This is a genomic window from Nocardioides ginsengisegetis (assembly GCF_014138045.1).
In the GTDB taxonomy this organism is placed as follows: domain Bacteria; phylum Actinomycetota; class Actinomycetes; order Propionibacteriales; family Nocardioidaceae; genus Nocardioides; species Nocardioides ginsengisegetis.
In genome coordinates this window covers 762,461-818,682 of the sequence record NZ_JACGXA010000001.1, presented here as the reverse complement: position 1 = coordinate 818,682, position 56,222 = coordinate 762,461, and the positions used below count along the sequence as shown (strand labels likewise).

General features: G+C 72.5%; 52 protein-coding genes, 1 tRNA gene and 1 riboswitch (1 of these 54 cut by a window edge). Of the genes, 13 read left to right on the top strand and 40 right to left on the bottom strand.

Going from position 1 to position 56,222, the window contains the following annotated elements; translation table 11 throughout:
• Positions 1-1,087 precede the first annotated feature (1,087 nt).
• Positions 1,088-1,252 carry a hypothetical protein gene (locus tag FB382_RS03850; RefSeq protein WP_182536952.1) on the top strand — a complete coding sequence of 55 codons (165 nt, stop codon included), beginning with the start codon at positions 1,088-1,090 and terminating at the stop codon, positions 1,250-1,252.
• A gap of 452 nt (positions 1,253-1,704) precedes the next feature.
• Here the strand turns inward: FB382_RS03850 and thiC are convergent, their stop codons facing one another.
• The 7 genes from thiC to FB382_RS03815 form a co-directional block, all read right to left on the bottom strand.
• On the bottom strand, positions 1,705-3,396 hold the full coding sequence (gene thiC, locus FB382_RS03845) for a phosphomethylpyrimidine synthase ThiC (protein ID WP_182536950.1): 1,692 nt from the start codon (positions 3,394-3,396) through the stop codon (positions 1,705-1,707).
• Entirely contained in the window at positions 3,393-4,175 is a 783-nt protein-coding gene (gene thiD / locus FB382_RS03840; RefSeq protein ID WP_182536948.1) for a bifunctional hydroxymethylpyrimidine kinase/phosphomethylpyrimidine kinase, read from the bottom strand. The genes thiC and thiD overlap by 4 nt, the downstream gene beginning before the upstream one ends.
• Positions 4,172-4,732 (bottom strand): thiamine phosphate synthase, encoded by a 561-nt coding sequence (locus FB382_RS03835; RefSeq protein ID WP_182536946.1) that lies wholly within the window; start codon positions 4,730-4,732, stop codon positions 4,172-4,174. The genes thiD and FB382_RS03835 overlap by 4 nt, the downstream gene beginning before the upstream one ends.
• Positions 4,729-5,493, bottom strand: a complete 765-nt coding sequence (locus tag FB382_RS03830) for a thiazole synthase (protein WP_182536944.1) — start codon at positions 5,491-5,493, stop codon at positions 4,729-4,731. The genes FB382_RS03835 and FB382_RS03830 overlap by 4 nt, the downstream gene beginning before the upstream one ends.
• Positions 5,490-5,678: a sulfur carrier protein ThiS gene (gene thiS / locus FB382_RS03825; RefSeq protein WP_182536942.1), complete on the bottom strand. Its 189-nt coding sequence runs from the start codon at positions 5,676-5,678 to the stop codon at positions 5,490-5,492. The genes FB382_RS03830 and thiS overlap by 4 nt, the downstream gene beginning before the upstream one ends.
• A complete protein-coding gene (locus tag FB382_RS03820) occupies positions 5,675-6,685 on the bottom strand; it encodes an FAD-dependent oxidoreductase (protein ID WP_182536940.1) in 1,011 nt (336 codons plus the stop codon). The genes thiS and FB382_RS03820 overlap by 4 nt, the downstream gene beginning before the upstream one ends.
• Positions 6,685-7,278, bottom strand: a complete 594-nt coding sequence (locus FB382_RS03815) for a thiamine phosphate synthase (protein WP_182536938.1) — start codon at positions 7,276-7,278, stop codon at positions 6,685-6,687. The genes FB382_RS03820 and FB382_RS03815 overlap by 1 nt, the downstream gene beginning before the upstream one ends.
• Positions 7,275-7,384: riboswitch (TPP riboswitch) on the bottom strand. It overlaps the preceding gene by 4 nt.
• Positions 7,385-7,563: 179 nt before the next feature.
• On the opposite strand from FB382_RS03815, the gene FB382_RS03810 reads away from it, so the two are divergent.
• The 3 genes from FB382_RS03810 to FB382_RS03800 all read left to right on the top strand — a co-directional run bounded on the left by FB382_RS03810 (position 7,564) and on the right by FB382_RS03800 (position 8,938).
• On the top strand, positions 7,564-7,755 hold the full coding sequence (locus FB382_RS03810; RefSeq protein WP_182536936.1) for a hypothetical protein: 192 nt from the start codon (positions 7,564-7,566) through the stop codon (positions 7,753-7,755).
• Between the two features lie 12 nt (positions 7,756-7,767).
• The gene (locus FB382_RS03805) at positions 7,768-8,019 is read left to right on the top strand and encodes a hypothetical protein (RefSeq protein WP_182536934.1); all 252 of its coding nucleotides are present in this window, start codon (positions 7,768-7,770) and stop codon (positions 8,017-8,019) included.
• A 151-nt stretch (positions 8,020-8,170) separates the two neighbouring features.
• Complete coding sequence (locus tag FB382_RS03800) at positions 8,171-8,938, top strand: SGNH/GDSL hydrolase family protein (protein ID WP_182536932.1); 768 nt, start codon at positions 8,171-8,173, stop codon at positions 8,936-8,938.
• Positions 8,939-9,079: 141 nt separating this feature from the next.
• Here FB382_RS03800 and FB382_RS03795 read toward each other — a convergent pair.
• From FB382_RS03795 to FB382_RS03770, 6 genes are all read right to left on the bottom strand, one after another.
• Positions 9,080-9,153 (bottom strand) — tRNA-Met (locus tag FB382_RS03795).
• A 127-nt stretch (positions 9,154-9,280) separates the two neighbouring features.
• Positions 9,281-12,223, bottom strand: coding sequence for a UPF0182 family protein (locus tag FB382_RS03790; protein WP_182536930.1), 2,943 nt, complete (start codon positions 12,221-12,223; stop codon positions 9,281-9,283).
• A 3-nt stretch (positions 12,224-12,226) separates the two neighbouring features.
• Complete coding sequence (locus FB382_RS03785) at positions 12,227-12,838, bottom strand: PPA1309 family protein (protein WP_343055477.1); 612 nt, start codon at positions 12,836-12,838, stop codon at positions 12,227-12,229.
• Between the two features lie 21 nt (positions 12,839-12,859).
• Positions 12,860-13,909 (bottom strand): YlbL family protein, encoded by a 1,050-nt coding sequence (locus FB382_RS03780; protein WP_182536928.1) that lies wholly within the window; start codon positions 13,907-13,909, stop codon positions 12,860-12,862.
• A 42-nt stretch (positions 13,910-13,951) separates the two neighbouring features.
• Positions 13,952-14,185, bottom strand: a complete 234-nt coding sequence (locus FB382_RS03775) for a hypothetical protein (protein WP_343055476.1) — start codon at positions 14,183-14,185, stop codon at positions 13,952-13,954.
• 45 nt (positions 14,186-14,230) lie between these two features.
• Positions 14,231-14,659, bottom strand: a complete 429-nt coding sequence (locus FB382_RS03770) for a molybdenum cofactor biosynthesis protein MoaE (protein WP_125038487.1) — start codon at positions 14,657-14,659, stop codon at positions 14,231-14,233.
• Positions 14,660-14,715: 56 nt separating this feature from the next.
• Between FB382_RS03770 and FB382_RS03765 the strand changes: the two genes are divergently transcribed.
• Both FB382_RS03765 and FB382_RS03760 read left to right on the top strand, forming a co-directional pair.
• Positions 14,716-16,068 carry a zinc-dependent metalloprotease gene (locus tag FB382_RS03765; RefSeq protein ID WP_182536926.1) on the top strand — a complete coding sequence of 451 codons (1,353 nt, stop codon included), beginning with the start codon at positions 14,716-14,718 and terminating at the stop codon, positions 16,066-16,068.
• Positions 16,065-16,607: an NUDIX domain-containing protein gene (locus FB382_RS03760; protein WP_182536924.1), complete on the top strand. Its 543-nt coding sequence runs from the start codon at positions 16,065-16,067 to the stop codon at positions 16,605-16,607. The genes FB382_RS03765 and FB382_RS03760 overlap by 4 nt, the downstream gene beginning before the upstream one ends.
• Positions 16,608-16,623: 16 nt before the next feature.
• On the opposite strand, the gene FB382_RS03755 is transcribed toward FB382_RS03760, so the two are convergent.
• The 3 genes from FB382_RS03755 to FB382_RS03745 all read right to left on the bottom strand — a co-directional run bounded on the left by FB382_RS03755 (position 16,624) and on the right by FB382_RS03745 (position 19,336).
• A complete protein-coding gene (locus FB382_RS03755; protein ID WP_182536922.1) occupies positions 16,624-17,163 on the bottom strand; it encodes a M48 metallopeptidase family protein in 540 nt (179 codons plus the stop codon).
• Positions 17,164-17,171: 8 nt separating this feature from the next.
• Positions 17,172-18,209, bottom strand: a complete 1,038-nt coding sequence (locus FB382_RS03750) for a PHP domain-containing protein (RefSeq protein WP_182536920.1) — start codon at positions 18,207-18,209, stop codon at positions 17,172-17,174.
• 317 nt (positions 18,210-18,526) lie between these two features.
• Positions 18,527-19,336 (bottom strand): enoyl-CoA hydratase/isomerase family protein, encoded by an 810-nt coding sequence (locus FB382_RS03745; protein WP_182536918.1) that lies wholly within the window; start codon positions 19,334-19,336, stop codon positions 18,527-18,529.
• Between the two features lie 192 nt (positions 19,337-19,528).
• Here FB382_RS03745 and FB382_RS03740 point away from each other — a divergent pair, with 192 nt between their 5' ends.
• Both FB382_RS03740 and FB382_RS03735 read left to right on the top strand, forming a co-directional pair.
• Positions 19,529-19,687, top strand: a complete 159-nt coding sequence (locus FB382_RS03740) for a DUF5679 domain-containing protein (protein ID WP_091115022.1) — start codon at positions 19,529-19,531, stop codon at positions 19,685-19,687.
• 146 nt (positions 19,688-19,833) lie between these two features.
• Positions 19,834-20,709, top strand: a complete 876-nt coding sequence (locus FB382_RS03735; RefSeq protein ID WP_182536916.1) for a hypothetical protein — start codon at positions 19,834-19,836, stop codon at positions 20,707-20,709.
• Between the two features lie 6 nt (positions 20,710-20,715).
• Here the strand turns inward: FB382_RS03735 and FB382_RS03730 are convergent, their stop codons facing one another.
• The 5 genes from FB382_RS03730 to FB382_RS03710 all read right to left on the bottom strand — a co-directional run bounded on the left by FB382_RS03730 (position 20,716) and on the right by FB382_RS03710 (position 24,141).
• Positions 20,716-20,889, bottom strand: a complete 174-nt coding sequence (locus FB382_RS03730) for a hypothetical protein (protein ID WP_182541638.1) — start codon at positions 20,887-20,889, stop codon at positions 20,716-20,718.
• Positions 20,890-21,032: 143 nt separating this feature from the next.
• Positions 21,033-21,188: a hypothetical protein gene (locus FB382_RS03725; RefSeq protein WP_246377084.1), complete on the bottom strand. Its 156-nt coding sequence runs from the start codon at positions 21,186-21,188 to the stop codon at positions 21,033-21,035.
• 82 nt (positions 21,189-21,270) lie between these two features.
• Entirely contained in the window at positions 21,271-21,594 is a 324-nt protein-coding gene (locus FB382_RS03720; protein WP_125038493.1) for a WhiB family transcriptional regulator, read from the bottom strand.
• A gap of 142 nt (positions 21,595-21,736) precedes the next feature.
• The gene (locus FB382_RS03715) at positions 21,737-21,958 is read right to left on the bottom strand and encodes a hypothetical protein (protein WP_182536914.1); all 222 of its coding nucleotides are present in this window, start codon (positions 21,956-21,958) and stop codon (positions 21,737-21,739) included.
• 143 nt (positions 21,959-22,101) lie between these two features.
• Positions 22,102-24,141, bottom strand: a complete 2,040-nt coding sequence (locus tag FB382_RS03710; protein WP_182536912.1) for an ATP-dependent DNA helicase UvrD2 — start codon at positions 24,139-24,141, stop codon at positions 22,102-22,104.
• Positions 24,142-24,219: 78 nt separating this feature from the next.
• Between FB382_RS03710 and FB382_RS03705 the strand changes: the two genes are divergently transcribed.
• Complete coding sequence (locus FB382_RS03705) at positions 24,220-24,471, top strand: mycoredoxin (RefSeq protein WP_125038496.1); 252 nt, start codon at positions 24,220-24,222, stop codon at positions 24,469-24,471.
• 17 nt (positions 24,472-24,488) lie between these two features.
• Here FB382_RS03705 and nudC read toward each other — a convergent pair whose 3' ends face one another.
• Positions 24,489-25,400, bottom strand: coding sequence for an NAD(+) diphosphatase (nudC, locus tag FB382_RS03700; RefSeq protein WP_182536910.1), 912 nt, complete (start codon positions 25,398-25,400; stop codon positions 24,489-24,491).
• 47 nt (positions 25,401-25,447) lie between these two features.
• On the opposite strand from nudC, the gene deoD reads away from it, so the two are divergent.
• Entirely contained in the window at positions 25,448-26,164 is a 717-nt protein-coding gene (gene deoD / locus FB382_RS03695) for a purine-nucleoside phosphorylase (RefSeq protein WP_182536908.1), read from the top strand.
• Between the two features lie 27 nt (positions 26,165-26,191).
• Positions 26,192-27,244, top strand: a complete 1,053-nt coding sequence (locus FB382_RS03690; RefSeq protein WP_182536906.1) for an NAD(P)-binding domain-containing protein — start codon at positions 26,192-26,194, stop codon at positions 27,242-27,244.
• A gap of 3 nt (positions 27,245-27,247) precedes the next feature.
• Here FB382_RS03690 and FB382_RS03685 read toward each other — a convergent pair whose 3' ends face one another.
• The 3 genes from FB382_RS03685 to FB382_RS03675 are packed head-to-tail and all read right to left on the bottom strand — an operon-like array spanning position 27,248 to position 34,384.
• Positions 27,248-27,898, bottom strand: coding sequence for an SDR family oxidoreductase (locus tag FB382_RS03685; RefSeq protein WP_182536904.1), 651 nt, complete (start codon positions 27,896-27,898; stop codon positions 27,248-27,250).
• Positions 27,899-27,908: 10 nt separating this feature from the next.
• A complete protein-coding gene (locus FB382_RS03680) occupies positions 27,909-31,160 on the bottom strand; it encodes an ATP-dependent helicase (protein WP_343055475.1) in 3,252 nt (1,083 codons plus the stop codon).
• The gene (locus FB382_RS03675; protein WP_182536902.1) at positions 31,157-34,384 is read right to left on the bottom strand and encodes an ATP-dependent helicase; all 3,228 of its coding nucleotides are present in this window, start codon (positions 34,382-34,384) and stop codon (positions 31,157-31,159) included. The genes FB382_RS03680 and FB382_RS03675 overlap by 4 nt, the downstream gene beginning before the upstream one ends.
• 82 nt (positions 34,385-34,466) lie before the next feature.
• On the opposite strand from FB382_RS03675, the gene FB382_RS03670 reads away from it, so the two are divergent.
• Entirely contained in the window at positions 34,467-35,624 is a 1,158-nt protein-coding gene (locus FB382_RS03670) for a CaiB/BaiF CoA transferase family protein (RefSeq protein WP_182536901.1), read from the top strand.
• Between the two features lie 60 nt (positions 35,625-35,684).
• Here the strand turns inward: FB382_RS03670 and FB382_RS03665 are convergent, their stop codons facing one another.
• Genes FB382_RS03665 through FB382_RS03655 form a run of 3 tightly spaced genes read right to left on the bottom strand, consistent with a single transcriptional unit; the run spans position 35,685 to position 40,731 of the window.
• Positions 35,685-38,456: a bifunctional YncE family protein/alkaline phosphatase family protein gene (locus FB382_RS03665; RefSeq protein ID WP_182536898.1), complete on the bottom strand. Its 2,772-nt coding sequence runs from the start codon at positions 38,454-38,456 to the stop codon at positions 35,685-35,687.
• Positions 38,453-39,814 carry an ABC transporter permease gene (locus FB382_RS03660; protein WP_182536896.1) on the bottom strand — a complete coding sequence of 454 codons (1,362 nt, stop codon included), beginning with the start codon at positions 39,812-39,814 and terminating at the stop codon, positions 38,453-38,455. Before FB382_RS03660 ends, FB382_RS03665 begins: the two co-directional genes overlap by 4 nt.
• A complete protein-coding gene (locus tag FB382_RS03655; protein ID WP_343055474.1) occupies positions 39,811-40,731 on the bottom strand; it encodes an ABC transporter ATP-binding protein in 921 nt (306 codons plus the stop codon). The genes FB382_RS03660 and FB382_RS03655 overlap by 4 nt, the downstream gene beginning before the upstream one ends.
• Positions 40,732-40,987: 256 nt before the next feature.
• Between FB382_RS03655 and FB382_RS03650 the strand changes: the two genes are divergently transcribed.
• A complete protein-coding gene (locus FB382_RS03650) occupies positions 40,988-41,572 on the top strand; it encodes a TIGR03086 family metal-binding protein (RefSeq protein ID WP_182536892.1) in 585 nt (194 codons plus the stop codon).
• Between the two features lie 32 nt (positions 41,573-41,604).
• Here FB382_RS03650 and bar read toward each other — a convergent pair whose 3' ends face one another.
• The 12 genes from bar to cutA all read right to left on the bottom strand — a co-directional run.
• Positions 41,605-42,699, bottom strand: coding sequence for a barbiturase (bar, locus tag FB382_RS03645; RefSeq protein WP_125038507.1), 1,095 nt, complete (start codon positions 42,697-42,699; stop codon positions 41,605-41,607).
• A gap of 25 nt (positions 42,700-42,724) precedes the next feature.
• Entirely contained in the window at positions 42,725-43,660 is a 936-nt protein-coding gene (locus FB382_RS03640) for a carbamate kinase (RefSeq protein ID WP_182536890.1), read from the bottom strand.
• Between the two features lie 104 nt (positions 43,661-43,764).
• Entirely contained in the window at positions 43,765-44,475 is a 711-nt protein-coding gene (locus FB382_RS03635; protein ID WP_182536888.1) for a hypothetical protein, read from the bottom strand.
• Between the two features lie 88 nt (positions 44,476-44,563).
• Positions 44,564-46,060 carry a CoA-acylating methylmalonate-semialdehyde dehydrogenase gene (locus FB382_RS03630; RefSeq protein WP_182536886.1) on the bottom strand — a complete coding sequence of 499 codons (1,497 nt, stop codon included), beginning with the start codon at positions 46,058-46,060 and terminating at the stop codon, positions 44,564-44,566.
• 12 nt (positions 46,061-46,072) lie between these two features.
• A complete protein-coding gene (locus tag FB382_RS03625) occupies positions 46,073-46,777 on the bottom strand; it encodes an NAD(P)H-binding protein (protein WP_182536885.1) in 705 nt (234 codons plus the stop codon).
• The gene (locus tag FB382_RS03620; protein WP_220481251.1) at positions 46,774-48,753 is read right to left on the bottom strand and encodes a hydantoinase B/oxoprolinase family protein; all 1,980 of its coding nucleotides are present in this window, start codon (positions 48,751-48,753) and stop codon (positions 46,774-46,776) included. The genes FB382_RS03625 and FB382_RS03620 overlap by 4 nt, the downstream gene beginning before the upstream one ends.
• The gene (locus FB382_RS03615) at positions 48,753-50,882 is read right to left on the bottom strand and encodes a hydantoinase/oxoprolinase family protein (RefSeq protein WP_182536883.1); all 2,130 of its coding nucleotides are present in this window, start codon (positions 50,880-50,882) and stop codon (positions 48,753-48,755) included. The genes FB382_RS03620 and FB382_RS03615 overlap by 1 nt, the downstream gene beginning before the upstream one ends.
• Before the next feature lie 130 nt (positions 50,883-51,012).
• A complete protein-coding gene (locus FB382_RS03610) occupies positions 51,013-51,684 on the bottom strand; it encodes a lysophospholipid acyltransferase family protein (RefSeq protein WP_343055473.1) in 672 nt (223 codons plus the stop codon).
• 611 nt (positions 51,685-52,295) lie between these two features.
• Positions 52,296-53,855 carry a SpoIIE family protein phosphatase gene (locus FB382_RS03605; protein ID WP_182536881.1) on the bottom strand — a complete coding sequence of 520 codons (1,560 nt, stop codon included), beginning with the start codon at positions 53,853-53,855 and terminating at the stop codon, positions 52,296-52,298.
• A gap of 23 nt (positions 53,856-53,878) precedes the next feature.
• Positions 53,879-55,264 (bottom strand): amidase, encoded by a 1,386-nt coding sequence (locus FB382_RS03600; protein ID WP_182536879.1) that lies wholly within the window; start codon positions 55,262-55,264, stop codon positions 53,879-53,881.
• Positions 55,264-55,896 carry an SRPBCC family protein gene (locus tag FB382_RS03595; protein ID WP_182536877.1) on the bottom strand — a complete coding sequence of 211 codons (633 nt, stop codon included), beginning with the start codon at positions 55,894-55,896 and terminating at the stop codon, positions 55,264-55,266. Before FB382_RS03595 ends, FB382_RS03600 begins: the two co-directional genes overlap by 1 nt.
• Positions 55,893-56,222, bottom strand: partial view of an aerobic carbon-monoxide dehydrogenase large subunit gene (gene cutA, locus FB382_RS03590; protein WP_182536875.1) — the 3' portion only. It continues 2,067 nt past the right edge of the window; the window shows 330 of its 2,397 coding nt (coding positions 2,068-2,397); the start codon falls outside the window, past its right edge; its stop codon occupies positions 55,893-55,895. Before cutA ends, FB382_RS03595 begins: the two co-directional genes overlap by 4 nt.

Here is a 56,222-nt window from a genome sequence, read left to right as displayed (position 1 = left end):
GCAGCTTGACGTCGTTGACGCTCGCTCCACACGTTTCGCATGTCATGTCTACCTCGGCGCGTTCTCTGTCGAGAATGCTGGCGGCCCCCGCCCACGAGCAGTCGATGCAATGGGGTCGCAACCCATGTCCGGGTTCTGGGGACTCCTTGGATCGGTGGAGAATCCGAGGGACTTCCCCGTGGGTCCAGGGGAAGCAGGGCTGCGACAACACGCGCCGTGGCACCGAGATACCCGCCCACGCGAGTGACTCAGGATGCTATTGACCCCGTGGCGCCTACCTCCGAGTAGGTGATGCGCATCACACTGGTTGTCTGATCCCCGCAACGTCGTCGAGCATCCCGCCCACGGATCCACCCGACCTGGTCTGGACACGCGTCTCACGTACTCGCAAGTCAACTAGAGCTACCGACGCGACACCCATAGCCTCGCCACGTCTGCCCAACCCACGTTGGCACCCCGTCCCCTGTGATGTGCCGACGATGGCGAGGGAGCGCCGGCGGAGCCGTTACCTCCGTCGTAGTGGGACGAGACGTCCCGCCCCTTTCGCCAGGGGCGGGACGGCCTCGCGTCGTCATGTTCAGGTGGGAGCATCTGGGGCCGAGGAGTCGCGATTCCAGCTCGTGTGCGAGTAGCCGGCGAGCGGAAGCGACTCCCTCTCCCCGCCCCGGCTCGGTCCTTCACCACCGGGCCGGCTTCTCGATCGGTCTGGCGCCGGAGGCGGCTGTTCCGGGGTGGAACGTGACCCACGTCACCTACTGCCCGGTAGGCCTGCTGGCGCGGCGGCGAATCACTAGCGTGACCTGTGGCGAAGGTCAGGACCCAACCAGCCGCTACATGCTGACACGGCCTCCCCATCGTGGACACGGACCAGGCTCGGGACAGTTCCGGTCACTGCGCGGCCCCGGCGATCCCGGAGGGCTCTGCGGAGTTCTCTAACGACCAGATCGCGGCGCGGCGACACCGCATCCCCCTGGCGGTCACCCCTGCGCGGCGTACGCCGCAACCCCGAGTTGAATCCAGGTCCCTGATGTCCGCACCCACGCCAACCCCAGCAACCACGGCGCCCTGCGAGATCTGCTGGGCAGAGGTGGCCACGCACCTCTACGGGTTCCACCGCGAGTGGCACCGGGCCCAGACCGTGGGGCATGCGTCGATCGAGGAGCGGATCCTCCGTCGGGCGACCGTCGCTGCCACCGACGTCGTCCGCGACCGGCTGGCGGCGCTGGCCGAGAAGACGCGGACTCCGTCATGATCCGGATGCGCTGCCTGACCGCGGTGGTCACCTCAGTCGTCGTACCGGCCGGGGGTCATCTCGTCGACCTCAGTTGGCGCGCGGTGTCGTCGGGCTGGCAGTCGCGTCCCGCCCTCCAGCGACGACCGGGCTGGTCACCTCGACCCGACGAGTGCCTCTACGGCGACTGGTTCGGGTGACACCCATGCCCGGCTGAGTCGCGCGCGACGACGGGTCGGCGACGGTTCAAGGGGTGCCGTGGTCTGGACACGCGTCTCACGTACTCGCCAGTCAACTAGAGGCGCCGACGCCATCCCCCTAGCCTCGGCGTGCTCGCCCCACCGGCTTGGTCCCCGACCCCCGTGGTGTGCTGATGACGGTGGGGCGAGTGCGCCGACGGAGTTCTGCCTCCCGTCGTGATCGCTCGCGTCGTCCCTCCCCGTTCGCCGGGGCGGGACGACCTGCGAGAGCAGTCAGCGACCGGCCGCCGGGGCTTGCTCGTCGACGTAGATCGTGCCGCCGAGCTCGAGGAACTCCGCCGACTTCTCCGCGAATCGTTCCCGGACGTCCTGGCTGATCCGCATCGAGCAGAACTTCGGGCCGCACATCGAGCAGAAGTGCGCGGTCTTGGCGCCCTCGGCGGGCAGGGTCTCGTCGTGGAAGGCCTGGGCGGTCTGCGGGTCGAGGGACAGCGCGAACTGGTCGTGCCAGCGGAACTCGAAGCGGGCCTTGGACAGGGCGTCGTCCCAGTCCCGGGCGTGCGGGTGGCCCTTGGCGACGTCGGCGGCGTGGGCGGCGAGCTTGTAGGTGATGACGCCGGTCTTGACGTCGTCGCGGTCCGGGAGGCCGAGGTGTTCCTTGGGGGTGACGTAGCAGAGCATCGCGGTGCCGTGCATGGCGATGGTGGCGGCGCCGATGGCGCTGGTGATGTGGTCGTAGCCGGGCGCGATGTCGGTGGCGAGCGGGCCGAGGGTGTAGAACGGCGCGCCGTGGCACCAGTCCTGCTGGAGCCGGACGTTCTCCTCCACGAGGTGCAGCGGCACGTGACCGGGGCCTTCCACCATGACCTGGACGTCGTGGGCCCAGGCGCGTTCGGTCAGCTCGGCGAGGGTGCGCAGCTCGGCGAGCTGGGCGGCGTCGTTGGCGTCGGCGACGCTGCCGGGGCGCAGGCCGTCGCCGAGGCTGAACGACACGTCGTAGGCCGCGAAGATCTCGCAGAGCTCGTCGAAGTGGGTGTAGAGGAAGTTCTCCTCGTGGTGGGCCAGGCACCAGCCGGCCATGATCGAGCCGCCGCGGGAGACGATGCCGGTGACCCGCTCGGCGGTCAGCGGCACGTGGCGCAGCAGCACGCCGGCGTGGATGGTCATGTAGTCGACGCCCTGCTCGCACTGCTCGATGACGGTGTCGCGGAAGACCTCCCACGTGAGCTTGTCGGCCTCGCCGTCGACCTTCTCCAGCGCCTGGTAGATCGGCACGGTGCCGATCGGGACCGGGCTGTTGCGCAGGATCCACTCGCGGGTGGTGTGGATGTCGTCGCCGGTGGAGAGGTCCATGACGGTGTCGGCGCCCCAGGTCACCGCCCAGGTGAGCTTGTCGACCTCCTCGGCGATGCTGGAAGTGACCGCGGAGTTGCCGATGTTGGCGTTGATCTTCACCAGGAACGCCTTGCCGATGACCATCGGCTCGGCCTCGGGGTGGTTGACGTTGGCGGGGATGATCGCGCGGCCCGCGGCCACCTCGGAGCGGACCAGCTCGACGTCACAGCCCTCGCGGCGGGCGACGTACTGCATCTCGGCGGTGACGATCCCGGCGCGGGCGTAGTGCATCTGGGTGACGGTGGCGCCGTCGACCGCGCGGCGGGGCGGATTGCGGGTGCCGCGCCACTCGTCGCGGGCTGCGCCGCGGCGTACGGCGGAGCGGCCGTTGTCGTGCAGCTGCGCCTCGCGGCCGGCGTAGGTGGTGGTGTCGCCGCGGCCCTCGATCCAGCCGGCCCGGAGCGGTGGGAGGCCGACCTCGGGGTCGCTGCCGGGGCCGGCGGTGCAGTAGCGGTCGAAGGCCTCGCCGTTGGTGAGCGCGACGCGGGTGACGGGCACCCGGATGTCGCCGTGCTCGCCGGGGTCGCCGTGGTCGACCAGGACGCGGGTGTGCGCGGGGTGGACATTCATGCGGGTTCTCCTGTGGGGGTTGTGTGGGCGACGGGTCCCCGGCCGCGGCCGAGGGTCCAGCGCCTGCTGACGTCGAGCTGCCGGACCGTGAAGAGCCCGGCGTGGTGGACCGCTGCGTCGAGGTCGGCGCCGCGGGCGAGGTGGGCGGCGAGGGCTGCGCTGAACGTGCAGCCGGTGCCGTGGTCGTTGGTCGTGGGGACGGCGCGGTGGGTACGGGCGACCGGGCGCTGGCCGGGCAGGGCGAGCCAGTCGGTGCAGGTGCCGCGGGTGCCGCCGCCGGTGAGGACGACGGCCGGGCCGGTGTCGGCGAGGGCGGCCGCGGCGGTCGCGGGGTCGGTGGCCCGGCCGAGCAGGACCGCGGCCTCGTGGGCGTTGGGGGTGATGACGGTGGCGGCGGGGAGGAGGTGGGCCCGGTAGGCGGCCACGACGTGCTCGTCGCCGAGCACGACGCCGCTGGTGGCGACCAGCACGGGGTCCACGACGAGGGGGCGTCCGGCGAGATGGCGGGCCAGGAGCTCGACGACCTCGGGCGTGCCGAGCATGCCGGTCTTGACGGCCGCCACAGGGAGGTCGTCGAGGACGGCGTCGAGCTGGGACTCGACGCTGGCCAGCGGCACCGGGTGCACGTCACGGATGCCGGTGGTGTCCTGGGCGGTGACGGCGGTGACCACGCAGGCGCCGTGCACCCCGAGGGCCGCGAACGTCGCAAGGTCGGCCGCGATCCCGGCCGCTCCCCCGGAGTCGGTGCCGGCGACGGTCAGCGCGACAGCGGGGGTCATCGGAGCTCCGCGAGCAGGCGGGCCACGACCCGGGCGGGCTGGGCGGCGCGCATGACCGCCCCCATGACCGCGACCCCGTGGGCGCCTGCCTCGACGGCCGCGTGGGCGTTGCCGGGGTCGATGCCGCCGAGGGCGAAGACCGGGATGCCCGGGTCACCGGTGAAGGCGTCGGGCGGGAGCGGCGGTCCGTGGCCGGGCTTGCTGGCGGTGGCGGCGTACGGCGACAGGGTCGCCCACGCGGCGCCTTCCGCGGCCGCGCGTCGTACGTCGTCGGCCGAGTGGCAGGACCGGCCGTGGAGTCCGTCCACGCGTTCCTGGTGCGCCGCGAGGTGCAGGCCGTGCGCGGCGGGGTCGGCGATCCGCGAGGAGATCACGGTGAGGCTGTCCAGCTCGGCGAGCCGGACCATGAGGGCCTGCCGGTCACGGGGAGCGAGGTCGAGCTCGCGGACGACCACGGCCTCCAGCCCGGCGTCGACACACTCCGCGATCGTGCGCGACAAGGACCTGCCCTTGCTGAGCTGGGCCCGGTCGGTGAGCAGGAGCAGGCGCGTCTTCATGCGGTCTCCCGGGCCGGGCTCGAGGCGCGGGCGGTGGACCGCTTCGGGATCCGGCCCGCGCACCGGGCGACGTGGCCGGCCTCGACGGCGAGGGCCAGGGCGCGGCCCATCGCGACCGGGTCGTCGGCGCGCGTGATCGCGCTGGCGGCCAGCACCGCGTCGCAGCCGAGCTCCATCGCCAGGGCGGCGTCGCTGGCCGTGCCGACGCCCGCGTCCAGCACCACGGGGACGCCGACCGCCGCGACCACTGCCTCGATCGCGTGCGGGTTGAGGATCCCGAGCCCCGATCCGATCGGCGCGCCGAGCGGCATCACCGCCGCACAGCCGACGTCCTCGAGCCGACGGGCCAGCACCGGGTCGTCGGTCGTGTAGGGCAGCACCGTGAACCCGTCACGGACCAGCGTGGCGGCCGCGTCGAGCAGCTCGACCGCGTCGGGCAGCAGGCTGCGCTCGTCGCCGATCACCTCGAGCTTGACCCAGTCGGTGCCCAGCGCCTCCCGGGCCAGCCGGGCGGTCAGGACGGCCTCCCGGGCGCTCAGGCAGCCGGCGGTGTTGGGCAGCAGCCGGACCCCGGCGCGGGTGAGGGTGTCGAGCAGGCTGCCGTCGCGGGTGGCCGACGTACGCCGGACCGAGACCGTCACCAGGCCGGGCCGCGCGGCGGCGAGGAGCGGCTCGAGCAGCGCCGGGCGGGGCAGGCCGCCGGTGCCGAGGAAGAGCCGAGAGGTGAGCGGGACGCCGGCGATCTCCAGTGCGTCGGTCATCCGCCCTGCACCGCCGTGACGACCTCGACGACGTCGCCGTCGTGGAGAGCGGTCGCGGGGTGCCGCTCGCGCGGGACGACCTCACCGTTGACGGCGACGGCGACGCCCCGCCAGTCGGCGAGGAGATCGGCGACGGTGCTGCCGGGCTCGAGGGCGCTGGGCTCTCCGTTGAGGGTGATGCTCATGGGCGGATCCGTTCGTCGAGGAGGCGGCGGGGGTCAAGGGCGGCGTGGACCAGGCCGTGGTCGAGGTGGTCGGCGACAAGGCGGGCGGTCAGCGGCGCGAGCAGCACGCCGTGCCGGAAGTGACCGGCCGCGAGCACGACGGCGGGGTCGTGGGTGGGGCCGACGAGGGGCAGGTGGCCGGCCGTGGCCGGCCGGTCCCGGGCGAGCACCTCCGTGAGCTCGGCGCGGTCCAGGCCCGGCACCAGCTCACGCGCGGCCTCGAGCAGCCGGGCGATGCCGCCGATGGTCGCGACCGGGGGCGCGTCGTGTTCCTCCGAGGTCGCGCCGATCACGACCTCACCACCGCGTCGGGGCACGACGTAGACCGGGACGCCGTGCACCCAGCCGCGCACCGTGCGGGCCGGTGGGTCATCGGTGCGGGCCCGGGCGACCTCGCCGCGGACGCCGTGCACGAGGTGGGTCCAGGGTGCGGGCAGCCGGGCGCCGGTGGCGACGACGGTGACGTCCGGGGTCGTGGCGTCGGCCACCGGCCGGACGGATACGCGCGCCAACAGGGCCGCGACCACGGCCCGTGGGTCGACGCTGTGGTCGCGCGGCAGCAGCGCTCCCCCGGCGACGCGGGCGGACAGGGTGGGCTCGAGGCGCCGTACGGCGGCCGCGGCGAGGACGTCGACCCGATGGCCGTGCGCGGCCAGCAGACCGACCTGCCGCTCCACCTCCTGAAGGTCCCCGGCATCACGTCCCACCAGCAGCGTGCCGGCGGTCGCGAGTGGCACGCCGAGGTGTCCGGCCCAGTCCGGCCACAGTGCGAGGCTTGCCATCCCGTGGCGGAGGATCTCCTCCTCGCCGTGCCACACCTCGCTGGAGGGGCTGAGCATCCCCGCCGCGGCATGGCTGGCACCCAACCCCGGCGCGGGGTCGACGACCTCGACCGCGTGGCCCCGGACGAGCAGCTCCTCGGCGCAGGCCAGGCCGATGATCCCGGCCCCGAGGACCCGGACCCGCATCAGGCGACCGCTGCCACGAGCTCCTTCGCGGCTGCGACCGGGTCGGGCGGCCGCCAGATCGAGCCGATCACGGCGACCCCGTGGGCGCCCGCCGCACGCACCAGGGCGGCCCCAGCCGCATCGATGCCCCCGATCGCGATCAGCGGCAGCACTCCGGTGGCTGCGGCGACCGCGGCCACGCCCAGGGGGTCGGGCAGACCTGCCTTGGAGGCCGAGGCGAACACCGGACCGAAGCCGGCATAGTCCGCCCCCCAGTCACGGGCCGCCACGACCTCCGCACGGGAGCGGCAGGTGGCCCCGATCAGCAGTCCCGGTGCGATCCGGCGCGCATCGGCCACCGGCAGGTCCGTCGCACCAAGGTGAACCCCCGCGGCCCCCGCGACCAGGGCCACGTCGACCCGGTCGTCGACGACCACGAGGGCGCCGTACTCCTCGACCGCGGCGCGGACTGCGCGGGTCAGGGCCAGCAGCGCACGGTCGTCGACCGCCTTGGCGCGGACCTGGAAACCCGTGACGCCCGCCGACGCAAGGGCCGGCAACACGGACAGGTCGTCGGTGGCATCGACCAGACAGAACAGGCGTGGCAACAGCACGGAACGCTCCTCGCTTCCTTCGCCGGCATGACCCGGATCAGGTTCGACGGTCGGAGCGGAACAGCTCCCTCTCAGCTCGCTGCCGCGAGCTCCCGTGGTGGTGCAGAAAACGTAGCGCACACGGGGACGACGCAGATCGGCCCGTCCAGAACGCGGCCGTGCTCGGGCCGGGCACGGACTCCATCTACGTAGCCGAATACGTAATCCCCCGGTCGTGGACGACGGCCTGTCGACCTTCACTGGAATCACGACGAACAGCACCCCGACCCAGGAAGCGAGGCAGCCATGACCCCCCAGACCAGCACCGCAGAGACCACCCGGCTGCGCTCGATCCTCCTGGACCTGGCCCGGCACCAGGACGACCTCGCTGCCACCGAGGCCGCGGTCACGCCGTACTGGTGCCCCTGCCCCCCGAGCGTCCTCGGACACCGCACGGCCGCGGCCGCGCTGCGCGCCCAGGCCGACCTGGTCGCGTGAGGAGCCGGAGCCATGCACACGGTCCTCCCCCAGAACGAGAAGTACCTGAGCGACGTCTTCGGCTCGCACCTGCGTGACGGGGCGTGCGTCCTCGATGTCGAGCGCGAGGTCGGCTACGTGCGCCTCGAGTTCGGCACCCGGCGCGGTCCCGACTCGGCGTACTGGGACGGCTGGTTCTCCGTCACCCGCACCCGGGACGCCCACCCCCTGAGCGGCAAGATCATGAACGGCCCGATGGTCCAGCTGATCGGCAGCGCGTCATGACCTGGCACACCGCCACCGTCCCGCCCACCGATCTCGCGGCTGCTCTGGCCTCGATCCAGCGCGTGCACGGAACCGTCATCAGCTCCAGGCCCGAGCCGGACGGCATCCACCTCACCTGGACGACCTCGTCGGCCTCTGGCGGGAACCTCCGATGACCACTCAGGCCGACTACATCAGGTTCGCCGCTCTCGGCGACTCAGCCACCCTCGGTCTTGACGACCCGGTCGACAGGGGCTGGCGCGGTTGGGCCCGCCTCCTGTCCGACGCCATCGCCACCGCTCACCAGGTGTCGTTCTGCAACCTGGCCCTGCCCGGCGCGACCGTGTCCGAGGTCCGTGAGCACCAGCTACCACTGGCACTGGCCCACCGCCCGGTCATCGCCTCGCTCGTGGTCGGCCTCAATGACGCCATGCGCTCAACGTGGGACGCGCGACGGATCCGTGAGGACCTGCTCCATTGCGCACGCGAACTGGCCGAGTCGGGAGCGATGGTCATCACCGCCCGGTTTCACGACCACGGTAGGGCCATCGGCCTCCCCGGGTTCCTGGCTCGCCCCCTTGCCAGGCGGATCGCCGAGCTCAACGGGATCTACGACGAGGTCCACGAGCTCTACGGCGTGCTGCGCATCGACCTGGGCCCAGACGGTGCCGCCGCCCACCGGGACTTCTGGGCCCATGACCGGCTCCACCCCTCCGAGCTCGGGCATCGCCACGTCGCGGTCCGCGTCGCCCGGTTGCTGAACGCGGAAGGGCTCGAGTTCGAGCTCCCCTCGCTCGTCTGCACCGGGCCACGCGTGGGCCGTGTCAAGGGTGCGCAGGTGCTGGCGACCGAGGCGGCTCCCTGGATCGCGCGCCGCATCCGTGACTTGACGCCGCATGCGGGCCGCCTGCTGGTCAGGCAGGTGCGCTTGCGGTGGTGACCTGACACCGCAGCCGAGGGTCTTGACGCCGCACGAGCCACACGCAGGACACGACCGCGCGCCGTACGCGCCACGTGCGAGCTGCTCAGGCTCAAATGGCTTCAGGCCCGGAGATCCGTGGATCTCCGGGCCTGAACTTTGTAGCGGGGGCAGGATTTGAACCTGCGACCTCTGGGTTATGAGCCCAGCGAGCTACCGAGCTGCTCCACCCCGCGTCGGTGAACAGAACCTTACGGGATGGGCTGATCGGGTCCAAATCGGGGGTGGGGTTTCGAGACGCTCGCTGGCGCTCGCTCCTCAACCACCGAAAGCCGCTGGTGCTCGCTCCTCAACCACCGAAGGTCACCTCTTCTGTTGGGCGGCGAGGCTGGCGGCGTCGGCGACGAGGTCGCGGCCGATCTGCACCTGGCGGGCGTACTCCACCGGGTCGCCGGCCTTGAGGGCGCGGTCGGCGGCCTCGAAGGCGCTCTCGGCGGCGGCGAGCTTGGTGCGGATCTGGGCGCTGAGCGAGCTGGTCCCGTTCCCGTTCCCGTTGCCATTGCCGTTGCCATTCCCGTTCCCGCTGCCGTCGGGCGGCGTGACGGTGCCGTCGACGCCGAGCACGTCGGCGAGCGCCTGGTGGAGGGTCGGGCCGATGCCCACCTCCCCGCCGTACGACGCGAGCACGAACTGCAGGCTCGGGTAGCCGGACGTGGAGCCGGCGCGGACGGCGTAGACGGGCTCGACGTAGATGAGCCCGTCGGCGACCGGGAGGGTCAGCAGGTTGCCGAAGATCGGCGGCGCGTCACCGGACTGGAAGGGCAGCAGCGCAGCGCGCACGTCGCTGTTGGAGGAGAACTTGTTGGCGATCAGCCCAGGACCGTCCGTGCGCGAGTCGGGCAGGACCAGCGCCCGCATCCGGCCGTAGGTCGACGGGTCGGTCGCGTCGGAGTCGACGGAGACGAACGCCGCCAGGTTGCTCTTGTTGTACGGCGTGAACACCGACGTCAGCGAGAACGTGCTGCGCTCGCCGCCACCGTCGACCGGCTGGTCGACGAAGAGCCGGTACGGCGGCTGCAGGTGCCCGTTGGTGTTGGGGTCCTCCGGCACCGACCAGCGGTTGTTGCCCTGGTAGAAGTCGCCGGCGTCGGTGACGTGGTAGCGGGCGTACTGGAAGCGCTGCACCTTGAACAGGTCCTCGGGGTAGCGCAGGTGCTGCAGCAGGTCCGGCGGGATCTCCGACTTGTCCTTGACCGTGCCGGGGAACGCGCTCCGCCACGCCTGCAGGATCGGGTCGGTCTCGTCCCACGCGTAGAGCGTGACGGTGCCGTCGTAGGCGTCGACGGTCGCCTTGACCGCGTTGCGCATGTAGTTGATCTCGTCGGTCGGCAGCGTGCGGATGCCCGCGTTGTCCTGCAACGAGTCGTCGGTCATGTCCTTGAAGGAGTCCTTCTCGGCACCGGGGTAGCGATCGGTGGTCGTGTAGCCGTCGAGGATCCACTCCACGCGTCCGTCGACGACCGCCGGGTAGGGGTCGGAGTCGATGGTCAGCCACGGCGCGAACTTCTCGACGCGGTCGCGCGGGTTGCGGTTGTAGAGGACCTGGCTGTTCTCGTTGACCCGCTCGGACAGCAGGAAGTTCGGCTCGCCGAACTTCACGGCGTACATCAGCTGGTTGAAGAAGCCGCCGATCGGCACCCCGCCGGTGCCGGCGTACGTCGTGGTGTCGTCCTTGGCGTCCTCGGACCCGGAGTCGGCGTTGGCCAGGTCGAGCTCGACGTCCGGGCCGCCGGGCGCCTTGCCCACGATGGAGTAGTCGGGGCTCTGCTCACCGAAGTAGATCTGGTTCTGGAAGTCACCCAGGGCGTGCTGCGCCGTCGGCTCGTCGGCCGTCGGCAGGCCCTCGGCCCACTGGATGCTCGTCGCCTCGGCCTTGTTGTTCTCCGGACGCTGGTTGGCGTACGCCGCGACCACGCCGTTGCCGTGGGTGTAGACGGTGTGCAGGTTGGACCAGTTCTGGTCGTTGGCGTTGATCCGCGACTGGTCGAGCTCGCGGACCCCGAGGACCAGGGCCCGGTCGACGCCGCCGATGTCGTAGCGGTCGACGTCGAGCACCGGCGCGACGGAGTAGTAGGTGCGCGGCTGCTGGTTCTGCTGGAAGGTCTCGCGCACGAGCTGCGGGTCGACCAGCGGCGTCGACGAGGTCTGCCCGTCGAGCTGGGCCAGCTGACCGGTCGAGACCGAGGAGTTGCTGGTGTAGTTGGTCTCCTCGACGTCGCTGACGTCGTACGCCGCCCGCGTGGCCTCGATGTTCTTCGAGATGTACGGCGCCTCCTTGTCCGCCTCGGACGGCTTGACCTGGAACTGCTGCACGATGCCCGGCCAGATCAGGCCGAGCAGGACGGCCGACAGCGCGAGCAGCGCCAGCCCGACCGACGGGAGCAGCCAGGTGCGGCGCCAGACGTTGAGGAAGAACAGCACGGCGCAGATCACCGCGATGCCCATCAGGATGTTCTTGGCCGGCAGCACCGCGTGGTCGTCGGTGTAGGTCATGCCGGTGATCAGGCCGCCGGACTGGTTGACCAGGTCGTAGCGGTCCAGCCAGTAGTCGGCCGCCTTGGCCAGCACGAAGACGCCGAGCAGCACCGACAGCTGCGCCTGCGCCGCCCCGGAGAGCCGGTCGTGCGAGGTCTGCAGCCGGATGCCGCCGTAGAGGTAGTGCACGATCGCGGCCGCCAGCAGCGCCACCACGGTGACCGCGAGGGTGAAGTCGACGAGGTAGTGCAGCCACGGCAGGTCGAAGACGTAGAAGCCGATGTCCTTGTGGAAGTAGGCGTCCTCGGCGTGGAACGGCACGCCGTTGCGCCACAGCAGGTAGTTGCGCCACTCCCCCACCGACGACGTGCCGGCGAAGGCGCCGAGCACCAGCGAGATCCCGACGAGCAGCCAGGTGCGGATCGGCGTGACGGCGTCGCGGTAGCGGTCCAGCCCGGTCTGCTCGGGCGAGTGCGGCCGGAAGATCGGCCGCAGCCGGTAGGCGAGGTAGATGTTGGCGCCGACCACGATCGCCATCAGCGCCCCGAACACCAGGAACAGCCCGGTCTTGGTCCAGAACAGGGTGGAGAAGACCTCGCCGTAGCCGCCGGCCTTGTACCAGAGCCGGTCGGTGTAGAGCCCCGCGAAGGTGGAGAGCCCGAAGAAGGCGAAGACGAGCACGACGCCGGTGATGACCAGCGCGCGGGAGCGACGTCCGGGGCGCTCGGGCGGCGGGGTGTCGCGCGGGTCGTCGTCGAAGAGCTCGCTCACCGGTCAGTCCTCCGTGTGTTCTGGCGTGTGTTCGTCGTCGGTCAGCGTGGCGCCGAGCAGCGCGAGGAGCTGGGGCACGAGGTCGGCCCCGCCCACCACCGACTGGTCGTCGTCGTGGGCGCGCAGCCGCAGGGCGCAGTACGTCGATCCCGCGCGCGTCGCGCCGGCGACGATCCGGACCTCCTGCCGGTCGGGGTGCTCGCGGGCGAACTCCTCCGCGCCGGCCGGGTCGTCGGGGATCTGGTCGTCGGCGTCCGGGGGCAGCACGAGCCGCTCGACGACGGCCGCGCAGCCGGCGACGCCGTCGGGCCACACGATCGACTCGAGCACCGTCTCCAGCGGCCGGTCGGGGGCGAGCTGGTCCTGCTCGACCGGGGTCAGCGACCCCTGCGCCGAGGACGCGTCGAGCCCCATCGCCGAGGCCAGCGCGGGCTCCTGCGCGACCAGGCGGGCCGTGTCGACCAGCGCGTAGAGGCGGGCGGGCTGGTCCCAGCCGCCCTGCGCGATGTGCTGCTCGATCTCCAGGACTGCCGCGGCCAGGGCCGGGTCGACGTCGAGGTCGGCCGTCAGCTCGGGGCTGAGGTCCGGGTTGAGGTCGGGCTGGTCGTCAGTCACGGGTCACCATTCGCTCGTGGGTCACTTGTCGGTGCAGGAGGGCAGGGCGGCGTCGTGGTCCTTCGCCCAGGCCTCGATCGAGGCCACGGCGTCGTGCATCGTCGTCGCCTTCACCAGGCGCATGTCCCCGTGGGGGGCCTGCAGCGCGTCGCTGCAGTTGTCGGGCGGCACCATGAACAGCTGGGCCCCGGCGTCGCGGGCGCCCACGATCTTCTGCTGGATGCCGCCGATCGGTCCGACGTGGCCCTTCGCGTCGATCGTGCCGGTGCCGGCCACGATCGCGCCGCCGGTCAGGGATCCGGGGGTCAGGGTGTCGTAGATGCCGAGGGAGAACATCAGGCCGGCGCTGGGGCCGCCGATGTTGGGGTCGATCTTCACCGACACCTGGAACGGGAAGACGTAGCCGATCCCGATCTGGATGCCGATCTTCGGCGAGCCGTCCGTCTCGACCGGCGTGACCTGCACGGTGACGGACTTGCCGTCGCGCCGGACCGTGAGCGGCAGCGACCTGCCGGGCGGCGTGTTGCCGATGGCGTTGGTCAGGTCGTCGCTCTGCCGGACCGTGACGCCGCCGACCTTCTCGATGATGTCGCGCACCTTGAGCTTGCCGTCGGCCGGCGCACCCTTGGTGACGCTGAGGACCTCGAGCGCCGGCTTCACGTCGTACCCCAGCTCGTGCAGCGCCACCGCGGTCGCGTTGTCCTGCGAGGACACCATGTCGACGGCGCCCTCCTGCTGGTTCTGCTCGGGCGTCTCGTCCTGCTGGTAGACCGCGTCGTAGGGGTAGACCGCGTCGTCCTTGCTGATCCAGTCGTGCATCAGCTCGAAGAGCGTGACCTTCGAGGGCCGCGGCTGGGAGACGTAGACGGTGGTCATCCGCAGCTCACCGTCGTCGCGGTAGGTCTTGTGGCCGGTCACCTGGATGATCTCGTTGCCGTGCGTCTCGGCCAGCACGTCGAGGGTGAGCCCGGGCTCGTAGGTGACGTAGGGCAGGCCCTCCGTCCCGGCCTTCCACCACAGGGCGACCAGAAGGGGCACAGCGACGAGGCCGGCCACGATCCGCTGCGTCATGCGGCCAAGCCTCTCACCCGGCGGCAACTGACGTGGCGCAGGTCAGGAAACCCTGCGCGAGGGGCGTACGGCGATGCCGGTGCTGCGGTCGCGCGCGGGCGTGCGCGCGGCGTAGGGAGTGGGGCGCTTCGGCTCGCGCTGCATCGCGGCGGACAGTCGCGCGACCGCCACGTCCCGGTCGACCTCGCCGCGGCCCTCGCGGCCCAGCCAGCTCACCCACACCATCGCCACGGCCGTGACGACGACGGGCGGCACCAGCCAGAAGAGGATCTCCACGCTGCAAGGGTAAGGAGCGGCGGACCCTTCACTCGGCAGGCTCGCCTAGGGCGAGCCGACCCACTCCTCGGTGCCGTCGCCGAACTGCTGGTGCTTCCAGATCGGGACCTCGGCCTTGAGCGTGTCGATCAGCGCCCGCGACGCCGCGAACGCCTCGCCGCGGTGGGCAGTGGTGGTGGCCACGACCACCGCGATGTCGCCGATCGCGAGGGTGCCGACGCGGTGGACGGCGGCGACGCCGTGGACGTCGTACTCCTCGGCGACGCGCTCGCAGACCTCGCGCATCTTGTCCAGGGCGGTGGGGTGCGCGGAGTAGTCCAGCCCGTCGACGTCCTTGCCGCCGTCGTGGTCGCGCACGCGGCCGACGAAGAGCGTCAGGCCGCCCGAGGCCTCGTCGTCCAGGCAGGCCACGACCTCCGCCACGTCGAGCGGGGTGTCCCGGATGGCGACCAGGCGGACGGCGGGATTGCTCACGCCCCCGACCCTAGTGGGCGGGCTCGCGTCTTGCCGCTGCCGCGTACGGTTGGGGCATGAGCGACGAGCCCGGCAAGAACTCCGACGAGCCCGAGGAGAGCGGCCAGAACCCCTTCAAGGGCACGCCCTTCGAGCAGCTGTTCGGTGCCGGCGGGCTCGGTGGGCTGGGTGGCGCCCTCGGCGGGATGGGCCTCGGTGGCCCCGGCGGCCAGATGCCCGACCTCGGCCAGCTCTTCAGCCAGCTCCAGTCCCTCATGCAGCCCCACGAGGGCACCCTCAACTGGGACTACGCCCTCGACCTCGCCCGCAAGAGCGCGGCGCGGACCAGCGACCCCTCCCCCACGCAGAAGCAGAAGGACGCCGTCGCCGACGCCGTGCGGCTGGCCGACCACTGGCTCGACGAGACCACGTCGTTCCCCTCCGGCGTCACCTCGACCGCGGCCTGGAGCCGCGCCGAGTGGATCGTCGGCACCACCGACGTCTGGAAGGTGCTGGTCGAGCCGATCGCCGAGGGCTCGGTCAACGCGCTCGGCGGCGCGCTGCCCGAGGAGGCCCGGGCCATGTCGGCCCCCATCCTCGGCATCCTGGGCAAGGCCGTGGGCGCGATGCTCGCCACCCAGATCGGCAGCGGCCTCGGCGCGCTGGCCGGTGACGTGCTGAGCGTCTCCGACATCGGGCTGCCCCTCGCCCCCGCCGGCAAGGCGGCCCTCGTGCCCGCCAACATCGCGGCCTTCGCCGAGGGTCTCGACGTCACCGAGGACGACGTGCTGCTCTACCTCGCGCTGCGCGAGGCCGCCCACCAGCGCCTGTTCGCCCACGTGCCGTGGCTGCGCGAGCACCTCATCGGCGCGGTGGCCGACTACGCCCGCGGCATCGAGATCAACGCCGAGGGCATCCAGGGCCGCATCGAGGAGCAGATGCGCGGCGTCGACCCGGCCAACCCCGAGTCGATGCAGGAGCTGCTCGACGGCGGCCTCTTCGACCTGCCCAAGTCGCCGGCCCAGGAGGCCGCGCTCAACCGCCTCGAGGTCACCCTCGCCCTCGTCGAGGGCTGGGTCGACGAGGTCGTCGGCCAGGCCACCCACGAGCGGATGCCCGCCGCGGCCAAGCTCCAGGAGGCGTTCCGGCGCCGCCGGGCCGCCGGCGGTCCCGCCGAGGAGACCTTCGCGACGCTGGTCGGCCTCGAGCTGCGCCCGCGCCGGCTGCGCGACGCCTCCACGCTGTGGGGCTCGCTGCGCACCCGGCAGGGCACCGAGGCCCGCGACGGCGTCTGGATGCACCCCGACCTGCTGCCGACGGCCGCCGACCTCGACGACCCGCTCGGCTTCCGCGAGGACGCCTCGGCGCCGGACGAGATGACCGACGACGACTTCGACGCCGGCCTCAAGCGCCTCCTCGACGGCGAGTGAGCCTCCACGCCGACGCGCTGGCGGTGCTCAGCGGCTGGGTCGCGCCCACGCCCGCCCAGGACGAGCTCCGCCAGCGGTACGTCGACCACCTGGCCGCGCACGACGACGGGGTCTGGCGCGGCTGCTTCCCCGACCACCTGACCGCGGGCACGCTCGTCGTCGACGAGTCGGGCGAGCACGTGCTGCTCAACCTGCACCGCAAGGCCCGCCGCTGGTTCGCCTTCGGCGGTCACTGCGAGCCGGGCGACCGGACGCTGGCCGACGCCGCGCTCCGCGAGGCCCGCGAGGAGTCGGGGCTGGCCGACCTCCGCTTCGACCCCGTGCCCGCCCATCTCGATGAGCACGCCGTGCCGTTCTGCGACCCGCGCGGCGAGGTGCGCCACCTCGACGTCCGCTTCGTCGCGCAGGCACCGGCCGGTGCCGACCACGCCACCAGCGACGAGTCGCTGGACGTGCGCTGGTGGCCCGTCGACGGCCTGCCCGAGCTCGAGCCGGAGATGCACGAGCTGATCGCGGTCGCCCGCGCCCGGTTCGCCTGAGCGCCCTCCGCCGGGCTCAGTCGGCCTCGTAGCCCGGCGGCAGCGTCAGCTTCGCCGCGGCGGACCAGCCGAGCAGGTAGCCCTTCGCCCGCTCGGCGTGGGGATAGCGGTCGACCCACGCCCAGAACTTCGCGTCGTGGCCGGTCTCCAGCAGGTGCGCGAGCTCGTGGACCAGCACGTAGTCGATGACCCAGGCCGGCATCCCCTGCAGCCGCGCCGAGAGCCGGATCGTGCGGTCACCGGGCGTGCAGGAGCCCCACCGCGACCTCTGGTTCTCCACCCAGCGCACCGACTCGGGCCGGGGCAGCCCGCCGAGGTACTTGTCACTGAGCCCGAGGGCGCGCTGCAGCAGCACGTCGTCGGAGGGACGCCGGCGCTTCTCGGACCGCTCGAGCCGCGCCAGCATCGTCTCGACCCACTCGGCCTCCTCCTTGCGGGAGAGCGAGGCGGGGATCATCACCACGATCCGGTCGCCGTCGCGGTAGGCCGAGACGGTACGCCGGCGACGCTTGGAGCGACGTACCTCCACCTCGGGTCGCGGCGGCTCGGTGGTCATGGCTCAAACTAACCGTTCGCCCAGCTCAGCAGGCGCTCCTGCGGCCAGGTGTTGACGATGCGGTCCGGGTCGATGCCGGCCGCCTCGGCCCGCTCGCAGCCGTAGACGAGGAAGTCGAGCTGTCCGGGGGCGTGCGCGTCGCTGTCGATGGAGAACAGGCAGCCCACGTCGCGGGCCAGCTCCAGCAGCCGTGTGGGCGGGTCGCGGCGCTCCGGGCGGGCGTTGATCTCGACCGCGACATCGTGCTCGACGCACGCCGCGAAGACCGCCTCCGCGTCGAACTGGGAGCCCGGGCGCGTGCCGCGGTTGCCGGTCACGAGCCGGCCGGTGCAGTGGCCCAGGACGTTCGTCCGCGGGTTGCGGATCGCGCCGATCATCCGCTTCGTCATCGCCGGTGCGTCCATGGCCAGCTTGGAGTGGACGCTGGCGACGCGGACGTCGAGGCGGGCCAGCAGCTCGTCGGTCTGGTCGAGCCCGCCGTCGTCGAGGATGTCGACCTCGATGCCCTTCAGGAGCGTGAAGCCGGTGCCGGAGAGGTGGTCGTTGACGGCGTCGACGACGTCGAGCTGGCGGGCCAGCCGCTCGGCGCTCAGCCCGCGGGCGACCTTCAGGCGCGGCGAGTGGTCGGTCAGCACCTGGTAGTCGTGGCCGAGCTCGATCGCGGTGAAGGCCATCTCCTCGATCGGCGAGCCGCCGTCGGACCAGTCGGAGTGGGAGTGCAGGTCGCCGCGGAGCCGGGCCCGCAGGTCGGCACCCCCGGTGGTCAGCGGTCCGCCGTGCTCGGCCTCGAGCTTCGCCAGCCGCTCGGGCACGACGCCGGCCACCGCGTCGGCGATCACCTTCGCCGAGCTCGCGCCGACGCCCGGCAGCTTCGTGATCGTCCCGTCGGCGACCGCCGCCGCCACCTCGTCGTCGGACATCGGCAGGATCGCCGCGGCCGCGCCGCGGAACGCCTTGACCTTGTAGGTGTCCTCGCGCGCCCGCTCCAGCAGGAAGGCGATCCTCCGCAGGGCCGCGACCGCGCCCCCGTCGTACGCCTCCGACACGCCTGGACCTCCCGATTTCTTTTCTCCACAGCCCGTGGACAGACATTCTTGCTGGTCAGCGCGCCGTACGTCGCCCCGGCGCCGCACGAGTCCACAGCGTTCTCCCGGCCGGACGCCGGTTCTCCACCGGTCCGGCCGCCTCGTCCACAGGGTTGTCCACAACGTTGTCCACAGGCTGGGAGTCGGATCCGGTGGACTTCGTTGACCGCGCCCTCACGCGCTCGTAGCGTCTGCGGCAGACGAGGCCCCCGACCCGTCGACCGACACGAGCAAGGGGAAGGCACGTGTCGCGAGACGGGCTCGGGGGTCTCTTCATGTCAGCGGCCCCGAAACTCCGGCGCCCGCTTCTCCTGCGCGGCCCGGATGCCCTCCTGGAGGTCCTCGGTTGCCAGCGTGATCGGCTGCGCCATCGCCTCCCACTGCAGGCAGCTCTCGACGTCGGCGTGGCCGCCGCCCTGGAGCGCGAGCTTGGTCAGCTTGCTGGCGATCGGCGCGGTCGCGGCGATCCCGGCAGCGGTCTCGACCACCTCGTCCAGGAAGCTCGTCGGCTCGACGACCCGCGAGACGAGGCCGAGGCGGAGCGCCTCGTCGGCGTCGACGACGCGCCCGGTGAGCAGCAGGTCGCGGGCGTGGGCCTCCCCCACGACGTTGGGCAGCAGGTAGGTGCCGGCCATGCCGGCGTGCATCCCGAGCTTCACGAACGGCACGCCCATGCGGGCGCCGGAGGCGGCGTACCGGATGTCGCAGGCGAGCGCCATGCACAGCCCGGCGCCGATCGCGGGCCCGTTGATGGCGGCGATGGTCGGCACCTCGAGCTTCCGGATCGACAGCCAGGACCGGTAGAACGCCAGCATCCGGGTGCGCAGGCGGTCGACGGAGGCGTCCGGCTCGCTGGCGATCCAGCTGGTGTTGCCGCCCGAGCAGAACGCCGATCCGGCCCCGGTCACCACGACCGCACGCACGCTGGGGTCGGCGGCGATCCCGTCGATCGCGGTGACCCAGGAGGAGGTCATCTCGTCCGACATCGCGTTGCGCATCTCGGTGTTGTCCAGGGTCAGCAGGACCACGCCGTCACGCGGGCGCTCGACGCGCAGGTGCGGCAGGGTCTTCTCAGGGGTGGTCGACATGCGCACAACGTACTGAGCGCGCTCGCGACACGCCGTGACCCGCTTCACGCAAAACGGTGCGCCTGCGCACGCTGGGCGGGCGTGTGCCGTAGGGTCGAGGCGGCTCGACGGCATCCGCTGTTGGGCTTCCGGCGGGCTTCCCTTTATCCCCGTCGCGACGACCGAAAGAAATACATAGGCAAGGAGGCCGTCATGGCGGAGACCTGGAGCGGCGAGTTCTACTGCGTGAAGTGCAAGGAGAAGCGCGAGGCGGAGGGCGAGGTCAAGGTCAACGACAAGGGCACCCGCATGGCCAAGGCCGTGTGCCCCGTCTGCAGCACCAACCTCAACCGCATCCTCGGCAAGGCCTGATCGCGAGAGATCGCCCCACGAGTTGAGACGGCGGCGCCGCCCGGTCCACGTGACCGGCGGCGCCGTCGGCCATTTCGGGGGTTGGTGAGCCGAGCGCCTGTGGAGAGCGTCGGCGGGCCATCGGGCTCCCGTGCCATCGTGCCGGGATGACCCTGCTCCCCGAAGGCCTGCCAGCGCGGCCGGTCCTGCTGCCCGGGCTGCGCGTCCTGCGCCGCGACGAGGACCACCTCCAGGTCGGCATCGACCCGCCCCGCCGCCTCGTGGTCCCCGACCTGTCCGAGGTCCGGGCCCTGCTGGAGGGGCTGCGCCGAGGCACGCCCGTGCGTCCGTCCTCCCCGATCGGTCACCGCACCCTGGCCGCCCTGCACGAGGCCGGACTGCTGGTCGACGCCGCCGCGCTCGACGCCGCGCTCGCCGCGGCGGCGGACCGGGCGGCGACGGCGTCGGTCTTCGCCGAGCACGGCACCGACGCGCTGCGCCGGCTCGCGGCCCGTCGCGGCGCGCGGGTGGCCGTGCACGCGGCGCCCGACCTGGCGACACCGCTCACCGACCTGCTGCTGCGGTCCGGGGTCGAGCCCATCGAGGAGGACGCCGACCTCGTCGTGGTCGCGGCCGACACGGTGGTGCCGCGCGCCGACCTCGACGACCTGGTCCGCGAGGGACTCCCCCACCTGGTCGTGTCCGGCGGCGTCGTCGGCCCGTTCGTGGTGCCGGGCACCACCGCCTGCACCCGTTGCGTCGACGCCCACCACGCCGACGCCGATCCGCGGCGCTCGCTGCTGCTCGAGCAGTGGCCGGACCGTCCCGCGCCCGGGCCGGAGCCGCGAGACCCGGTCCGGACGGCGCTCACGCTGGCGTGGGCCGTCCGCGAGGTGGTCGGGGTGCTCGACGGTGACGAGCCAGCCACGTGGTCGGCCACCCTCGAGGTCGGTGCGACGGGCGGTACGTCGCTGCCGCGGCGATCGACGTACGCCCGGCATCCGCACTGCGGCTGCGCGTGGGGCGACGCCTTGGCCGGGTAGCCGGGACTACCAGTACTCGCTGTCGAGCTTGCCCTCCATGGCGCGCAGGTTCGCGCGCGAGCAGGTGTCGCAGTAGGTGCGCCGCCGGCCGTTCTCGACCGAGATGCTCCACGTGAGGGTCTTCGCCTCGTCCTGCTCCTGGCGTCCACAGAAGTCGCAGGTGGTCACGGACTGCGTCATGGCGCCAACCTACGCCCCACCGCCTGCCACGGGGCATGACAAGAGCCGGGCACGACGACGGCGTCGTGCCCGGCTCTCTGTGTCACCCGCGATCAGGTGTTCCTGCCCGGAGAGGTGCGCCCGACGGGCGCCGTGCTCCGGTCCTACAGTGCGCGGGCGAGGGCGAGACGTGCCTGCTGCGCGGCCAGCTCGGCCTTGCGGCTGAGTCGGCGGGAACGGGCCAGAAGGTGACCCTGTCGCAACTGCTGCGCCTCTCCCAGGCGCGCGGACATTTGCGCGCGGGCCAGGTTTTCGTGCATGAGACTCATGGTGGTGCTCCGGTTCTGTGCAGTGTTCATGGGATGAGTTCCAGGTCTTTCGTTGTCGGGCGACGGCGGACGCTTACGCGGCCACCTCGTTCTTGCGAGGGCGGCCGCGGGGCCGCTTGCGGGGGATCACCACTCCCTGGAGGAAGAGCTCACCGCCCCAGACGCCCCAGGGCTCACGTCGTTCGAGAGCGCCGTCGAGGCACAGTGCCTGGACCGGGCAGTCCTGGCAGAGCGTCTTGGCGAACTCCACGTCGGCGGGAGATTCGGCGAACCACAGTTCCGGGTTGTTGGCCCGGCACGGCAGCAGCTCGACGTCCACCTGGCCGGCCTGGTCATGAAGATGTCCCAGGGTCGGCTCGGCAGCCCCATCGTTGCGGTCGAGAACGCTGATGGTCATGTGTCACCTCCTTCGTCTGACCTGATCGCGTCGGGTGTTGCAGGAAACTTGGGGGTTCGTGCGACTCGTCCGGGGAAACAGAAAGGCCGCGGATCCCGGTGAGGGTTCCGCGGCCTGGAGGCTGCCGATGCTGTTGACGGTGTCAACAGGTCGGTGGTCTCCAGGCAGTGGTCCCCGGGAAGGTGCCCTGGGCGTAGCCCGGGGCTCCCGTGATGACGAGGGCGGCCTTGCGGTCGCGGAGCACGGACGTGGTCGCAACCGGGGTGCCGCAGATGCCCTGGGTCGTCGCGAAGGCGTGGCCGGATGCGGGCATGCCGAAGGACGACGGGATCTGAACCGTCATCTGGGTCTTGGTGCTGATCATCAGGGCCACCTCCTTCGGTGAGTCGGGCGCCGGCGTTGTCAGGGCCGTGTGCGCGGGTTGCTGTGCTGGAAAACTATCGCGCGTTCCGTGTAATGGGCAAACGATTTACTGGGTATTTCTCGAAAAAAGTTGGAAATCGGCCCTCAGCGGAGCAGGGCGAGCACGTCGTCGCCGTACTTGTCGAGCTTGGACCGGCCTATACCACTGATCTTCAGCATCCCCTCGGGCGTCGTCGGCCGGTGCTCGGCGATGAGCTGGAGGGTCGCGTCGGTGAAGATCACGAAGGCCGGCACGCTCTCCTCCCCCGCCCGCTCCTTGCGCCAGTCCCGCAGCCGCTCGAACAGCTCCTCGTCGTAGGACGCCGGGCAGTCCTCACAGCGACCGCGCTTCTTCTCCGGGCCGGTGTGCAGCGGCTTGCCGCACTCGCGGCAGCTGGCCACCTTGCGGTTGCGGGCGGCGGCCTGCTCGACCTTGTGGTCCTCGGGCAGCAGCGGGTCGAGGAAGCGCGACGGCTTGCGGCTGCCGCGACCGCCGGGGTTGCGGGCCAGTGCCCAGGACAGCGCGAGGTCGACCCGGGCGCGGGTCATGCCGACGTAGAGCAGGCGGCGCTCCTCCTCGATGGCGGCCGGGCCCTCGGCGTAGGTGATCGGGAGGGTGCCGTCCTGGAGGCCGCAGAGGAACACCGAGTCCCACTCGAGGCCCTTGGCCGCGTGGAACGTGGCCAGGGTGACGCCGTCGGCGACGGGCGCGTGCTGCTCGGAGGCGCGTCGGTCGAGGTCGTCGACGAAGCTGCCCAGGTCGGCGCTGTCGGTCTTGGCGAACTCGGTGGCCTGGCTGACCAGCGAGTGCCAGGACTCCCATCGGTCGCGGGTCTGGCCGCGGGTCGTGGGCGCCTGCTGGGTCCAGCCCATGCCGGCCAGGGTGCCGTGGACGGTCTCGAGCAGGCCCTCGGGGCCCTCGCCGCCCTCGCCGGAGCGCGCGGCCCCCCGGAGCCGGGTGACGGCCTCCCGCACCTCGGGACGGTCGAAGAACCGCGCGGCGCCGCGGATGACGTAGGGGATGCCGCGGCTGGTGAGGGCGTCCTCGAACGCCTCGGACTGGGCGTTGATGCGGAACAGGACGGCCACCTCGGCCAGCGGCCGGTCCTGCTCGCGGAGCTTGGCGATCCGGGCGGCGACGTGCTGGGCCTCGGCGACCTCGTCGGGCAGGGCGGTGTAGGTGACCGCCGGGCCGGAGGGGCGCTGGGCGCGCAGCTCGACGCCCTTGCTGGCGGAGCGGGCGAGCAGGGTGTTGGCGGCCTGCACGACCTCGGGGCTGGAGCGGTAGTTGCGGACCAGCTCGATCGAGGTGGTGCCGCGGTGCTTCTGGGCGAAGTCGCGCAGGTAGGAGGCGTTGGCGCCGGCGAAGGAGTAGATGGTCTGCGCCGGGTCGCCGACCACGCACAGCTCGTCGCGGCCGCCGAGCCACAGGTCGAGCAGCGCGGACTGGATCGGCGAGACGTCCTGGAACTCGTCGACGACGAACCATTTGTACTGGCGGCGGACCTGGGCGGCGACCCGCTCGTCGTCGGCGAGCATGCCGGCGTTGAAGAGCAGCACGTCCTCCATGTCCATCCGGCCCTGGCTGCGCTTGACGTCCTCGTAGGAGCCGAAGACGCGCGCCACCGTGTCGGCGTCGTGGCCGGTCACCGAGCGTCCCCGGGTGGGCGCGACGCGGGCATAGTCGTCGGGGTGGACGTTGCTGACCTTGGCCCACTCCACCTCGGAGGCGAGGTCGCGCAGCAGCGCCTGGTCGGCGCTCAACCGCTGCTTGCGGGCGGCGGTGGCGAGCAGGCCGATCTTGGACTCGATCAGCTGGGGCAGCTCGGTGCCGTGGACGGTGGGCCAGAAGTAGCGCAGCTGGCGCAGCGCCGCGGAGTGGAAGGTCCGGGCCTGCACCCCGCCGGCGCCCAACGCCCGCAGCCGGCCCCGCATCTCACCCGCGGCGCGGGTGGTGAACGTGACGGCCAGCACCTCGGTCGGCGCGTAGACGCCGGTGGCCACCCCGAGGGCGATCCGGTGGGTGATCGCGCGGGTCTTGCCCGTGCCGGCACCCGCCAGCACCCGCACCGGACCGCGCAGCGCCTCCGCGACCCGGCGCTGCTCCGGGTCGAGCGCCGCAAGAAGGTCGTCGGGGGTGGGCATGGAGGAACAACTCCTGGGGAAGGATGGTTGGGACTTCGTTGACTTGCACGACCCTAGACGCCGGAGGCGACAGTTCGAATGAGTGGTTCCTTCACGATGTACTCCACCCCGTGGTGTGGCTACTGCCACCGCCTCAAGGGGCAGCTCGACCGCGAGGGGATCGCGTTCGAGGTCGTCGACATCGAGCAGAACCCCGAGGCTGCGCAGATCGTCGAGTCCGCCAACAACGGCAACCAGACGGTGCCGACGCTGGTCTACTCCGACGGGTCCGCGCACACCAACCCCTCGCTGATCCAGGTCAAGGAGAAGCTGGCCGAGCTGGCCAGCTGACGCTCACCCGCCGCTCTTTACCAGGTGCCCGGCAGCGGGCCGCCGTACCAGTGCTCGACGAGCGAGCGGGAGATCGAGACGCCGCCGGGGAGCACCAGCGAGCCGTCCTCGGCGCCCGCCTTCATCTCCGCGCGGGTGAACCAGCGCGCGTCCTCGATCTCGTCCTCGTCAACGCGGATGTCGGTGGACTCCGCGCGGCCGATGAAGCCCAGCATCAGGCTGGCCGGCAGCGGCCAGGGCTGGTTGCCGAAGTACTCCACCGCGCCGACCCGGACGCCGACCTCCTCGGCGACCTCACGGCGTACGGCGTCCTCCAGCGTCTCGCCCGGCTCGCAGAAGCCGGCCAGCGTCGAGTAGCGGCCCTCGGGCCAGACCGCCTGGCGACCCAGGAGGCAGCGCTCGGACTCCGAGCTCGGCTCCCCCGACGTGACGAGCATGATCACGGCCGGGTCGGTCCGCGGGAACTGCGCCTTGCCGCAGCTCGTGCAGACGAGCTCGTGGCCGGCGTTGCGGGGCTCGAGGCCACCCGCGCAGCGGGGGCAGTATTTCGTGGCGTAGAGCCACTCCGCGAGCCCGATCGCGTGGAAGACGAGCGGGGCCTCGGGCAGCCCGCCGTCGGCCAGGTGCGGCAGCACGCCGCGCAGCCCGAACCACTCGGACTTCTCCCCCGGCGCGACCGCCGGGTCGACGACGACGGCGAACCAGGTGCGGCCGTCCTGCTCGCCGAGCAGCACGCGCAGCCCGTCGGGGGCCTCCTGCGGCGAGACCCAGTCGAGGCGGCCGTCGACGGGCCGGATCCGGGTCCCGGAGACGACCAGCACCCGGCTGTCGGGGTCGGACCACCTCTCGTCGAGCCAGGCCTCGTCGCCGCGGCGTACGCCGCTGCGGTCGTGCGGGTTGGCGGACAGCTTCACGTGCGGGAAGGTCACGCGGTCGAGGCTAGTCCTCACCCTGGAGTGCCCTAGGCTGCCCCCACGTGAGCACCCACATCGGAGCACAGCCCGGAGACATCGCGCCCGTCGTCCTCATGCCCGGCGACCCGCTGCGTGCCAGATGGATCGCGGAGAACTTCCTCGACGACGCCCGCTGCTACAGCGAGGTGCGCGGCATGTACGGCTACACCGGCACCTGGCGCGGGCACCGCGTCTCGGTCCAGGGCAGCGGCATGGGACAGCCCTCCCTCGCCATCTACGCCCACGAGCTGATGTCGCAGTACGACGTCACGACCCTGATCCGGGTCGGCTCGTGCGGCGCGCTGAGCGAGAAGCTCGCGATCCGCGACATCGTGATCGCCTCGGGTGCCTGCACCGACTCCTCGATGAACCGGATCCGGTTCGAGGGCCTCGACTACGCCCCGGTGGCCGACTTCGGCCTGCTCCGCGCGGCGCACGACGTCGCCGAGGAGGTGTCCGGCGACGCGACCGTGCACGTCGGCCTGGTCTTCGCGGGCGACTCGTTCTACCACCCGCGGCCCGAGCTGGTCGGCCGGATGGTGGAGTACGGCGTGCTCGCCGTCGACATGGAGGCCAGCGCGCTCTACACGCTCGCGGCCAAGTACGGCGCTCGCTCGCTCGTCGTCGACACGGTCTCCGACCACATCGTGACCGGCGAGGAGACCACCTCCCAGGAGCGCGAGCAGACCTTCGGCGCGATGATCGACATCGCCCTGGGCGCGGCGTTCGACCGGGACTAACCGGGCACCCCCGGGCGTTCACCTGCCGTGGACGTCCTCGACTCGGTGGTCATCGGCGCCGGCCAGGCCGGCTTGTCCTCGTCCTACCACCTGCAACGGCTCGGCATCTCCCACGTCGTCCTCGACTCCGACCCCGCCCCCGGCGGGGCCTGGCAGCACCGCTGGGACTCGCTGACGATGCGTGACGTGCACGGGGTCGCGGCGCTGCCCGACTCGGGCTCTCCCGGCCTGTCGGAGCGCCGCGCGAACGTCGTGGTGCCGGCGTACTTCTCCGACTACGAGCGCAAGCACGCCCTCCCCGTCCTCCGGCCGGTCCGGGTGGACCGTGTGACCGACGACGCGGGCGTGCTGGTGGTCCATGCCGGCGACCGCGCCTGGACCACGCACACCCTGGTCAACGCGACGGGCACGTGGTCGCACCCGTTCGTGCCGCGCTACCCCGGCATGGAGACCTTCGCCGGCGAGCAGCTGCACACCGCGGGCTACCGGGGCGCCGAGCGCTTCCGCGGCCGACGGGTCGTGGTCGTCGGCGGCGGCGCGTCGGCCGTGCAGTTCCTCGGTGAGCTGGCCCCCGTGACGGAGACGATCTGGGTCACCCGGCGCGAGCCGGTGTGGCGCACCGACGACTTCACGCCCGACGCGGGGCGCAGGGCCGTCGCGCTGGTCGAGGAGCGGGTACGCCGTGGCCTCCCGCCGGCCAGCGTCGTGAGCGTGACGGGGCTGGCGCTGCGCGAGCAGGAGCGGGCCGCCGAACTTCTCGGTGCCTACGCACGCCGGCCGATGTTCTCCGCCGTCGAGCCCGGGGGCGTGCGCTGGGCCGACGGGTCCTTCGAGCCGGCCGACGTGATCCTGTGGGCGACCGGGTTCCGTCCGGCGATCGGGCACTTGGCGCCGCTGCACCTGCGCTCCCCGCAGGGCGGCGTGCAGCTCGACGGCACCACCGCGGTGGCGGACCGACGGGTCCAGCTGGTGGGCTACGGGCCGTCGGCCAGCACCATCGGCGCCAACCGAGCCGGCCGGACCGCCGCCCGGGGCGTGGCCCGGTGGCTCGACGGGGAGTCGCTCAGCACCACCGGCTGACGTTCAGCCGGAGTAGGGCACCTCGGCCTGCCAACCGGCCTCGTCCTGGGTCGCCGCGGCGTGGATCGCCTCGGCCACCCGGTCGGGGGTGAACGCACCCTCGCGCGCGAGCGTGCCGCGCACGGTCACCGACACCGCCCGGATCCCGTCGGGCTCGAGGGTCTTGTCGAGGCTGAGCACGAGGTTGCGGAGCCCGGCCTTCTGGACCCCGAGCGAGGCGGCGCGGTGCCACGGCTGGTCGGCGGCCATGCTGCCGGTGGCCGTGACCCGGCCGCCGCGCGAGAGGTAGGGCCGGGCGGCCTGGACGGCAGTCAGCAGCCCACCGACGCCGAGCGCGACGTCCTGGAGCAGCTCGGGGACGGTCAGCTCGAGGGGGTCCTTCTCGCGGAAGGCGCTGGGGTTGAAGTGGAGGACGTCGATGCGGCCGAAGTGGTCGCCGAGGGTCCGGATCGCGTGGGTCGCCGACTCGGTGTCGGTGAGGTCGGCGACGACGGTCTGGACGTCGGCGCCGTCGATGCTGGCCTTGAGCTCGGCCAGCGGGCCGTCGTCGATCCCGATCAGGCCGACGTCGTGGCCGTCCTCCGCGAACCGGCGGGCAACCGACCCGCTCACCCCCGGACCCGCTGCCACGACCACGATCACCGGCTTGCTCATGGGTCCGACCTTAGGAGGCCGTCCCCGTTCCCGCGAGGAGGCCCTCGAGCTCGGCCCGGCCGGGCAGCCGGTCGTGGGCGACGACGTCGCCGGTGCGGACGTAGTAGAACGCGGCGCGGACCCGGTCGAGCGGCACGTCGTGCAGCTCGGCCCAGGCCACCCGGTAGAGGGCCAGCTGGAGCGGGTGGGCGGTGGCGGTGCGGTTGGTCTTCCAGTCGACGACGAGGAAGCCCTCGCTGCCGTCGGGCAGCGTCTCGGTGTAGACCGCGTCGATCCGGCCCCGGACCACCTGGCCGGCCAGCACCAGGGCGAAGGGGGCCTCGACCTGGTGGGGGATGCGGGTGGCGAACGGCCCGGCCTCGAACGTCGCGATGAGGTCCTTGAGGTCGGTGTCGTCGTCGATGCCGGCGTCGGCGCGGCCGGGCAGGTCGTCGAAGTCGAAGAGGTCCTGCTGGCCGAACCGGGCCTCGACCCAGGCGTGGAAGCGGGTGCCGAAGCGGGCCGCCGACGACGGCGGGCGCGGCATCGGCCGGGCCAGCTCGCGGGCGAACTGCTCGGGGTCGTCGCGCAACCGGGCGAGGGCGGTGGCGGACAGGCTGCTGGGCAGCTCCACGGAGATGTCGGAGGAGCGCTCCTGGCGGGCCTCGCCCACGAGCCGCTCGAGCTCGATGTCCCAGTCGGCGACCCGGGCGGACTCGATCATGTCGAGCTCGGTGTCCGCCGCCTCCGGGTCGACCTCGCGGACCCGGCGTGCCGCCTCGATCCGGCGTGCGGCCTCGAGCCCGGTCTCGGTCGTCGGCCAGGGCCGGGACGGGTCGACGGCGGCGTAGGGGTTGGGGTCGCCCTTGACCGGCTTGTCGAGCCAGTCGGTGACCGGCTCGCCCCAGGCGTCGAGCTGCTCGCGGACGACGAGCTGGTAGTCGGAGGGGCCGAACGGGGTGGTCCGCGGGCTCCAGAGGTAGGAGGTCACCGCGAGGTGGTGGGCCGCCCGCGTGAAGGCGACGTAGCCGAGGCGCAGCTCCTCCTCGGCGTCGTGCGCCCGGGTCGCGGCGCGGTAGGCGTCGAGGGCGGCCTTGTCGAAGCCGGCCAGCTGGGGCAGGTCGGGGGCGTCGCCGCGCAAGGGCGCCGGGAGGATCGAGGGCGAGGAGGTCCACAGGGTGCGGGACCTGTTGGAGGGGAAGCGGGTCTCGCAGACACCGACGAGGAACACCGAGGCCCACTCCAAGCCCTTGGACCGGTGGACGGTGAGCAGCTTGACCGAGTCGGCCTCGGTCGGGGTGGCCACGTCGAGGCCGTTGCCCTGGTCGTCCTCGGCGGTGAGGTAGGCCAGCAGCGCGGGCAGGGTGACGTCGCCGTCGACGGCCTGGAACTCCGCGACGGCCTTGACGAACAGGTCGAGGTTGTCGCGGCGCGCGGCTGCGGCGGGGCTGACGGCGGAGGCCAGCTCGACATCGGTGCCGCTGGTGTCGATGATCCGTCGGACGATGTCGAGGAGCGGCTCGCCGACGGCCTGCCGGAGCATCCGGAGCTCGGCGGAGAGCAGCGCGAACCGCTCCAGCGCCTCGGCGGAGTAGGGGTGCTCCCCCGGGTCGGCGAGGGCGTCGTCGAGCGAGGGGATCTCGGCCGGGTCGATGCCGTCGGCGATCTCGACGAGGTGGTCGGTGACCGAGGCGGGGGCCGCGCCGCGGCCGGACCGTCCGGCGATCTCGTTGGCCCGACGGCTGAGCAGGCGCAGGTCGCGCGGGCCGATCGCCCAGCGCGGACCCGTCAGCAGGGTGAGCAGCGAGGCGTTGGCGGTGACGTCGTGGAGCAGGTGGAGGGTGGCCACGATCTCGGCGACCTCGGGCAGCCGGAGCAGCCCGGACAGGCCGACGATCTCGACCGGGATGCCGGCCGAGGTGAGGGCGTCGAAGACGTCCTCGGCGTGGGAGTTGTCGCGGGTCAGCACGCCGATGTCGGCCCAGGACTCGTGGTGGGCGGCCTTCACGGCCTCGACCAGCCACACCAGCTCGTCGGCGTGGGTCGGGAACACCGCCGCGGCGACGGAGCCGTCGGCGGCACCGTCGGCGGCGACGAGCCGCTCGACCTGGTCGTAGCGGTCGTAGAGCGGGGCGGCCAGCCGGTTGGCCACGTCGAGGATCCGCCGGTCGGAGCGCCGGTTGACGGTCAGCGGGTAGGTCGGCACGTCGCCGGCGGCAGCCGGGAAGGTGTCGGCGAAGTTGAGGATGTTGGACACCGAGGCACCACGCCAGCCGTAGATGGCCTGGTTGGGGTCGCCGACGGCGGTGACGGCGTGGCCGAGGCCGTGCTCGAGGTCGGGCCCCGAGAAGAGCCGCGAGAGCATCGTGGCCTGGGCGACGGAGGTGTCCTGGTATTCGTCGAGCAGGACGACCTTGAACTTCGACCGCTCGCTGGCCCCCACGTCGGGCTGGTCGCTGGCGAGCCGGGCGCCGAGCTCGATCTGGTCGGAGAAGTCCATGAGGCCCAGGTCGCGCTTGAGCCGCCGGTAGGCCTCGACCAGGCCGAGCAGCTCGTCGCGCCGGTCGATCGCGAAGATCGCCTTCTCGAGCGGCTCGCGGTAGGTCTTGCGGCCCTTGCCGGCCTCCTCCTCCGCGAGCGCCGCCGCGAACCCGGCGCGGGCCGCGGCGTCGGCCGCGCGCACGTCGGCGGGTCCGACGAGGTGCTCGCTCATCGCGCCGTCGAGGGCGAGGAGGTTCTGGATCGCGGTCTCGGGGTGGTCGGTGAGGTGGTTGACCACGCCGGTGTAGCGGTCGACCACGCGGGCGCCGAGCTGGTAGCGGGCGGCGTCGGTGATGACGCGGGTGTCGGGCTCGTGGCCGATGCGCAGGCCGTGGTCGGTGAGGAGCCCCGAGGCGTAGGCGTTGTAGGTCGCGACGGTCGGCTCGAGGACGTCGGCCGGCCCGTCGTCACCGGTCTGCTCGGGCTCCTCGAGCGCGCCGGCCTCCTTGAGCGCCTTGCGGATCCGGCCGCGCAGCTCGCTGGCCGCCTTGGTGGTGAAGGTGAGGCCGAGCACCTCGTCGGGCCGGACCTGGCCGGTGACGACGAGGTAGACGACCCGCGCCGCCATCAGCGTGGTCTTGCCGGAGCCGGCGCCGGCGATGACGACCGCGGGGGTGAGCGGCGCGGAGATCGCCGCCCACTGCTGCTCGCTCGGGGCGTAGGCCGTCCTCATGACGGCCTGGAGGTCCTGGGGGGTCCGGATGGCCCGCGTGGCGGCGGTCGTGGTGCTGGTCGTGCTCACTGGGAGGTCACCGGTCCTGCGCTCTTGATGGGGCAGATGGGCACGAAGGAGCAGTCGCGGCACTGGTCGCCGGCCACGGCTGGGAAGGTCTCGGTGCGGAGCAGCACCGCGCTGTGCGCGAGCCGGGCGCGCAGGTCGTCGCGCTGGGAGCCGTCCTCGGGCTGGACGGGCTGGCGCTGCACCAGCGCGTCGGGCCCGCCGTCGATGACGCCGAGCTGGACGAGCTCGGCGCCGCCGGCCTCCGCCCCGGGCACCGTCTCGTCGACGGCACCGTGGTCGACCGCGTATTGGTAGAGGCCGAGCTGGACGTGGCCCTCGACGGACTTGTTGGTGGGTGGGCGCCGGCCGGTCTTGAGGTCGACGACGACGACCTTGCCGTCGGAGTCGAGCTCGAGGCGGTCGGCATAGCCGGTCAGCCGGACCTGCTCGCCATCGTGGAGCCCCACGACGGTGGAGAACTGTGCCTCGGTGGCCAGCAGGGTGCGCCGGTTGTCGTGGTGCCAGGCGAGGAAGCGCGCCAACGCGGCCCGGACCCGGTCGTGCTCGCGGGCCCTGGACCACGGGGTCCGGAAGTCGAGGCGCTCCCAGACCTGGTCGACGTGGGACATCAGCAGGTCGGCGTCGTCGCGGCCGGCCGGGAGCTCGCCGTCGGCGACCCGCTGGGCCAGGGCGTGGACCATCTCGCCGAGGTTGGCGGACTGGTGGGCGCGCGCCACTCCCCCGGCCTCGCGCTCGAGGAACCACTGGGTCGGGCAGACCCCGAGGCCCTCCAGGACGCTGGCCGAGACCGGCACCGGCTGGTCGGGCTCGCGGACCGGCTGGACCGAGCGGCTGGCGGCGCGGGTGCCCCACCAGGTCGACGGGTCGGCGCTGGGGACGAGCTGGCGCTGGCCGACGGTCTCGCCGGCGAGCCGGGCCAGTCGCCGGGCCGCGGCCTCGCGGAGCGGCTCGCTGGTGTCGGGGTCGGCGAGGGTGCGGCGGAGCTCGGAGACGAGGCCGGACATGGAGAGCGGACGGGTCGGCCGGCCGACGACCTTCTCGACCGTGACGCCGAGCTCGTCGAGGAACCGGGAGGGCTGCTCGCCCTCGTCGTCGGCGCTGGCGACCGCGGTCACGACGAGGCGCTGCCGGGCACGGGTGGCCGCGACGTAGAAGAGGCGGCGCTCCTCCATCAGCAGCTCACGGCTGGAGACGGGAGGGACGACGTGGCCCTGGCCGATCCGGTCGGCCTGCAGGAGCGTGGAGCGTCGGCGCAGGTCGGGCCAGCCGTCCTGCTGGACGTGGGCGATCACCACGAGCCGCCACTCGAGCCCCTTGGAGCGGTGGGCGGTGAGCAGACGGACCGCCGCCCCGCGGGCGCCGCGGTCGGCCAGCGTGTCGGCCGGGATCTGCTGGGCCACGAGGGTGGCGAGGAACGCCCGGACGCCCACGTGGTCGCGGCGCTCCTCGGCCCGGGCCGCGATGTCGAAGAGGGCGCAGACCGAGTCGAGGTCGCGGTGGGCACGCCGGGCCGCGCCGCCGCCGAGGTCGACCGAGCGCCGGAGCCGCTGCGGCCAGCCGGTGCGGGACCAGAGCGTCCAGAGCAGCTCCTCGGCCGAGGCGCCGCCGGCCAGCTCCTCGCGGGCGTCGACGAGCAGCTGGGTCAGGGCCCGGGCCTTGACCACCTCCGGCCCGTCTAGCCCGTCGAGGAAGTGGCGGTCGACGACGGCCTTGCGGACCAGCTCGCGGCTGGGCAGTGGCGACCGGGCCTCCTCGTGGCTCAGGGCCTTCTCGCGGGTCCGGAGACGGCGCGCGAGGCGGCGTACGTCGCCGGCGTCGAGGCCGCCCAGCGGGCCCAGCAGCAGGGCCTCGGCCCGGGACGGGTCGATGTGGTCGAGGTGGTCGGGCTCGTCGTTGTCGAGGTTGACGACGGCCCGGAGGGCGTCGATCAGGGGCAGCACCGCGGGGTCGCGGACGAGCGGGACCTCGTCGCTGGCCACCTCGACGGGCACGCCGGCCGCACCGAGCGCGCGGCGCAGCGGCGGGATGGAGGTGCGGCCGGAGCGGACCAGGACGGCCATGTCGTCCCACGGGACGCCGTCCTCGAGGTGGGCCCGGCGGAGCAGGTCGGCGAGGTGCTCGGCCTCGGCCCGCTCGGTGTCGAAGGTGCGGACGACGACCCGGCCGTCGCCGAGCGGGCCGGCCACGGCCTCCGGCGCGAGGAACGCCTCGCGCGCCTCGGTCGGGATGCTGCCGGGCAGGGCGAGGCGGTGGGCCACCCGCTGCGAGGCCACGAGCAGGCGCGGGCCGAACCGCCGGGTGGTGCGCAGCGCGACGACGTCGGCCGGGCGACCGTCGGCCTGCGGGAAGTCGGTCGGGAAGTCGAGGATGCCGCGCACCTCGGCGCCGCGGAAGGCGTAGATCGACTGGTGGGGGTCGCCGACGACCGTGAGGTCCCGGCCGTCGCCGGCCAGGGCCCGGAGCAGGGCGACCTGGCCGGGGTCGGTGTCCTGGTATTCGTCGACGAAGACGTGGCGCAGCCGCGCCCGGAGCTCGTCGCGGTGGGCCTCGGCCTCGATGGTCGCCCGGCGGATCAGGTCGGCGTAGTCGATGGCGCCCTGGGAGTCGAGGTTGGTGAGGTATTGGTCGAGGAAGAGGCCGGCCGCCTGGAACTCCGGCAGCCCCTCCTCGACGCCGAGCGTGTGCAGCGCCCGCCCGTCGAGCCCCTTCTCGCGGGCGCGGGACAGCACCGCGTGCACCTCGCGGGCGAACCCGCGAGTGCCGAGCGCGCGGGTGAGCGACTCGGGCCAGGTGACCGACTCGGGGTTGTCGGTGAGCAGCTCGCGCAGCACGACGTCCTGCTCCGGGGCGCTCAGCAGGCGGAGCGGGGCCTCGTAGAGCTCCGCGGGCGCGTATTTGCGGATCAGGCCGTAGGCGAAGGAGTGGAACGTGGAGCTCAGGGTGGTGCTCATCGTGCGGCCGAGGCGGGCGGTGACGCGGTCGCGGAGCTGCTCGGCGGCCTTGCGGCTGAAGGTCAGGGCGAGCACCTGGTCGGGCACGGCACCGCGGTGCTCGATGCGGTCGACGATGGCCTCGACCAGCGTCGTGGTCTTGCCGGTGCCCGGGCCGGCGAGCACGAGCAGCGGCCCGCCGGGGTGGTCGACGACCTGCTGCTGGTGGCGGTCGAGGGTCGGCAGCTCCGTGACGACGTCGGGACGCACGAGGCGGTAGGTCGTCGGCTGCATGTCGTTACTCAATCATCCGGCGCCGACAGCACTGTGAACGTCTGCCGTTCTCGGCGGTGGCCGTGCGTGATTGGCTCAGCCCATGACCGAGGGACCCCTGGCTGACCTGATCGTGCTCGACCTGACCCGCGCCCTGGCCGGCCCGCACGCCGGCATGATGCTGGGCGACATGGGCGCGCGGGTGATCAAGATCGAGTCGCCCACCGGCGACGACACCCGGGGCTGGGGACCGCCGTTCATCGGCGAGGAGGACGAGCGGGAGTCGACGTACTTCCTCTCGACCAACCGCAACAAGGAGTCGCTGGTCCTCGACCTGAAGAAGCCCGAGGACCAGGAGGTCCTGGCCCGGCTGGTCGCACGCGCGGACGTGCTGATGGAGAACTTCCGTGTCGGCGTGCTGGACCGACTCGGCTTCCCGGTGTCGCGGCTGCACGAGATCAACCCCGGCCTCGTCGTCCTCCAGATCACCGGCTTCGGCCACGACGGCCCCGAGGCGACCCGGTCCGGCTACGACCAGATCGCGCAGGGCGAGGGCGGCCTGATGTCGATCACCGGCACGACCCAGCCCACCAAGGTCGGCGTCCCGATCGCCGACCTGTTGGCCGGCATGAACGGCGCCTTCGGCGTTCTCGCCGCCATCCACGAGCGGAGCACGACCGGCCGCGGCCGCGTGGTGCGTACGTCGCTCCTCGCCGGCATGATCGGCGTGCACGCGTTCCAGGGCACCCGGTGGACCGTCGCCGGCGAGGTGCCGGGCCTCGCGGGCGACCACCACCCCGCGATCGCGCCGTACGGCATGTTCGCCACGCAGACCGCGCCCGTCCAGATCGCCTGCGGCTCGGAGGGGCTGTGGCGGGCGCTGTGCGGCGCCTTCGGCTGGGACCCCGCCGAGGACCGCTTCGCCACCAACGTGGAGCGGGTCGCGCACCGCGACGAGCTGATCGCGCGCATCGAGACGCTCTTCGCCGACCAGCCTGCGGAGCACTGGCTCGCGCTGCTGTCGGAGGCCGGGGTGCCGTCGGGGAAGGTGCGCTCCCTCGACGACGTCTACTCGTGGGACCAGACGCTGTCGCAGCACCTTCTCCTCGACGTCGAGCACGCCACGCAGGGGAAGCTGAAGATCCCCGGCTCCCCGATCCGCTTCGATGACAACCCCTACTCCGGCGGGCGCGCCACGCACGCCGCTCCCCCGACCCTGGGGCAGCACAACGAGTCGATCCGGGAGTGGCTCGACTCCTGACCCCCGTCGAGCCGGCGCAACTGCCGCGGTGTGGCCCGGCAGTTGCGCCGACTCGATCGGTCAGTCGGTGTCCGACCCGGGCAGCGCAGCGCCCGGCACCTGCTGGGGCAGGTAGATCTTCGGGTCACCCGGGTAGGGCGTGCTCCGGTCGTGGGCGTCGTACCAGGTGTAGCGGTTCATCTGCTCGGGGTTGGCGAAGTCCGGCCGGGCGTGGGCGCCGGTCAGGTGCTGCCTCGCCGCCCACTGCTGCCAGGCCTGTTGGTAGGCGACGTACTTCGCCGGGACGGGTGCCGCCGCGGCCGCACCGCTGCTCGCGGGGGTGTCGAGACCGCACGAGGGCGGCGTGGCGATGTTCTCGGTGAGCGAGATGCGGTTGGGCCTCGCGGTGAACGGCGTCTGGTCGGGCGTGGCCTGGAACGCGTCGAACATCGGCGTGGCCGCGGCGACCTTCTGGTTCAGCGGCTCCGCACCGAGGATCTGCTCGATGGTGCGGACCATGGAGATCTGCGAGTAGTACGTCGACACGGTCTTGCCGTGCGCGGCCCACGGGCTGATGACCTGGATGGGCGCGCGGTGCCCGTCGACGTGGTCGGCGCCGTTCTGGCTGTCGTCCTCGACCACGAAGATCGCGGAGTTCTTCCAGTAGGGGCTGTGCGAGATCGTCTGCACGACCTTGCCCAGGGCGAGGTCGCCGCCCGCCACCTCGGACCGCGCCGAGACCGGCCCGCCGGTGTGGTCGTCGGACATCCAGAGCATGTTGAAGTCGGCCGGGCCGAACTTCTCGAAGTCCTGCTTCCAGATCTGGTAGCGGTAGAGGTCGGGGATCGACAGGTCGAACGGCGGGGAGGTCGGGTTCGTGATGTCGTTGAGCGACGGGATCACCGAGCCGTAGTCACCCTTGAGCTCCGGCGAGGTGAGCTGGGCCGGGTCGCCGCCGTCCTCGACGCTCCTCGAGGCGCAGTAGTACTGCTGCCAGGTCCCCGCCGGCTTGCCCTCGGTGTAGAGGAACTCGCCGTAGTTCCTGGCGCTGTGGCCGGCCGCCTGGATCGCGGTCCAGAGGAATCCGGAGCGCTGGTGGCCGAGCACGTCCTCCTCGGTGTCATAGCTGCGGGTGTACTCGCCGGCGCTCGACTCGGTGTACTCCGGATTGTCGCCCTGCATGATCCAGTTGTGGCCCTCGGCGGAGTTGGTGCCGATGTCGTAGGTGTTGTCGTAGAGGCCGAACTGGCGGGCCAGCGCGTGGATGTTCGGCGTCACCTGCTCGCCGAACTGGGCCAGCGACGCGTCGCCGTTGCCCTCGGGCATGTCGCCGTGGACCTGGTCGTAGGTCCGGTTCTCCTTGACCACCATGAACACGTGCTTGATGGTCGAGGGGTCACCGATCCGCTTCGGCACCGGCACGGCGCTGGCCCGGGTGCCGGAGGCGTGCTTGACGTCGGTGCCGGCGTCGCCCCAGCCGTTCTGGTGGAAGACCGTGGGGGTCCAGGTCTCCTTGATGTCGCTGTCGGAGGGCAGGGTGAAGCGGGTCAGCGAGGCCGTGGTGCCGTGCGTGCCGTGACCGGTCGCCGGCGTGGTGCCGTAGCCGGCGTTGAAGGTGAGGAGCGGCCCACGGGCGTCGATGCCGCGGCGGTTGGTCACGACCAGCTGGTCGCCCACGGGCGCGATCTCCTCCGGGTAGTAGTCGGTCGGCACGAGGCCCACGTAGCGGACCGGGTCGATGGCGCCCTGCCCGAGCCGGTAGACCGCGATCGCGTTGGCCCGGCCGAGGCTGACGAGGAGGCGACCGTTCTGGACCGTCACGGCGTCGGGCTCGTAGCCGACCTTCGAGCCCTGCCAGGGCTGGGTCGAGATCGTCTGGACGACGGCGTCAGTCGTGGTGTCGACCACGGAGACCGTGTCGTCGTTGGTGTTGGCGACGTACAGGACGCTGCCCTTGGCGTACATCGCGGTCGGGTGCAGGCCGACCTTGACCTGCCCGACGGGGGCGGCGGGGTTGGCCGTGTCGATGGTGCTGAGCACGCCCGTGGTCGAGGTGCCGAGGACGGGGTCGGCGGGGACGTCGGTGCCGTAGGAGCCCTGGGTCGCATCGCCGGCGACGGCGCGGCGGCCGCCCTCGTCGGTGACGTAGAGCTTGGTGCCGACGAGCTTCAGCTGGCGCGGGGCGATCCCCACGTCCCAGGTGTGCGTGATCGTGCCCGCGGCCGGGTCGATCGCGACCACCGTGTTCTGGCCGTTGACCCCGGCGTACAGCGTGGCGCCGTCGGCCGAGTAGGCGAGGCCGGAGGTCAGCGTCTTCTGGTCGCCCTGGCTGGGGATCGAGACCTTGGTGCCGGAGCCGAGGGAGCCGTCGGCGTTGACCGGGAAGCTGGTGAGACCGGTCGCGTTCGGCATCCACAGGACCTTGCCGTCGGGCGAGTAGAGCGGTCCCTCCTGGCCGACGGTGTTGTCGGACAGCTTGGCGTTGACGCCGGAGGCGGAGCCGCCGCGCCAGACCAGCTGGTTGGTGGCGAGGTCGAAGACCTGGAGCGAGACGCCGCGGTCGGTCGAGGTGGCGGCGAGGAACCGGCCGTCGGGGCTGACGGTGGAGCCCATGAACTTGCCGTACGGCGTCATGGTGCGGTCGCCGAGCGGCTCGAGGACCTGGTCGGAGGAGATCTGGAGGCCGTCGGCGTACTCGCTGCCGACCTGGCGCTGGCCGAAGCCGACGGTGGTGGCGTAGGCGACACCGCCGCTGACCGCGAGGGCGAGGCCGGCGGCCACGGCACTGACCTGCTGCGTGCGTGAGAAGAACCGACGCTCGGCCTTCGCCACGCGGTTGCGCGTCACATTCATCGAGAACCTTCCTTGGTGGTTGCCAGCAGGTCGACGACTCCGTCGAACTGCCACAGCGGGTTCGGGGCGTCCCCGCTGGGGGTGTGGAGCTGGAAGTAGCCGTTGACCTCCTTGGGCCCGTCGCCGTCGGCGACGAAGCGGCCGTCCGCGGCGACGTCGAGCTGGTAGACCGCGCTCCCGGTCGCGGTCGCACCCGGGAGGGTCCACGTGACGACGCACCGCCAGTCCGCGCCGGGACCGGCGTCGACTGCCCGGTCACCGCCCTTGTCGCAGCGGGCGGTCGTGTGCAGCTGCTCCTCCGTCACGGCCGGGCGGTGGAGCTCGTCGGTCTGCAGCACGTAGAGGTGGGAGAACGAGGTGGCCAGGGCCGCCTCGAGCTTGGCCCGGTCGATGCCGGTCCCGGTGGCGCCGGTTGCACCGGCCACCGCGAGGGTCGTGACGGCGGCCAGGCCGACGAGGGGGGCCACGCCCAGGACCAGGAAGCGGCGGCCCGAGCCGTCGTGCCCCGCACCGGTGAAGTCGCGGCGCACGAAGAGGAGGTAGGCCAGCAGCGTCGCGAGCACCGTCCACGCCAGGCTGACCGCAAGCCCCACCCAGAAGGGCCCGAACTGGCCGGGCGCGGTGAGGAGGCCGCGGTACGTCGTGAACGCGCTCATCGGCAGCGCGACCCGCAGCGCGACGGGCACGGGCAGCAGCTGCAGGCCCTCGAGAACCAACGCGAGGACCACCGGCATGAGCAGCCCCAGCGGCGAACGGCCCAGGGCCACCGACCCGAGCAGGCCGACCGCCGAGAAGGCGAGGGTCGGCGGCACGATGCCCAGCCAGGCCAGCAGGACGGTCCGGGCGAGCTGCCCGGTGCCCATCGGGTGCCCGTCCAGGCCGGGCAGCGGGTGGCTGCCGATCGAGGCCAGGCCGCCCACGACCGACGACAGGGCGAGCGCCGCGAGCAGCGCCAGGGTCACGGTGAGCGCGGCGAGCACCTTGGCGAGGAAGATCCGGCGGGGCGAGCGCACCGCGACCAGCAGGTGTCGCCAGGTGCCGAGCCGGTCCTCCACGGCGAAGACGTCGCCGGCCACGACGCAGGTGAGCAGCGGGAGCACGAGGGTCCCGAGGAAGGCGAGGACCACCAGGGAACCGGCCCAGCCGGACTGGCCCATCCACCGGCCGTAGACGGCGTCGGCGGGCAGGGAGGTCTGCCTGCTGACGACGGCGGTGTAGACAGCCGGGGCGACCAGGCAGGCCAGGGCCACCAGCCGCAGCCGCCACTGCGAGGCCAGCTTGACCAGCTCGAAGCGGTAGCCCCGGCGCAGCGCCACCGGCTGGACCGGGGTGGGCGCGGCCATCGCGGTCGCGGTCATCGTGCTGCCTCCTCGTCGGTGCCCGTCAGCGCGAGGAAGGCCGCCTCGAGCAGCGGCACCACCGGCCCGAGCTCGCGGATGGCGATGCCGGCGCCGACCAGCCGCCCCACCAGGTCGTCCAGGGCCGCCTCGGGACCACGTACGACGAGCGCCTGCTCGTCACGCGGAGCCTGGGCGCGGCGGCCGGGGACCAGGCTCAGCGACGGCGTGCCGTCGACGACCCGGCGGGCGCCCACAGGGTCGGAGGTGACGAGCCGGTGGTCGAGGTCGCCGCTCTCCGCGGCCAGCTTGGCGACCGGACCGGAGAACACGACCCGTCCCGTGGACAGCAGGGTGACCTCGTCGCACAGGGCGGTGAGGTCGTCCATCCGGTGGCTCGACAGGACCACGGTGGTGCCGGCCTCGGCCAGGCCGGCGAGCACCTCGTGTACCTGCCGCTTGCCGGCCGGGTCGAGCCCGTTGGCGGGTTCGTCGAGGACCAGCAGGCGCGGCTCACCGAGCAGGGCGGCGGCCAGGCCGAGCCGCTGCCGCATGCCCAGGGAGAAGCCCCGGACGGCGTCACCGGCGACCTCGAGCAGCCCCACCCGGTCGAGGAGGGCGTCGACGTCGGCTGCGCGGGCGGTCGGCTCGCTGCGCAGGGACGCGAGGGCCGCGAGGTTCTGGCGGGCGGTCAGCGTCGGGTAGAGCCCGGGGCCCTCGACGAACCCGGCGACGCCGCCCGGCACGGAGAACGCGCGACCCACGGACGCGCCCAGCATCTCGAGGGTCCCGCCGTCGGCCACGACCAGCCCGAGCAGGAGGCCGAGGAGCGTGGTCTTGCCCGCGCCGTTGGGCCCGACGAGCCCGTGGATGTGCCCGGGAGCGACGTCGAGGTCGACGCCGTCGAGGGCGATGACCTCGCCGAACGTCTTGCTCACACCGCGCGCCCGAATCGCAGCGGTTGACCGCATGTGCTCCTCCGTCGGGCCGACACCCCGAGGGAGCCGGCCAGGTCGTTGCCCGAAACAACCGTCCGGACGAGGAAGCTAGGGGCCGCGGGTGACCTGACCGGCTCGGTTTGCCAAACGCTCGGCGAACGCAGCCGGACCTCGGCGTACGGCCCGGCAGCTGCGCCGACTCGACCCCTCCCGGTCGGGCCCGAGCACGCGTAGCGTGGGTGACGGAGGAATCGCCATGACCATGCCGAACGATGCCGTTGTCACGCTCTCCCACGCACTCGACCAGGCCGGCGACGTCCTGGCCTCGGTGCGGCACGACCAGCTGGGGCAGCCCACGCCCTGCGCGGACTGGGACGTCGGCCAGCTGGTCGCCCACCTCGTCGCCGGGCCGCGGCGCTTCGCCGAGACGATGCGGGGCGGGGAGGCCGACTGGTCGGCCCCGGCGCCTCCGGTCGAGCAGGAGTGGGCGTCGGAGTTCCGGTCCGCGGCCGACGACCTGATCCACCTGTGGCACCAGGAGGGTGACCGGGCCCAGGCGCGGATCGTCGACTGGCAGACCACGGAGTTCGCGGTGCACACGTGGGACCTGGCGCGGGCGGTGGGCTACCGCTGGCGGCTCGACGATCGCGTGGCGGAGACGGCCCTGGCCTTCATGCGGGCTGGGATGACGGCGGACAACCGGGGTACGGCGTTCGCGCCGGAGGTGGCCGTCGACGACCGCGCGACGGCGTACGAGCGCCTGGCTGCCTTTGCGGGTCGCTCCCCCACAAAGACGTCGGACGTCATGCGGTCGGGGCTGGGTGCAGCTCCGACCGCATGACGTCCTTTTGACGCAACCTGGACAGCGGGGGGTCAGCCCAGGTCGACGATGGCCGCGACCGGGCCCCCACCCTCGGGGCCCTGGTGCGCGGCGGACACGGAGACGAAAACGGCCGGGTCGCCGGTGACGGCGGCGGTGACGCCACCGACGGTCGCCTTGATCTGGCGGTGCCAGTGCACGTCGGAGTCGTCGAGCATCGCGTTGCGGCGACCGCGCACGGTGCCGTCCTGCGACGCCTCGCACTTGAGGAAGACGTTGACCAGCTTGCCGTCGAGGTCGGAGGTGCGCGGACGCTCGGGCAGGTCGAGGCCGGCGGAGCGGATGGCGTCCCAGATGCCGTCCTGGTCGAGGGCGTCCTTCATGACCGAGTGACCGACGCGGTAGCGGCCGCCGACCCCGGTGGCGTTGCCGACCACGACGACCTGCGCCTGGTCGAGCTCGACGCCCGAGGAGCAGGACGCCACGGCCGAGAACAGGTCGCGGTTGTGCATGACGTCGGCGTCGGTGGGCATCTCGATCTCGCCCAGCGCGACGGCGATGCCGAGCGCGGTGACGCCGTTGGAGAGGTCCATCGACTCGTGGGTGTGCTCGGTCCACACGGACTTGCCGCGCGACTTGGCGTCGCGGATCGTGTGGATCGTCAGCAGCGGGGTCTTGGTCTGCACATAGTGCACGTCGGCGGGGTCGGTGATGCCGGCCTTGGCCATCGCCTCCTTCACCGCGGCGGCGACCTTGGTGATCATCGGCGTGCGGCCGATCTCCTCGGGCAGCAGCTGCTCGCTCATCGCGAAGCCGACCGTGAGGCGCGGCTCGTCGCTGGGCTCGGCGTCCGTCGTGGCGAAGATCGTGGCGTGGGGGCTGATCACGCCGTCGGTGCCGCCGGACCACACGATCGGGATCTGCTTGACTTGGTCGGCGGGTGCGCCCTTCTCGACGAGCACCTCGCGGAACGCGCGGTCGGCGATGATCCGGGTGTAGTCGTTGACGCCGCCGTTGCCCTCGGTCTTGCCGATGATCGCGATGACGCGGCTGGCGTCCATGATCCCGTCGTCGATCAGCTTGGCGAGCTCGCTGGCGTCGGCGACCGAGTGGATCGGCACCTTGCGTACTTCGATGGCGTCGGGCATGGGAGGGGTCCTTTCGTGGGGGCGGTCAGTCGCTGACGACGACGGTGCCGAAGTCTCCGGACACGGCGTCGACGATGTGGTCGAGGCTGGTGATGACGGCGCGGGTGCCGCCCTGCTCGACGAACCGGCAGGCCGCGTCGACCTTGGGGCCCATCGAGCCGCTGGCGAAGTGGCCCTCGGCCGCGAGCTTGCGCATCTGCGTGAGGGTGACGGTGCCGAGGGGCTCGGCGTCCGGAGTGCCCCAGCGGAGCACGGCCTGGGGCACGTCGGTCGCGACGACGAGCACGTCGGCGTCGACGCTGCGCGCGAGGAGGGCCGCGCCGAGGTCCTTGTCGATGACGGCCTCGACGCCACGCAGGCTGCCGTCGGGCGCCTGGACGACCGGGATCCCGCCGCCGCCGTTGGCGATGACGACGAAGCCGGCGGCGACGAGCGCCTGGACGGCAGGCGCGTCGACGATGCGCAGCGGCTCGGGCGAGGCGACGACGCGGCGCCAACCCTTCTCGCCGCGGTCCTCCCAGGTCTCGCCGTGCTCGACGAGCACGGCGGCCTCCTCGGCCGGGAGGAACCGGCCGATCGGCTTGGTCGGGTGGGTGAAGCCGGGGTCGTCGGAGGCCACGAGGGCCCGCGTCACGACGGCCGCCGTACGACGGTCGAGGGCTCGCACCGCCAGGGCGTGGTCGAGCGCGTTCATCAGGACGAAGCCGAGGGTGCCCTGCGTCTGCGCGCCGCACCAGTCCAGCGGGACCGGCGGGACGACGCTCGCGGCGAGCTCGTTCTTGACGAGCAGGTTGCCCACCTGGGGGCCGTTGCCGTGGGTGATGACGACGTCGTGGTCGTGCTCGAGCAGGTCGGCGACGGCGGCCATCGCGGTCTGCGCGGCCGCGATCTGGTCCTCCGGACGGGCCCGGCCGTCGGCGTTCGTCATGGCGTTGCCGCCGAGGGCGAGGAGGACCTTCATGCAGACGAACCTAGGCCCCGGGACGCCCCCGGACACCAGCAACTACGGCCAACACAGGGGCAGTCCCATGGCAGGTGTTGCCAACGTGCCGGCTCGACCGGCCCCTACGCCGGGCGGGCCCGACGCTGTCGGGCCTCCAGGCGCTGCCGGGCGACCTCCTCCTCGTCGAAGCGCGGGTCGGCGAGGAGGTACTGCGCGAACAGGCCGGGGTCCTTGTGGGGCGGGCGCTCGGGCTCGGGGACCATCCGGCCCTCAGCCGCGTCCCAGAACGAGTCGGCGGCGTGCAGGACCCGCCGGGCCAGCCGGCCGGAGATCCCGGTGTGCGGCGCGTAGGGGTGCGGCCGGCTCGGGGCGCCCTTCTCCGCCTGGTGGAGCCGCTCGGCGAGCTCGTCGAGCTCGGCCCGGGTCAGGTGGGCGGCGAGCATCTCGACGAGCACGAACTCGTGGTGCCGGTGCTCGGCCAGCGCGTGCTCGACCTCGCCCCACACCGACGACCAGGCCCGGCCGGCCTGGAAGACCGAACCGTACTCCCGCGCCTTCACGTGCGCGAGCGCCAGCTCGAGCTCCCGGGCGGCGTGGAGGTAGTCGTGGACGAGCTGGGCACCTTGAGGCACGTGCTTGCGGACCTGGGCGAGCAGCACCGCGTCCACGGCGCTGAGGTGCTTGCTGGCGATCGACAGGAACGTGTCGATGGGTTCGAGCCCCTTGCGTGGCTGCCCCGGCGTGGACAGCATCGCGCTGGCCTCGTCGTAGCGCTGCGCGAGCGACTCGTGGGTGTGCAGTACGGAACTCCGCAGGACATCGAGCGTGTCCATGGGCCTCACCTTTCGACGGGCTCCCCACCCATCCTCCATGGTGCGTCGCAGCGCGGCCCGGGACAAGGACCCGGTCCCGACCGGGCCGTCAGCGGGAGGTCGGGAAGTGGAAGCTCGCGTCACTGGCCGCGCTCGTGGCGGGCCAGCGGGCCGTGACGACCTTGGCCCGCGTGTAGAACCGGACGCCCTCGGGGCCGTGCACGTGGGTGTCGCCGAACAGCGAGTCCTTCCAGCCGCCGAAGGAGTGGAACGCCATCGGGACCGGCACCGGCACGTTGATACCGATCATCCCGACGTGGACGCCGCGCTGGAACCGGCGGGCCGCCTCGCCGCTGTTGGTGAAGACCGCGGTGCCGTTGCCGTAGGGGTTGGCGTTGACCATCGCGATCGCCTCGTCGACGTCGCGGCAGCGCAGCACCGACAGGACCGGGCCGAAGATCTCCTGGCGGTAGACGTCCATCCCGGTGGTGACGCCGTCGAGGAGCGTCGGGCCGACGAAGAAGCCGTCCTCGTGGCCGGGCACGACGTACCCCCGCCCGTCGACGGCGACGCGGGCGCCCTCGGCCTCGCCGGCGTCGATCAGCCCGAGGATCCGCTGCTGGGCGGCGCGCGTGATGACCGGGCCCATCTCGCTGGTGGTGTCGCTGCCGGGACCGACCGCGACCGCCCGGGCCCGCTCCCCCAGGGCCTCGACGAGCCGGTCGGCCGAGGCACCGACGGCGACCGCGGCCGAGACCGCCATGCACCGCTCACCGGCGGAGCCGAAGGCGGCGGCCGAGAGGTGGTCGGCGGCGAAGTCCACGTCGGCGTCGGGCAGCACGATCGCGTGGTTCTTGGCCCCGCCGAGGGCCTGCACGCGCTTGCCGGTCGCGGTGGCGCGCTCGTGGATGTAGCGGGCGATCGGGGTGGACCCGACGAAGGAGACGGCCGCGACGTCGGGCGAGTCCAGGAGCGCGTCGACGGCCTCCTTGTCGCCGTGCACCACGTTGAAGACGCCGCCGGGAAGGCCGGCCTCGCGCCACAGCTCGGCGAGGCGCAGGGAGACCGAGGGGTCGCGCTCGCTGGGCTTGAGGACGAAGGTGTTGCCGCAGGCGATCGCCACCGGGAACATCCACATGGGCACCATCGCCGGGAAGTTGAACGGCGTGATGCCGGCGACCACGCCGAGCGGCTCGCGCCAGGAGTAGCTGTCGACGCCGGCCGAGACCTGGTCGGAGTACTCCCCCTTGAGCAGCTGCGGGATCCCGCACGCGAACTCGACGACCTCCAGCCCGCGCTGGACCTCGCCCACGGCGTCGGAGAGGACCTTGCCGTGCTCGGCGGTGATCAGCGCGGCGAGCTCGTCGACCTGCGCGTGCACGAGCTGGCGGAAGGCGAACAGGACCTTGGCGCGGGCGCTGAGCGAGGTCTGCGACCAGTCCGGGAAAGCGGCCTTCGCCGCGGCCACGGCCGTGCCGACGTCGGCGGTGCTGCCGAGGCGGACCTCGGCCTGCTGCTGGCCGGTGGCGGGGTCGAAGACGGGTGAGGTGCGGGTGGACTCCCCCGTGGCGGGGCGTCCGGTGATCCAGTGGTCGATGGTCCTCATGGACCCACTCTCCTACTCCTCGAGCGGCGCGCGCGCCAGCAGGGCCCGCAACGGCAGCGTGCCGACGGGGAGACCGTGCTGGTCGTAGTAGTCGAACATCGCCCGCAGCAGGGCCTCCTCGCGGCTGCCCGGACGCCCGGTCGGCCGCTCCACGACGACGTCGACACCGGCCTCGGCGGCGAGCTCGGCCACCGTGGCGACCCGCGACGCCAGCTCGTACGTCGCTCCCGCGTGGCCGCCCTCCAGCAGCACGACCGCGGCGGCGGCCCCGACGTCGGCCAGGTCGGCGAACCCGAACGTCGCGTGGGCGTCGTACGGGAGCCGGACGGTGGTGGTGAGGTCGAGGTTCTGCAGGTAGGGGCCCGGCTGGAGGATCGTCCAGGGCAGCCCCGAGCGCCGGACCAGGTCCTCGGCCTCGGCCTTGTCGAGGTGGTGCGGCAGCGCGGGCAGGTGCGGCGAGGCGACCGAGTGGTAGACGACCCGGCCGACCTCGGCCTTGCGGGCCGCCTCGAGGACGTGCCCGACGTAGCCGGGCTCGTCGACGTCCAGGTTGGGCGCGATCACGTAGACCGCCGCGCAGCCGGCGAGCGCGGCCGTCAGGTTCTCCCACTCGGCCCGGCCCGTGGCGACGACGTCGGCGCCCCGGGCCGCGAGCGCGGTCGCCACGGCACGGCCGGTCTTGCCGTGCCCTCCGACGACCGCTACGCGGGTGTTCACACCAGGTCGACCTGGGCGAAGGCTGCACCGCCGGCCAGGTGGGCGTAGCCCGGACCGCGGTCGAAGAAGGCCTCACTCGCCTCCGGACGGCCGGCGCGCTCGGCCGCGGTGGCAGCCTCGTCGTGGCCCAGCGAGTCGTCGTCGAGCGAGCCCGTGAGGACCACGCCGTAGTCGGCGAGCGCGGCCTCGGCCGACACCTTGCGCCACACGACGTCGCGGACCACGAGGGCCGGGTCGCGGTCGAGCGGGTTGCCCCAGCCGCCGCCACCGGTGGTCCGGATCCGGACCAGCTCGCCGGCCTTGATCGGCTCGGCGTCGGCGAGGGCGTCGACCTCGCGCTCGTTCGGGCCGCCGGGGTCGACGGTGACCTGGAACGGCTTGCCGGCCAGGCCGCCCTTGACGCCCCAGCAGGCCAGGATCGAGCGGTCCGCGATGGACATGAAGTGCGCGTCCTTGAGCATCCGGATCTGCTTCTCGTAGCCCAGGCCGCCGCGGAACTGGCCGGCGCCGCCGGAGTCCATGGCCAGGCCGAGCGACTCGACGCGGAACGGGAAGCGGGCCTCGGTGAACTCGCTGGGGAGGTTCCGCGAGTCCGGCACGACGTGGATGGTGTCCTCGCCGTCGGCGTAGTAACGGCCGCCCGAGCCGCCGCCGAGGACCTCGCGCATGAGGTAGGGACGCCCCTCGAGGTCGTCGCCGTAGACGCCGGTGTAGCGGATCGTCTCCTGGTCGGCGGGCATCTTGCCGTCCACCGCCTTGGCGACCACGCCGGCCAGCACGCCGAGCAGCCGCAGGATCACGAACGTGCGCGCGTTGGTCGGCGCCGGGAAGACCGGCGTGAGCAGCGTGCCCGGCGGCGGGAAGCGCATCTCGATGAGCGGCACGATGCCCTCGTTGACGTCGAGCTCGGCCATCCGCTCGGGGGTGTCGGCGAGGTTGCGCAGGATCGGGGCCAGCCACTTCTTGAGGAAGACGCCGTCGCTGTAGTCGCCGCAGTGGTTGATCGGTCCCTTGGCCTGGGGCGAGGTGCCGCCGAAGTCGAGGATCAGCCGCTCCCCCTCCGGGTCCTCGGCCGCCGTACGGGTCAGCGTTATCCGCTGCGTGTGCAGCATCGGCTCGTCGACGCCGTCGTGCTCGGCGTAGTCCTCCCACACCCAGCTGCCGACGGGGATCTTGCTGAGGATCTCGCGACGGTACGTCGTGGTGGTCCGGTCGATGATCGCGTCGAAGCAGGACTCGACCGTCTCGATGCCGTAGCGGTCGAAGAGCTCGCCGAGGCGGCGCGCGCCCATGAGGCAGGCCGAGCACTCGGCGTCGAGGTCGGCGGAGAGCGACTCGGGCATCCGGGAGTTGCGGGTCATGATGCTCAGCGCGGCCCGGTTGGGCACGCCGGCGTCCCAGAGCCGGATCGGGGGGACCATCAGGCCCTCCTCGAAGACGCTGGTGGCGTTGGAGGGCATCGAGCCGGGCACGGCGCCGCCGATGTCGTCGTGGTGGCCGAAGGCCTGCACGAACGCGACGACCCGGCGCTCGCCCTCCGCGCCCGCGAACACCGGCACGGTGACGCACAGGTCAGGCAGGTGCCCGATGCCGCCCTCGGAGCGGTAGACGTCGTTGTGGAAGAAGACGTCCCCCTCGCGCATCTCCTCGATCGGGAAGTCCCGGGCGATCGGGTGCACCAGCGCGGAGTAGGAGCGGCCCGTCAGCTTGCGCAGCAGCCGGTCGTGGATGCCGGCACGGAAGTCGTGGGCGTCGCGGATCATCGGGCTGCGGCTGGTGCGGCCGATGGCGGTCTCGACCTCCATCTCGACCGAGGCCAGGGAGCCCTGGACGATCTCGACGAGGACCGGGTCGGCGCTCGCGCCCGCGTCGGCGGTCAGGTGGCCGAAGGGGAACTGCGTGGGAGCGCGGCGGCTCTCACCGCTGCCCGTGTCGGCGGGGGCGGCGAACCCGGTCACGGCGGAGCTGGTGCACATCAGTTGTTCTCCTTGGTGGCGGCGGGCGTGGCGGCGGTGTCGACGCGGGTGACGATGATGTTGAGGAACTCGTCGATACGGGCGGTGAACCCGGGGTGCAGCGGCACCGTGGAGCCGAACTCCTCGATGATCGCCGGACCGGTCACGACGGTGCCGGGACCGAGGTCGGGGCGCCACAGGACCGGCGTGTCGACGTACCCCTCGGCGGCGTCGAAGCAGACCTGGCGGCGGCCCTTCTCGGTCGCTGCTCCGGTGGTCGAGCCTGCCGAGACCGGGTGGCGCTTGATCTCGGGCCGCTGGATCGGGCCGATGCCCGAGACGCGGAGGTTGACCCACTCGACCTGCTGGGTGGCGTCGCCGGCGAAGTCGTAGCCGTAGAGCGCCTTGTGCTCGGCGTGGAAGCGGGCGGCCACCTCGTCGAGGACCGCGGCGTCGATCGGGCCGTCGGGCACGCCGACGCGGACCTCGAAGGCCTGGCCGAAGTAGCGCACGTCGGCGGTGCGGACGAAGGAGTGCTCGCCCTCGGCGAAGCCCTCCTTGGTCAGGGCGGAGGCCGCCTGCGCGGTGAGCCCGTCGAGGATCGTGGCCACCGACGCGGGGTCGAGGTGGTCGGCGAGCGAGACATGCGTCTGCACGTAGTCGTTCTTCACGTCGACGGTCAGCAGGCCGAAGGCCGAGACGTTGCCCGGGTTGGGCGGGACCAGCACGGCGGGCAGGCCGAGCACGTCGACGAGGCGGCACAGCAGCAGCGAGCCGGAGCCGCCGAAGGTGGTGAGCGTGAAGTCGCGGACGTCGAGCCCGCGCTTGACGGTGACCTGGCGCAGCGCGTTGGCCTGGTTCCAGGCGGAGATCTCCAGGATGCCGGTGGCGCAGGCCTCCGGGGTCAGGCCGAGCTGCTCGGCCAGCTTCTGGATGCCCTCGCGGGCCGCGTCCACGTCGAGCGGGATCTCTCCGCCCAGCAGGTGCGGGGGGATCCGGCCGAGGAAGACGTGGGCGTCGGTGATGGTGACGTCCAGGCCGCCCTTGCCGTAGCAGAGCGGGCCGGGGTCGGCACCGGCCGACTGGGGGCCGACCTTGAGGGTGCCCTCGGGCGAGAGCCACGCGATCGAGCCACCGCCGGCACCGACGGTCACCACGTCGATCATCGGGATCTTGGACGGGAAGGCACCGACCGAGCCCTCGGTGGTCAGCGTCGGCTCGCCGTCGATGACGACCGACACGTCGGTCGACGTACCGCCGCCGTCGGAGGTCAGCACCTTGTCGAAGCCGGCGACCTTGGCGATCAGCGCGGCGCCGAGCGCACCGGCGGCCGGGCCGGACAGCACCGTGGTGATGGGCTGGTGGACGACCTCGTCGGCCGACAGCACGCCGCCGTTGGACTTCATCACGTAGAACGGGATGGTCCGGTCGTCGAGCGCCTCGAGGCGGCTCTTGATGTTGGTGACGTACGCCGAGAGCCGGGGCTTGACCGCGGCGTCGACGAGCGTGGTCATCGCCCGCTCGTACTCGCGGTACTCGCGCAGCACCTCGCTGGAGAGCGAGACGACGGCGTCGGGGTGCTCCTCGGCGAGCACCGCGCGCATCCGCTCCTCGTGCTCGGGGTTGGCGTAGGCGTGCAGGAAGCAGACGCCGAGGGTGTTGATGCCCTGGGCGCGGAACCAGCGCGCGGCCGCGCGGGCCGACTCCTCGTCGAAGGGCCGCACCTCCGCGCCGGTGAAGTCGAGCCGGCCGCCGACGCCCTTGACCAGGTCACGGGGCACGATGCGGTCGGGCTTCACCCAGAAGTAGGAGTTGCCGTAGCCGTCGGGCACCGACTGACGGGCGATCTCGAGCATCGCCTCGTAGCCCTCGGTGGTGATGAACCCGAGGCGGTCCACCTTCCCCTCGAGGAGCTGGTTGGTCGCGACGGTCGTGCCGTGGCTGACCGCGTCGATGGTGTCCGGGCCGGCGCCGAGGAGGCCGAGCACCTTGTCGATGCCGGCGAGGAAGCCGTCGGCGGGGTTGCCCGGCGTGGACGGGGTCTTGGTCGTGACCAGCTCCCCCGACTCCTCGTCGAAGGCGACCACATCGGTGAAGGTGCCGCCGGTGTCGATGCCGATCCGGATCGTGCGGGGGTTCGGGGAGGCCATGGGCACGATTCAATCGGTACGTCGATCGCCGGACCACGGCACAATCTGCCGACGGACCGGCGGTTCGTCGGCAAGGTCTGCCAGCGAGTCAGGCGTCGGGCGCCCGCTCCCTTCGAGACGTTCGCTTCGCTCACTCCTCAGGACGAGCGTTGTAGATCCCCGCCTCCTCCTGACCCGACAGGGCCTGGATGGCGGTCATGATCTCGTCGGTGACCTCGCGGCGGGCGCGACCCTGGGGGACCCCGTCGAAGCGGCCGGCGACGTGGATCGGGGCACCGAACTCCACCGTGATCGGGACGATCCGGGGCACGTTGGAGCCGACCGGCTGGACCTTCTCGGTGCCGGTCAGGCCGACCGGCACGACCGGGACCCCGGCGGTGAGGGCGAGGTGGGCGACGCCGGTGCGGCCGCGGTAGAGCCGGCCGTCGCGCGAGCGGGTGCCCTCGGGGTAGATGCCGAACGCCTCGCCCCGGCCGAGGACCCCGAGCGCCGTGTCCAGCGAGGCGAGCGCGGCCTTGCTGTCGTCGCGGTCGACCGGCAGCATCCCGATGCCCTCGAACCACAGTCGGGAGGCCAGGCCCTTGAGGCCGGTGCCGGTGAAGTAGTCGGACTTCGCGAGGAAGACGACCTTGCGCGGCACCACGCACGGGATCACCACCGAGTCCACGAAGCTCAGGTGGTTGCTGGCCAGGATCACGCCGCCGGTCGTCGGGACGTTCTCCAGCCCGCGCACCGTCGGTCGCCAGACGGTGCGGGCGATCGGGGGAACGATCGAGTGCAGGACGCTGTAGGTCGCGGTCACGGGACCAGTCTTGCGGTTACCGGCCGGTGTCATGGCACGCACGCCGAGGAGTGGGCCGACACGCGGGTCGAGACAGGGGCAGGGCCGCCCGTCCGGTGGGCGGCTCGGGACCACCCACCGGCGCGGCCGGACTCCTGGTGCTGACCGACGACTCCGGGACATCGATCGCGACCGGACCGGACGCGGAGGGACCGCGCCTCCATCGTCCACCCGGAGCCCCGCTCAGGAAAGGGGCCCTCCACATAGGCGAAGGGCCCTTGGACGTATGAGGTTCAAGGGCCCTTCTGGGTGACCGGTCCGGTGACGCTCCCGGTCGACCGCTCGTCGGCTCCGGTCCCGGCGGCATCATCACCCTGCCACCGCGGCGGGTTGCCCCGCCGTCTGGACCCTCGTCTCCGAGCTGTCGCGATCTCCCTTGCGGGATCTCGTGAGGAGAGTTCTATGCCTCCCGGGAGGCGGGCACAAGCGGTTCGGCGGAGAAAGTGCGGGCGATCCCGGTGCACGCCGATCCTCCACAGCGGGTTCCACAGTCCGGGGCCTCCTCTCCACAGGAAATGGCCCATCCTCCACAGACCACGCGCACACCTGTGGAGAGCCGGTCTGGACCGGACTCAGGCGCCCCGGCGTACGACGAGGAGGGCGATGTCGTCCTCGACCCGCGTGATGCCGTCGAGCAGGCGCTCGCAGAGCGACTCGGGGTCGAGGTGCTGCTGCCCGGCGAGCCGATCCGTGAGCCAGCCGAGGCTGTCCTCCAGGTCGACGCCCCGGCGTTCGACGAGGCCGTCGGAGTAGAGCACCAGCGCATCACCGGGCTCGAGCGGCACCTCGTGCTCGTCCCGCTCCGGGCGCGCGGTCAGGCCGAGCAACACGTCGGGCCGGCGCTCGAGCAGCGCGACCTCGCCGTCGGCGCGCAGCAGCACCGGGGGCGGGTGCCCGGCGTTGCTCCACCGGACCGCGTGCCCCTCCTCGGCCGGCGCGAAGGTCGCCAGCACCGCGGTGGCCACCACGTCGACGTCGAGTCCGTCGATGACGCGGTCCAGGCCGTGCAGCACCTGGGCGGGCGAGGCGGCACCGGCGTAGGCCAGCCCGCGCGTCACGTTGCGCAGCTGGGCCATCGCGGCCGCCGCGCGCTGGTCGTGCCCGGCCACGTCCCCGACGACCACGCAGAGCCCGCCGTCGGGCAGCGGGAAGGAGTCGTACCAGTCTCCGCCGATCTGCATCGCCTCGCTCGCGGGCAGGTAGCGCACCGCCACCGCCAGCGAGCCGATGGTGTCCGGCCGGGTGAGCAGGCTGCGCTGGAGGGACTCCGAGAGCGAGCGCTCGCCGGCCCGCGCGGCCACCCGGTCGAGGGCCTGGGCGATCGGCACCGAGATCAGGCCGAGGAAGTCGAGGAAGTCTCCGTCGGGCCGCAGCTGCGCGCTGAGCCTGGCCACCAGACGGGCCTGCTTCGCCACCCGGTCGTGCGTGGGCAGCCGCAGCCAGGCGACGTTGCCCTGGTCGGTCTCGGCGATCTGGGTGGAGACGTCGGGAGGCTGCGGGAGCGCGGCGTCCGGCGGTGCCGTCCCTCCCATCCACAGCTCCACCTCGACCAGGTCGGCCGGGTCCGCCCGGAGTACCTCGAGAGCGCGGGCGACCACCTCGTCGTCGCTCTCGGCGGTGGCCAGCGCGTTCGCCAACCGGGTCAGGAGCTCGAGGCGGCGCACCGCCAGGACCTCGGTGGTCACCTCGTTGCAGATGTCGATGACGCCCTCGACCGACCCGTCGGGCGCGTGCACGGGCGAGTAGGCGTAGTTGAACCAGCACTCCTCGAGGAAGCCGTTGCGGTGCAGCGGCAGGTAGCTGTCCTCCATGAAGACCCGGCCGGAGCCGCGCAGCACGCCCTCCAGGAGCGGGCCGATCACGTCCCACGCCTCGGGGAAGACATCGACGCAGCGGCGACCCAGGGCGGCCGGGTGCTTGCCGCCGATGAGCTCGGCGTACGCCGCGTTGTAGACGAGCACCAGCTCCGCTCCCCAGATCAGGGTCACCGGATTGGGGGTGTTGATCATCAGGTCGACGGCACCGCGCAGCGCCGGACTCCACCCGTCCACCGCACCGAGCGGAGTTGCTGCCCAGTCGACCGCCGCGTAGGCGTCGAGCAGCGCGTCGGCGTCACGGAAGAGGGCGTCCACGCGCCGAATCTAGTGGGACGAGGTCAGTGCGCGGCCTCGAATGCCGAAGCCACCTCGAGCAGCCGTCGCTCCTGGCCGTGCGGCGCCACGACCTGGATGCCGACGGGCAGGCCGTCCGGTGTCCGTCCGGCGGGCAGGGCGAGCGCCGGGCAGCCCGTCACGGTGATGAGGTAGGCCGAGCGCATCCAGTCCAGGTAGGTCGCCATCGGCCGCCCGTTGATGGCGTGCGGGAACTCCTGGTCGGCCGGGAACGGCGGCACCTGCGAGACGGGCAGCACCAGCACGTCGTACTGCTCGAAGAAGCGGCGCATCGTCTCGGCCAGCGCGGTCCGCTGGGTGTAGGCGCGGGCCACGTCGGCGCCGGTCAGGGACTCCCCCAGCCGGATGTTGTCGGCCAGCGACTGCTTGAAGGAGTCGGGGTGCTCGCGCAGCAACGGGCCGAGCTTGGCCTGCAGGTGCCAGGCGCGCAGGGTGCGGAAGGTGTCGTCGGCGACCGCGAGGTCGGGGTGGGCCTCGGTGACGACGGCGCCACCGGCCGCGAAGACGGCGGCGGACCCGGCGACCACGGACGCGACCGCGTCGTCGACGTCGAAGGCACCGCCGAGGTCGGCCGACAGCGCGACGCGGAGACCGTCCAGCGTGCCCGTGAGGGGCGGAGCGAAGGACGACCCGGGCTGGCCGAGCGCCTGCGGGGTGCGGGGGTCGGGGCCGGCCTGGACGGACAGCAGGAGCGCGAGGTCCCCGACGTTGCGGGCCATCGGGCCGCCGACCGAGGTGGTCTCGAACTGGTTGTAGAGCGGCCACTCCGGCACCCGGCCGAGCGAGGGGCGCAGCCCGACCACACCGCAGAAGGAGGCCGGATTGCGCAGCGACCCGCCCATGTCGGAGCCGTCGGCCAGCGGCACCATGCCGGCGGCGAGGGCGCACGCGGCGCCGCCCGAGGACCCGCCCGCGGAGCGCGACGGGTCGACCGGGTTGCGGGTGGTGCCGAAGACGGTGTTGAAGGTGTGCGACCCGGCGGCGAACTCCGGCACGTTGGTCTTGCCGATCACGACCACGCCCGCGCGCCGGACCCGCTCGACGATCAGCTCGTCGCTGTCCGGGACGTGGTCGGCGTACAGCGGTGAGCCGTAGGTGGTGCGCCACCCGGCGACCGCGTGGGTGTCCTTGAAGGCGAACGGCAGGCCGTGCAGCGGCCCGACCTCGGCGCCCGAGGCCAGGTGCTCGTCGGCGGCCGCGGCACCCTCCCGGGCCCGCTCCTCGTCGAGGCTGACGATCGCGTTGAGCTCGGGGTTGCGCTCGGCGATCCGGGCCAGGTGCAGGTCGAGCAGCTCGCGGGCCGAGATCTCCCGCGACCGGACCGCCGCGACCATCTCGCGGGCGGTCGAGTCGACCGAGACGGTGTCCATCAGGGACGCCGCCGCCCGAAGATCCCGCCGACGACGACGCCGAGCAGCACCAGGCCGGCACCGACGACGATGCCCTTGACGAAGTCGTCCTGGGAGGAGATCCCGGCTCCGGCGGCCTTGGCGGGCGCGGTGAAGACGGGCGCTCCGGAGGCCGCGGTGGTGGTCTCCACGGGGGCGGCGACGGTCGCGCCGGGCGAGGCGATCTCCTTGCCGACGTTGCCGAAGAACTCCCCGGCCATCCGCTTGGAGACGCTGGTCAGCATCCGCTGGCCGACGCCGCCGACCATGCCGCCGACGACGGCGTCCGCCTCGTAGGCGATCTGGGTGACCCCCGGCTCGAGCTCGCTGAAGCGTACGTCGACCGTCGCGTCGATGGTGCCCGGTGCGCCGGCGCCCTGCAGGTGCATCACGAGCGACTCGTGCTCGTGCAGGTCCGACAGCGCGCAGGAGCCGGCGTACGTGCCCTTGATCGCGGCCACGCCGGCGGTGACCGTCATGGCGTAGGCGTGGTCGCCGGTGGTCTCGAGCCGCTCGCAGCCGGGGATCGTGGCGACGAGGACGCGCGGGTCGAGGATCGAGTCCCAGACCTGGGCGACGGGGAACGGGAGCGTGTTGGCGCCGGCGATCTTCATGAGGGGTCCTTGAGATGGGTCTGGCGGAGGGTGAACAGCTCGGACGGCGAGATCGGCATCGCGGTGATCGGGAAGCCCTCAGCGTCCTCGATCGCGGACGCGAAGACGGCGGCCGACGGGATCACGCCGGCCTCCCCCGCGCCCTTGATGCCGAGCGGGTTGAGCGGCGAGGGGGTCTCGAGGTGGTCGATGTCGATGCCGTCGGGGATCTCGGTGACGTAGGGCATCAGGAAGTCCATGAACGAGGCGTTGAGCAGCTGCCCGGACTCGTCGTAGGCCATCCGCTCGTAGAGCGCGCCGCCGACGCCCTGCGCGACGCCGCCGTG

Coding starts and splice junctions, on each gene's coding strand:
- FB382_RS03650 (WP_182536892.1), top strand. CDS start 40,988: ATGACCATGCCGAACGATGCCGTTGTCACGCTCTCCCACGCACTCGAC.
- FB382_RS03835 (WP_182536946.1), bottom strand. CDS start 4,732: ATGAAGACGCGCCTGCTCCTGCTCACCGACCGGGCCCAGCTCAGCAAG.
- FB382_RS03745 (WP_182536918.1), bottom strand. CDS start 19,336: ATGTCGACCACCCCTGAGAAGACCCTGCCGCACCTGCGCGTCGAGCGC.
- thiS (WP_182536942.1), bottom strand. CDS start 5,678: ATGAGCATCACCCTCAACGGAGAGCCCAGCGCCCTCGAGCCCGGCAGC.
- FB382_RS03635 (WP_182536888.1), bottom strand. CDS start 44,475: ATGGACACGCTCGATGTCCTGCGGAGTTCCGTACTGCACACCCACGAG.
- thiD (WP_182536948.1), bottom strand. CDS start 4,175: ATGACCCCCGCTGTCGCGCTGACCGTCGCCGGCACCGACTCCGGGGGA.
- FB382_RS03735 (WP_182536916.1), top strand. CDS start 19,834: ATGACCCTGCTCCCCGAAGGCCTGCCAGCGCGGCCGGTCCTGCTGCCC.
- FB382_RS03615 (WP_182536883.1), bottom strand. CDS start 50,882: ATGGCCTCCCCGAACCCCCGCACGATCCGGATCGGCATCGACACCGGC.
- FB382_RS03705 (WP_125038496.1), top strand. CDS start 24,220: ATGAGTGGTTCCTTCACGATGTACTCCACCCCGTGGTGTGGCTACTGC.
- FB382_RS03820 (WP_182536940.1), bottom strand. CDS start 6,685: ATGCGGGTCCGGGTCCTCGGGGCCGGGATCATCGGCCTGGCCTGCGCC.
- FB382_RS03630 (WP_182536886.1), bottom strand. CDS start 46,060: ATGAGGACCATCGACCACTGGATCACCGGACGCCCCGCCACGGGGGAG.
- FB382_RS03800 (WP_182536932.1), top strand. CDS start 8,171: ATGACCACTCAGGCCGACTACATCAGGTTCGCCGCTCTCGGCGACTCA.
- FB382_RS03725 (WP_246377084.1), bottom strand. CDS start 21,188: ATGCACGAAAACCTGGCCCGCGCGCAAATGTCCGCGCGCCTGGGAGAG.
- FB382_RS03780 (WP_182536928.1), bottom strand. CDS start 13,909: ATGACGCAGCGGATCGTGGCCGGCCTCGTCGCTGTGCCCCTTCTGGTC.
- thiC (WP_182536950.1), bottom strand. CDS start 3,396: ATGAATGTCCACCCCGCGCACACCCGCGTCCTGGTCGACCACGGCGAC.
- FB382_RS03710 (WP_182536912.1), bottom strand. CDS start 24,141: ATGCCCACCCCCGACGACCTTCTTGCGGCGCTCGACCCGGAGCAGCGC.
- FB382_RS03805 (WP_182536934.1), top strand. CDS start 7,768: ATGCACACGGTCCTCCCCCAGAACGAGAAGTACCTGAGCGACGTCTTC.
- FB382_RS03720 (WP_125038493.1), bottom strand. CDS start 21,594: ATGACCATCAGCGTTCTCGACCGCAACGATGGGGCTGCCGAGCCGACC.
- FB382_RS03595 (WP_182536877.1), bottom strand. CDS start 55,896: ATGAAGATCGCCGGCGCCAACACGCTCCCGTTCCCCGTCGCCCAGGTC.
- FB382_RS03810 (WP_182536936.1), top strand. CDS start 7,564: ATGACCCCCCAGACCAGCACCGCAGAGACCACCCGGCTGCGCTCGATC.
- FB382_RS03600 (WP_182536879.1), bottom strand. CDS start 55,264: ATGGACACCGTCTCGGTCGACTCGACCGCCCGCGAGATGGTCGCGGCG.
- FB382_RS03740 (WP_091115022.1), top strand. CDS start 19,529: ATGGCGGAGACCTGGAGCGGCGAGTTCTACTGCGTGAAGTGCAAGGAG.
- FB382_RS03715 (WP_182536914.1), bottom strand. CDS start 21,958: ATGATCAGCACCAAGACCCAGATGACGGTTCAGATCCCGTCGTCCTTC.
- FB382_RS03685 (WP_182536904.1), bottom strand. CDS start 27,898: ATGAGCAAGCCGGTGATCGTGGTCGTGGCAGCGGGTCCGGGGGTGAGC.
- FB382_RS03660 (WP_182536896.1), bottom strand. CDS start 39,814: ATGACCGCGACCGCGATGGCCGCGCCCACCCCGGTCCAGCCGGTGGCG.
- FB382_RS03620 (WP_220481251.1), bottom strand. CDS start 48,753: ATGTGCACCAGCTCCGCCGTGACCGGGTTCGCCGCCCCCGCCGACACG.
- FB382_RS03755 (WP_182536922.1), bottom strand. CDS start 17,163: ATGACCACCGAGCCGCCGCGACCCGAGGTGGAGGTACGTCGCTCCAAG.
- FB382_RS03730 (WP_182541638.1), bottom strand. CDS start 20,889: ATGACGCAGTCCGTGACCACCTGCGACTTCTGTGGACGCCAGGAGCAG.
- FB382_RS03640 (WP_182536890.1), bottom strand. CDS start 43,660: ATGAAGGTCCTCCTCGCCCTCGGCGGCAACGCCATGACGAACGCCGAC.
- bar (WP_125038507.1), bottom strand. CDS start 42,699: ATGCCCGACGCCATCGAAGTACGCAAGGTGCCGATCCACTCGGTCGCC.
- FB382_RS03765 (WP_182536926.1), top strand. CDS start 14,716: ATGAGCGACGAGCCCGGCAAGAACTCCGACGAGCCCGAGGAGAGCGGC.
- FB382_RS03675 (WP_182536902.1), bottom strand. CDS start 34,384: ATGCAGCCGACGACCTACCGCCTCGTGCGTCCCGACGTCGTCACGGAG.
- FB382_RS03670 (WP_182536901.1), top strand. CDS start 34,467: ATGACCGAGGGACCCCTGGCTGACCTGATCGTGCTCGACCTGACCCGC.
- FB382_RS03830 (WP_182536944.1), bottom strand. CDS start 5,493: ATGACCGACGCACTGGAGATCGCCGGCGTCCCGCTCACCTCTCGGCTC.
- FB382_RS03665 (WP_182536898.1), bottom strand. CDS start 38,456: ATGAATGTGACGCGCAACCGCGTGGCGAAGGCCGAGCGTCGGTTCTTC.